General features: G+C 44.0%; 45 protein-coding genes and 1 pseudogene (2 of these 46 running past the window's edge). 23 read left to right on the forward strand and 23 right to left on the reverse strand.

Annotated features, from left to right (window positions below):
* Nucleotides 1-432, forward strand: partial view of a cardiolipin synthase gene (gene cls / locus BQ7394_RS19620; RefSeq protein WP_075558938.1) — the final stretch only. Its footprint begins 1008 nt before the window's first position; 432 of the gene's 1440 nt are visible here — the last part of the coding sequence; its start codon lies beyond the left edge, outside the window; it ends in the stop codon at nucleotides 430-432.
* On the opposite strand, the gene rsmD is transcribed toward cls, so the two are convergent.
* From rsmD to BQ7394_RS19635, 3 genes are read right to left on the reverse strand one after another with little or no spacing between them, the layout of a single operon-like run.
* Nucleotides 429-977, reverse strand: coding sequence for a 16S rRNA (guanine(966)-N(2))-methyltransferase RsmD (gene rsmD / locus BQ7394_RS19625; RefSeq protein WP_075558939.1), 549 nt, complete (start codon nucleotides 975-977; stop codon nucleotides 429-431). The two genes, cls and rsmD, sit on opposite strands and share 4 nt — an antisense overlap.
* Nucleotides 965-1792 (reverse strand): DUF3822 family protein, encoded by an 828-nt coding sequence (locus BQ7394_RS19630; protein WP_075558940.1) that lies wholly within the window; start codon nucleotides 1790-1792, stop codon nucleotides 965-967. The genes rsmD and BQ7394_RS19630 overlap by 13 nt, the downstream gene beginning before the upstream one ends.
* Before the next feature lie 11 nt (nucleotides 1793-1803).
* A complete protein-coding gene (locus BQ7394_RS19635) occupies nucleotides 1804-2430 on the reverse strand; it encodes a hypothetical protein (protein ID WP_075558941.1) in 627 nt (208 codons plus the stop codon).
* A gap of 95 nt (nucleotides 2431-2525) precedes the next feature.
* Between BQ7394_RS19635 and BQ7394_RS19640 the strand changes: the two genes are divergently transcribed.
* The 6 genes from BQ7394_RS19640 (at nucleotide 2526) to BQ7394_RS19670 (ending at nucleotide 8724) form a co-directional block, all read left to right on the forward strand.
* On the forward strand, nucleotides 2526-3941 hold the full coding sequence (locus BQ7394_RS19640; protein WP_075558942.1) for an ATP-dependent DNA helicase: 1416 nt from the start codon (nucleotides 2526-2528) through the stop codon (nucleotides 3939-3941).
* Nucleotides 3942-4050: 109 nt separating this feature from the next.
* On the forward strand, nucleotides 4051-4830 hold the full coding sequence (locus BQ7394_RS19645) for a hypothetical protein (protein WP_075558943.1): 780 nt from the start codon (nucleotides 4051-4053) through the stop codon (nucleotides 4828-4830).
* A gap of 3 nt (nucleotides 4831-4833) precedes the next feature.
* The gene (gene rsmI, locus BQ7394_RS19650) at nucleotides 4834-5538 is read left to right on the forward strand and encodes a 16S rRNA (cytidine(1402)-2'-O)-methyltransferase (protein ID WP_075558944.1); all 705 of its coding nucleotides are present in this window, start codon (nucleotides 4834-4836) and stop codon (nucleotides 5536-5538) included.
* A gap of 18 nt (nucleotides 5539-5556) precedes the next feature.
* Nucleotides 5557-6429, forward strand: coding sequence for a Cbp1 family collagen-binding glycoprotein adhesin (locus BQ7394_RS19655; RefSeq protein ID WP_075558945.1), 873 nt, complete (start codon nucleotides 5557-5559; stop codon nucleotides 6427-6429).
* The gene (locus BQ7394_RS19660) at nucleotides 6429-7121 is read left to right on the forward strand and encodes a YjjG family noncanonical pyrimidine nucleotidase (protein ID WP_210436552.1); all 693 of its coding nucleotides are present in this window, start codon (nucleotides 6429-6431) and stop codon (nucleotides 7119-7121) included. The genes BQ7394_RS19655 and BQ7394_RS19660 overlap by 1 nt, the downstream gene beginning before the upstream one ends.
* A 604-nt stretch (nucleotides 7122-7725) precedes the next feature.
* The gene (locus tag BQ7394_RS19670) at nucleotides 7726-8724 is read left to right on the forward strand and encodes a glycoside hydrolase family 43 protein (protein WP_075558948.1); all 999 of its coding nucleotides are present in this window, start codon (nucleotides 7726-7728) and stop codon (nucleotides 8722-8724) included.
* Between the two features lie 93 nt (nucleotides 8725-8817).
* Here BQ7394_RS19670 and BQ7394_RS19675 read toward each other — a convergent pair whose 3' ends face one another.
* The 10 genes from BQ7394_RS19675 to BQ7394_RS19720 form a co-directional block, all read right to left on the reverse strand.
* Nucleotides 8818-10398 carry a peptide chain release factor 3 gene (locus tag BQ7394_RS19675; RefSeq protein ID WP_075558949.1) on the reverse strand — a complete coding sequence of 527 codons (1581 nt, stop codon included), beginning with the start codon at nucleotides 10396-10398 and terminating at the stop codon, nucleotides 8818-8820.
* Nucleotides 10399-10478: 80 nt separating this feature from the next.
* Entirely contained in the window at nucleotides 10479-13661 is a 3183-nt protein-coding gene (locus tag BQ7394_RS19680) for a beta-galactosidase, LacZ type (RefSeq protein WP_075558950.1), read from the reverse strand.
* Between the two features lie 12 nt (nucleotides 13662-13673).
* Complete coding sequence (locus tag BQ7394_RS19685; protein ID WP_075558951.1) at nucleotides 13674-15686, reverse strand: MGH1-like glycoside hydrolase domain-containing protein; 2013 nt, start codon at nucleotides 15684-15686, stop codon at nucleotides 13674-13676.
* Between the two features lie 123 nt (nucleotides 15687-15809).
* Nucleotides 15810-17333: a RagB/SusD family nutrient uptake outer membrane protein gene (locus BQ7394_RS19690; RefSeq protein ID WP_075558952.1), complete on the reverse strand. Its 1524-nt coding sequence runs from the start codon at nucleotides 17331-17333 to the stop codon at nucleotides 15810-15812.
* A gap of 18 nt (nucleotides 17334-17351) precedes the next feature.
* A complete protein-coding gene (locus tag BQ7394_RS19695) occupies nucleotides 17352-20768 on the reverse strand; it encodes a TonB-dependent receptor (protein ID WP_082212051.1) in 3417 nt (1138 codons plus the stop codon).
* 113 nt (nucleotides 20769-20881) lie between these two features.
* Complete coding sequence (locus BQ7394_RS19700; RefSeq protein WP_075558953.1) at nucleotides 20882-21862, reverse strand: FecR family protein; 981 nt, start codon at nucleotides 21860-21862, stop codon at nucleotides 20882-20884.
* Between the two features lie 75 nt (nucleotides 21863-21937).
* Nucleotides 21938-22525, reverse strand: a complete 588-nt coding sequence (locus BQ7394_RS19705; protein ID WP_075558954.1) for an RNA polymerase sigma-70 factor — start codon at nucleotides 22523-22525, stop codon at nucleotides 21938-21940.
* A gap of 17 nt (nucleotides 22526-22542) precedes the next feature.
* Nucleotides 22543-23409, reverse strand: a complete 867-nt coding sequence (rfbD, locus tag BQ7394_RS19710; protein ID WP_075558955.1) for a dTDP-4-dehydrorhamnose reductase — start codon at nucleotides 23407-23409, stop codon at nucleotides 22543-22545.
* 4 nt (nucleotides 23410-23413) lie between these two features.
* Nucleotides 23414-23962 (reverse strand): DUF4924 family protein, encoded by a 549-nt coding sequence (locus BQ7394_RS19715; protein WP_075558956.1) that lies wholly within the window; start codon nucleotides 23960-23962, stop codon nucleotides 23414-23416.
* Nucleotides 23959-24885 (reverse strand): Mur ligase family protein, encoded by a 927-nt coding sequence (locus BQ7394_RS19720; protein ID WP_075558957.1) that lies wholly within the window; start codon nucleotides 24883-24885, stop codon nucleotides 23959-23961. Before BQ7394_RS19720 ends, BQ7394_RS19715 begins: the two co-directional genes overlap by 4 nt.
* A gap of 95 nt (nucleotides 24886-24980) precedes the next feature.
* Between BQ7394_RS19720 and BQ7394_RS19725 the strand changes: the two genes are divergently transcribed.
* The 3 genes from BQ7394_RS19725 to BQ7394_RS19735 all read left to right on the forward strand — a co-directional run bounded on the left by BQ7394_RS19725 (nucleotide 24981) and on the right by BQ7394_RS19735 (nucleotide 30833).
* The gene (locus BQ7394_RS19725; RefSeq protein WP_075558958.1) at nucleotides 24981-25811 is read left to right on the forward strand and encodes an MBL fold metallo-hydrolase; all 831 of its coding nucleotides are present in this window, start codon (nucleotides 24981-24983) and stop codon (nucleotides 25809-25811) included.
* A gap of 125 nt (nucleotides 25812-25936) precedes the next feature.
* Complete coding sequence (locus BQ7394_RS19730; protein WP_075558959.1) at nucleotides 25937-28258, forward strand: glycoside hydrolase family 20 protein; 2322 nt, start codon at nucleotides 25937-25939, stop codon at nucleotides 28256-28258.
* A gap of 94 nt (nucleotides 28259-28352) precedes the next feature.
* Nucleotides 28353-30833, forward strand: coding sequence for a S9 family peptidase (locus tag BQ7394_RS19735; protein WP_075558960.1), 2481 nt, complete (start codon nucleotides 28353-28355; stop codon nucleotides 30831-30833).
* Nucleotides 30834-30890: 57 nt separating this feature from the next.
* On the opposite strand, the gene ahpF is transcribed toward BQ7394_RS19735, so the two are convergent.
* The 3 genes from ahpF to BQ7394_RS19750 all read right to left on the reverse strand — a co-directional run bounded on the left by ahpF (nucleotide 30891) and on the right by BQ7394_RS19750 (nucleotide 34148).
* Complete coding sequence (gene ahpF, locus BQ7394_RS19740; RefSeq protein ID WP_075558961.1) at nucleotides 30891-32441, reverse strand: alkyl hydroperoxide reductase subunit F; 1551 nt, start codon at nucleotides 32439-32441, stop codon at nucleotides 30891-30893.
* Between the two features lie 77 nt (nucleotides 32442-32518).
* Nucleotides 32519-33085: an alkyl hydroperoxide reductase subunit C gene (gene ahpC, locus BQ7394_RS19745; protein WP_075558962.1), complete on the reverse strand. Its 567-nt coding sequence runs from the start codon at nucleotides 33083-33085 to the stop codon at nucleotides 32519-32521.
* A gap of 157 nt (nucleotides 33086-33242) precedes the next feature.
* On the reverse strand, nucleotides 33243-34148 hold the full coding sequence (locus BQ7394_RS19750) for a cation diffusion facilitator family transporter (protein ID WP_075558963.1): 906 nt from the start codon (nucleotides 34146-34148) through the stop codon (nucleotides 33243-33245).
* Nucleotides 34149-34308: 160 nt separating this feature from the next.
* On the opposite strand from BQ7394_RS19750, the gene BQ7394_RS19755 reads away from it, so the two are divergent.
* Entirely contained in the window at nucleotides 34309-34614 is a 306-nt protein-coding gene (locus BQ7394_RS19755) for a DUF4884 domain-containing protein (RefSeq protein ID WP_075558964.1), read from the forward strand.
* A gap of 2 nt (nucleotides 34615-34616) precedes the next feature.
* On the opposite strand, the gene pflA is transcribed toward BQ7394_RS19755, so the two are convergent.
* The 7 genes and pseudogenes from pflA to BQ7394_RS19785 form a co-directional block, all read right to left on the reverse strand.
* Nucleotides 34617-35339: a pyruvate formate-lyase-activating protein gene (gene pflA, locus BQ7394_RS19760; RefSeq protein ID WP_075558965.1), complete on the reverse strand. Its 723-nt coding sequence runs from the start codon at nucleotides 35337-35339 to the stop codon at nucleotides 34617-34619.
* A 97-nt stretch (nucleotides 35340-35436) separates the two neighbouring features.
* Complete coding sequence (gene pflB / locus BQ7394_RS19765) at nucleotides 35437-37677, reverse strand: formate C-acetyltransferase (protein WP_075558966.1); 2241 nt, start codon at nucleotides 37675-37677, stop codon at nucleotides 35437-35439.
* A gap of 316 nt (nucleotides 37678-37993) precedes the next feature.
* Nucleotides 37994-38410, reverse strand: a complete 417-nt coding sequence (locus tag BQ7394_RS19770) for a helix-turn-helix domain-containing protein (RefSeq protein ID WP_075558967.1) — start codon at nucleotides 38408-38410, stop codon at nucleotides 37994-37996.
* A gap of 422 nt (nucleotides 38411-38832) precedes the next feature.
* Nucleotides 38833-42762, reverse strand: a complete 3930-nt coding sequence (locus BQ7394_RS19775) for a DUF6383 domain-containing protein (RefSeq protein WP_075558968.1) — start codon at nucleotides 42760-42762, stop codon at nucleotides 38833-38835.
* Between the two features lie 494 nt (nucleotides 42763-43256).
* Nucleotides 43257-44810 (reverse strand): DUF3987 domain-containing protein, encoded by a 1554-nt coding sequence (locus BQ7394_RS19780; RefSeq protein ID WP_235848843.1) that lies wholly within the window; start codon nucleotides 44808-44810, stop codon nucleotides 43257-43259.
* Nucleotides 44811-45131: 321 nt separating this feature from the next.
* A pseudogene (locus BQ7394_RS26500) lies at nucleotides 45132-45614 on the reverse strand (BT4734/BF3469 family protein); the annotation flags it as partial.
* Between the two features lie 25 nt (nucleotides 45615-45639).
* Entirely contained in the window at nucleotides 45640-45876 is a 237-nt protein-coding gene (locus BQ7394_RS19785; RefSeq protein WP_075558970.1) for a DUF4248 domain-containing protein, read from the reverse strand.
* A gap of 863 nt (nucleotides 45877-46739) precedes the next feature.
* On the opposite strand from BQ7394_RS19785, the gene BQ7394_RS19790 reads away from it, so the two are divergent.
* The 12 genes from BQ7394_RS19790 to BQ7394_RS19845 all read left to right on the forward strand — a co-directional run.
* Nucleotides 46740-48080, forward strand: coding sequence for a hypothetical protein (locus BQ7394_RS19790; RefSeq protein WP_075558971.1), 1341 nt, complete (start codon nucleotides 46740-46742; stop codon nucleotides 48078-48080).
* Between the two features lie 19 nt (nucleotides 48081-48099).
* Nucleotides 48100-49254: an imelysin family protein gene (locus BQ7394_RS19795; RefSeq protein WP_075558972.1), complete on the forward strand. Its 1155-nt coding sequence runs from the start codon at nucleotides 48100-48102 to the stop codon at nucleotides 49252-49254.
* 94 nt (nucleotides 49255-49348) lie between these two features.
* Nucleotides 49349-50761: a di-heme oxidoredictase family protein gene (locus BQ7394_RS19800; protein WP_075558973.1), complete on the forward strand. Its 1413-nt coding sequence runs from the start codon at nucleotides 49349-49351 to the stop codon at nucleotides 50759-50761.
* Between the two features lie 14 nt (nucleotides 50762-50775).
* On the forward strand, nucleotides 50776-52017 hold the full coding sequence (locus tag BQ7394_RS19805; RefSeq protein ID WP_075558974.1) for a porin: 1242 nt from the start codon (nucleotides 50776-50778) through the stop codon (nucleotides 52015-52017).
* Nucleotides 52018-52036: 19 nt separating this feature from the next.
* Nucleotides 52037-52759: a hypothetical protein gene (locus BQ7394_RS19810; RefSeq protein ID WP_075558975.1), complete on the forward strand. Its 723-nt coding sequence runs from the start codon at nucleotides 52037-52039 to the stop codon at nucleotides 52757-52759.
* Between the two features lie 18 nt (nucleotides 52760-52777).
* Complete coding sequence (locus tag BQ7394_RS19815) at nucleotides 52778-53929, forward strand: Rid family hydrolase (protein ID WP_075558976.1); 1152 nt, start codon at nucleotides 52778-52780, stop codon at nucleotides 53927-53929.
* A gap of 25 nt (nucleotides 53930-53954) precedes the next feature.
* On the forward strand, nucleotides 53955-54647 hold the full coding sequence (locus BQ7394_RS19820; RefSeq protein WP_075558977.1) for a hemerythrin domain-containing protein: 693 nt from the start codon (nucleotides 53955-53957) through the stop codon (nucleotides 54645-54647).
* Nucleotides 54648-54657: 10 nt separating this feature from the next.
* Nucleotides 54658-55272 carry a response regulator transcription factor gene (locus BQ7394_RS19825; protein WP_075558978.1) on the forward strand — a complete coding sequence of 205 codons (615 nt, stop codon included), beginning with the start codon at nucleotides 54658-54660 and terminating at the stop codon, nucleotides 55270-55272.
* A gap of 108 nt (nucleotides 55273-55380) precedes the next feature.
* On the forward strand, nucleotides 55381-56526 hold the full coding sequence (locus BQ7394_RS19830) for a Rid family hydrolase (RefSeq protein ID WP_075558979.1): 1146 nt from the start codon (nucleotides 55381-55383) through the stop codon (nucleotides 56524-56526).
* 49 nt (nucleotides 56527-56575) lie between these two features.
* Nucleotides 56576-56818: a hypothetical protein gene (locus tag BQ7394_RS19835; RefSeq protein WP_075558980.1), complete on the forward strand. Its 243-nt coding sequence runs from the start codon at nucleotides 56576-56578 to the stop codon at nucleotides 56816-56818.
* The gene (locus BQ7394_RS19840; RefSeq protein WP_075558981.1) at nucleotides 56797-57183 is read left to right on the forward strand and encodes a type II toxin-antitoxin system RelE/ParE family toxin; all 387 of its coding nucleotides are present in this window, start codon (nucleotides 56797-56799) and stop codon (nucleotides 57181-57183) included. The genes BQ7394_RS19835 and BQ7394_RS19840 overlap by 22 nt, the downstream gene beginning before the upstream one ends.
* 92 nt (nucleotides 57184-57275) lie before the next feature.
* On the forward strand, nucleotides 57276-57671 hold the 5' portion of the coding sequence (locus tag BQ7394_RS19845) for a hemerythrin domain-containing protein (RefSeq protein ID WP_075558982.1). It continues 297 nt past the right edge of the window; the window shows 396 of its 693 coding nt (coding positions 1-396); its start codon is at nucleotides 57276-57278; the stop codon falls past the right edge of the window.

Below are 57671 nucleotides of genomic sequence, written 5' to 3' on the forward strand. Positions count from 1 at the left end.
TTCCTTCCGACCGACGGTCTGAATCAGGCCCTACTGATCGCAGCACTGGGTGGGATCGACGTACGCCTTATGCTGCCCAAACGTTCGGACACGCGGACAGCCAACATGGCTACGCATTCTTTTATCGACGAGATGGTGAAAGCCGGTGTGAAAGTCTATTTCTATAAGCCGGGATTCCTCCACTCCAAACTGATGGTTACGGATGATGAACTTACCTGCATCGGTTCAGCCAATATGGACTTCCGAAGCTTCGAACATAATTTCGAGATAAACGCCTTCGTCTACCAACCCTCTTTTGCCTTGCAGATGAAACGGGTATTTCAACATGACCTGCACAGTTGCGAACGACTGGTTCCTTCACGTTGGCTAAAACGCCCCGTCAAACAACGGCTGATAGAGTCGTTCATGCGATTGTTCTCACCGCTCCTCTAAGCCTTTTCCTCTTTGATGAAGATGCTGAAATTAACAGAACCGTATACCCGGCGCTGATTAAAATAAGGAAGCTCCGAGAAATCGTTGTCTCTTGGATGCTCCATGACAAAGATACCTCCGTCACGCAACAGATCCTTTTCGAATACCAGTACCGGTACTTCCGGCAACTCTTTCAGGGCGTAGGGAGGATCGGCAAAGATAAAGTCGAATCCTTGTTTCGGAGCCGAATGAAGATAGCGAAATACATCACCACGGATCAGGTGCAGCGAATCGGTCTTCAGTTCTTTTGCCACCTTCGCAATAAAAGAGGCATGTGCATTATTCTTCTCCACAGCCGTCACGCTTTTACACTCCCGCGACAACAGTTCGAACGAGATACTGCCCGTCCCGGCAAACAGATCGAGCGCATCGGCCCCTTCCAGGTCGGTCAGGTTGTTAATCACATTGAAAAGATTTTCTTTGGCAAAATCAGTTGTCGGCCGTGCACTGAAAGATGACGGTACATCGAAACGTCGGCGCCCATATATTCCGCTTATAATTCGCATACAGATAAAGCTATTAAATCCAACGGAGCCTGTACAACCTCGGCTCCCAATAAGTAAGCATCCGACGGTATTTCAGCCGGACTGATATATTGTATATAATTCCGCAATGTAGCAGTGATACTGTTACGAAGGGAAGCACCTCCATACAGATGAAGCTGATCTTTCTCCTGATCCATCCCCACCTGTTTCCATACATATAATATATAGTAGAGAATATCGTCAGGCTTGTCATACTCGAACGAATTAGCAAAAAGCAACGACCCTCCGGCATAACAAACCACATCCATCATCCGGCGATGCAAGACCACATACAACTGACGAGGAATCAACTGTCGGCTCTGCTGTTTCCATAAAGCCAGTTGAGGCGTGATATGATGAATAAAAGCCGGATTGATCAGCGAACGCGAACAGAACTCATAGACTTCTTCATCGATTCCGAACACAACCTCCACTGATTCCCGTGTCAAGTGATTATTCAGACACCTGCTTTCCGGAGCCAGAAATGTGAATGACAATAAATCATTCTTCTGCTTATCGGAAAATACCTCTTCCGGCACAATAGTGTATTGTGGCGTGACACAAACCAGATTTGTCCGCTTATAGGAATAGGTGAGGAATTCATGTTCAAAGAAAAACTCTTTCAATGAAGCAATATAAGGCTTCGTCCGGTCGAATTCCACGTTCCTGTAAAAGAAGCTTTCATTCTCCGAAGGACTGTATCCTGAAAAAGAAAGTCCATCCGACCTAAGCCGGATGGACATTATATACTTTCCAGAATTATCTGCAGTCAACGTATCAGGAACACTGATAGTCATAAGCGATAAAATTATTCCCAGTTACCTGCGTTGTTATTAATTTCAGTCAGTGAACCTACGCGCAAGCCCGGATATTTGCTCAGCTTCTCAGCTTTATCCTTCAGGTTTACAACCAACTGTTTGTCCAGGTCACCCAGGTAATCGTCATACTTAACGCCTGCTTCAAATACTTTAATAGTATAACCAGAGCCTGAAGTCAGAGTTGCAGTATCCATATCAAACTGAATGTTTGTACCCGGAACCATTTTCAGATCGTCAACATTGTAGTTGGCACCGAACAAAGTATCCTTGGCAATTACCCAAACTGTATCACGTTTGATCAAACCTTTCTTTACAGCTTCTTTCTCTGTCATACCTTTTTCCAACTGCTCGTCAGTCAAAACACCTTCCTTGATCAGGAACGGAAGTTTGTCGTCCTTCAGGAACTTGATCAAATCGGCAAAACTACCTGCATGTGTTTTATACACATTCTTGTACTCGATCTGAGCTTTACGGATATCGATCAGACGAGCCTTGATAGCACTTTCACGCACATCTTTTTCTGCATCAAATTCCATTGGTGTCATAATGCTTCTATAACACATGTAAACTAGCAGGAGAACTGCAGCGGCTACTAAAATCTTTAATGTAACTTTCATGGTTTGTATTGTTTTTTTTGAATTTATTTCGTTCGGCAAATTTAAAAAAGAATATTTAATACACTACCTTTATCACCAAAATTATTGCAATCAAAATGATAAATAGTTATTTAAGCCGCCAAATTACGCAAAATTTCCCATATAATCCTACTGAAGACCAGAATTCGGCATTAAAAATACTGACCGACTTCCTGCTTTCAGATGAAAACGACTCCATTTTATTGCTGAAAGGATATGCAGGAACGGGAAAAACCTCTCTGGTCGGTGCCCTTGTCAAAACGTTGACTGAACTAAAACAGAAAACGGTTTTGCTCGCCCCCACCGGAAGAGCGGCCAAGGTGTTCTCTAATTACTCCGGCCATAAAGCCTTTACCATACATAAAAAGATTTACCGGCAAAAGGCTTTCTCCAACGAACCGACCGGATTTTTACCTGCAGACAATTTACATAAAGATACATTATTTATAGTAGATGAAGCCTCCATGATCTCGAACGACGGCTTGGACTCCTCCTTTTTTGGCACAGGGCGCTTACTGGACGATTTGATACAGTATGTTTACTCCGGAGAGAACTGCCGGCTGATCCTGATGGGCGACGTGGCACAGCTTCCGCCGGTCATGCAGACCGAAAGCCCGGCATTGAATGCAGAGATATTGAAAGGCTATAACCTCACCGTCAGCCAAATCACGTTGACACAGGTAGTCCGGCAAAGTGAAGATTCCGGTATCCTGTTCAATGCCACCCGCTTACGCAATGCCTTGCGGGAGAACACCGTAGAGATCTATCCGAAGCTCAACCTGAAAGGATTCGCCGATTTCAGGAAAGTGAACGGCGACGAATTGATCGAAGAGATATCGTCGGCTTACAGTCGCGACGGCGTGGAAGATACAATGATCATCTGCCGGTCGAACAAGCGGGCAACGATCTACAATAACGGCATCCGCAACCGTATCCTGTACCGGGAGGAAGAATTATCGTCGGGCGACCGCCTGATGGTTGCCAAGAACAACTACTACTGGACCAGCGAATGCAAAGAGATGGACTTCATCGCCAACGGAGAGATCGTGCAGGTGCTCCGTGTCAGGCGTACAAGCGAACTATACGGATTCCGCTTTGCCGATGTCACCGTACGTTTCCAGGATTACGATCTTGAAATGGATATCAAGATCCTGCTGGACACCTTGCAGACAGACGCTCCGGCCCTGCCTAAAGAGCTTAACGATAAATTATTCTACACCATACTGGAAGACTATGACGATATTCCGACCAAAGCAGGTAAGATGAAAAAGATGAAGGCCGACCCGCACTACAATGTGGTACAGGTAAAATATGCCTACGCCATCACCTGCCACAAAGCCCAGGGCGGACAATGGATGAACGTCTTCCTCGATATTGGTTACATGACAGAAGAAATGCTGGGCGAAGACTTCTACCGTTGGCTCTACACAGCCTTCACCCGTGCCACTCACCGGCTATATTTAGTTAATTTGCCGGATGAATTTGTTGAGTGACAATACATTTTTTGCCTATTAATCACGTTACATTAATAGAAATAGTTATTTTTGTTGCAATTAAGACAAAAGCGTTGTAAACACGGTCTTGTAAATATTAAATTCAGGAATGGCAAATAAAGAAAAAATAGATTATCTGTTACTTGACCTCAAGGAACTAGAGACGTTGATAGCCGGGATGCGTGATGCGGAAGTTTATCCGGTATCCTTCTTTAGCCAGACTTTTAATCTGACACATAAGATACTGAATGATCTTCATTCGCTGGAAACAGCCCAGATCGAGATGCTGCGCGAACAGATGGAAGCCCACCAGGCTCTGATCCAGTCGTTGCCAAACCCGGTCGCCGCACCGATGCCGGTTGCTCCCGAAGTGAAAGAAAAGCCGGTTGAAGAACCCGTTATCATTCAGGAACAGGAACCGAAAGAAGCTGTCCGCGAAGTGATCGTCGAAAAGAAGGAAATCATCATAGAAGAAAAGGAAACGATACAACCGACCCCGATTGTTAAACAACCGGAAGCCAGTATACCGGAGCCGGCTGTTACCGTACAGCCCGAACCAGTACCTGCCCCGGTTGTCGAACCTAAAGCAAAAACGGAAGTGCTTCACAAATCCGTTACGACGGAGAAACAAGGTGTTTTCCTTAGTGACATCCTGGAGAAGAAAAATCTCTCCGACTTCCGTAAGGCATTCAGCCTGAACGACCGTTTCCGTTTCCGTCGCGAGTTGTTCGGAGGCAATGAAGAAAAAATGAATAAGGCGATCACCGACCTCAACGATATTCATTCGTACGAAGAATCGGTCACCTATTTAAATAATGAACTGAAATGGAATATAGAAGATGAAGCCGTAGCCGACTTCATCAAACTACTTGAAAAACGATTCCTATAAGATATGGCAAAGTTAACAGTTGTACCGACTCCCGTAGGGAACCTGGAAGATATGACCTTCCGGGCTATCCGTGTATTGAAAGAGGCCGATCTGATTCTGGCTGAAGATACACGTACGACCGGTATTCTGCTGAAGCATTTTGAGGTACAGAACAAGATGCAGTCGCACCACAAGTTCAACGAACATAAGACCGTGGAGCAAATCGCCTCCCGCATCAAAGGCGGCGAAAACATTGCACTTGTTTCCGATGCCGGTACGCCGGCCATTTCCGATCCCGGCTTTATGCTGGTCAGGGAATGTGTACGACAAGGTGTAGATGTCGAATGCCTTCCGGGAGCCACTGCTTTCGTTCCGGCCCTGGTTAACTCAGGGTTACCCAACGAGAAATTCTGCTTCGAAGGATTCCTCCCTCAAAAGAAAGGACGTCAGACCCGCCTGAAGGAGTTGTCTACCGAAAACAGAACGATCATTTTTTATGAGTCACCTTTCCGATTGGTAAAGACGCTAACCCAACTAGCCGAATTCTTCGGGAGCGACCGGCAAGTCTCCGTCTCACGCGAAATATCCAAATTGCACGAAGAGACTGTCCGCGGAACCCTGGAAGAGGTTATAGCACACTTTACCGTGAACGATCCGAGAGGTGAGATTGTTATAGTATTAGCAGGCTTGAAAGATAAAAAAGAAAAAGAGACAGAAAAAGATGTTTAATTCAAAAACAAGAAGAAAATGAAAAAGTTATTATTGGTTTGTACCTGCGCAACATTACTGGTATCCTGCGGACAGAACTCGGCAGAATATAAAAAGTTGAAAGCTGAAAACGATTCTTTGAAAATAGAGAATACGAAAGCATCCAGCGAAATGAATGAAATCCTTACTACATTAAATGATGTAGAGGCAGACATACAGTCTATCCGTGATGCTGAAAACTATCTGAATCTTCAGCAGCAATCAGGTAGCGAATTCAGCAAAAGCAATCGCGAACAGATCAAGGAAAACATGCAACTGATCAGCGAAACCTTGAAAAAGAATAAGGAAACGATCAGTCAGCTGGAAGAAAAACTGAAAAAGAGCGGTATCCAGTCAGCCGCACTGAAGAAAACAATCAACCGCCTTTCATCCGAGCTGGATCAGAAAGCAACGATGATCGTCGCCCTTCAGGAAGACCTGGCAAAGAAGAACGTACGTATCCAGGAACTGGACGAAATGGTTTCTTCGCTGAATGAAGATGTGGAAAGCCTGGCAACAACAGCTGCTGCCCAGTCCGATAAACTGAACAAACAGGACAAAGCACTCAACACCGCTTACTACTGTTTCGGTACAGCCAAAGAACTGAAGGATCAGAAGATTCTTTCCGGAGGCGGCCTTTTCTCTAAATCAAAAGTATTGCAGAGCGGCTTCAACAAGGATTACTTTATCTCTGTAGATATCCGTGAAGTAAAAGAAATTCCTTTATTCGCCGGTAAGGCAAAACTGAAATCCAACCATCCGGAAGGTTCTTACGAATTCGTGAAAGACGAAGACGGTAATCTGACATTGAATATCACAGACCCGAAAACATTCTGGAGCCTGGGTAAATATCTGGTTATTGAAGTAGGATGATGAAATACAAAAACCTCTTTATAGATTTGGACGATACCCTTTGGGATACGTACCATAATAATAAAGAATGCCTCGAAGAGATTTATACCGATCACCACTTTGATCGGTATTATGCCTCCTTCGAGGCTTTCTTTGATATCTATTGGCCGCACAACGAATTGCTATGGAAGCAATACCGTGCCGGAGAGATCGACCGGCAAACGCTTATCGTCGACCGATTCCGTTATATGCTACGCCCGATGGGTATTGAAGATACCAAAGATGTGTTGGCTGTCAACAACGACTTCCTGCAACGTACCACAACCAAGACACGGCTTGTCGAAGGTGCTATCGAATTATTGGAATACCTTCGCCCCTCTTACCGTATGTATATCTTATCGAACGGTTTCCGCGAAGTACAAGACAAGAAGCTCCGCAACTCCGGACTGGCTCCCTACTTCAAACGAATGATTCTGTCGGAAGATGCCGGTATCCAAAAGCCGCATAAAGGTATTTTCGACTTCGCCCTGATCAACACCAACTCCCGTCGCAACGAAACCCTGATGATCGGCGACTGCTTCGAAGCCGATATCTTCGGCGCCCACCAATCCAGAATAGACCAACTCTGGTTCAATCCAAAAGGATTATCTCCCCAGAAATTCACTCCGACTTATACGGTCAGTAGCCTGGAAGAGATAAAAAAAATATTATAATTTCCGTAGAATGCACGTTTCTCTTTTGCATTTATATCACATTCAGGAATAAGTATTCTTGAATGTGAATGATATAAATCTGACAATAACCAAAGTCTCCGATCACGAGAAATATAAAACCAATTGATAGTAGAAAATATTTTTCAGACAGACCGTCAGGATGAAATAACACATAGATACAGACGCGTCTCGTATAAAGTCTATTCGTTATTAATCAATAAATTACAGTTTCCTCGTAGTTCTAAAGTTTGGAAACTCCAGTTCCCCGACAATTTCCTTCTTAGGAAACTCTAGTTCCCTCCGCAGGAAACTGTAATTTCCCGGGCAGGAAACATGAATTTCCTCCGCAGGGAATTGCAGTTTCCTGCCCGGGAAATTATGGCCTCCTCTGCAATAGGCTCTTGTTGTGTATTGGAAAACACAATAAGAGGATTCATATTCAGGACAAGATGAATAAACATTTCCAGTAGTATGTAGTAAATCAACTGAAAGCTTACCGGCAAAGAAACAAGGAGATACAAGTTGCTTTGTAAGAATATATTTCTATTTTTGCAAACGATAAGTGTTTTAGCTACTCGTATTATTAACTGTAAATATCATTATTATGAACAAACTTTGCCTAATTGTATTGGCTTGCCTGACGTGTTCACTTATACTTCCGGCCCAAAGAAAAGGGAATATATCGGTTAAAAAGGATATTCCACTGGATTCTATTGTGTTAAGCGATCCGGCTATTCTGGCTGACCGGAAAACTTCCATGTATTATATGACCGGGACCGGTGGTATGCTTTGGAAAAGTAAAGATCTGAAATTATGGGAAGGACCTTTTCAGGTTGCACAAACTGATCCGCAATCGTGGATGGGGCCCCATCCGATGATCTGGGCGGCAGAATTACATCAGTACAAGGATAAATACTACTACTTCGCCACATTCACCAACCAGGCGGTAATGATCGATACCGTTCGCGGTACTCCGATAGAACGACGGGCTTCACATATCCTGGTGAGTGACAAGCCAGATGGTCCTTACGTCCCGATGAAGGACCTGACCTATCTTCCGGCCGATAAACCGACACTCGACGGAACGTTCTGGATAGACAAAGACGGGAAACCTTATATGATATATTGCTATGAATGGTTACAGAACTGGAACGGCACGATCGAAAAGATCGAACTGAAACCGGATCTGAGCGGATCTATCGGTGAAGGAAAAGTCCTTTTCCGTGCCAGCGATTCCCCGTGGAGCCGTGAGAAAGACGAGAACGGAAAGATCGGCCCGCACAAAGTAACCGACGGCCCTTATCTCTTTACAACCGGAACCGGGCGTCTGGGTATGATCTGGACCAGCTGGATCTATGATATATATGTACAAGGAGTGGCTTATTCGGAAAGCGGCACACTGGACGGTCCCTGGATTCAGGAGAAAGAGATTATCACGCCACAGAACTTCGGACACGGAATGTTGTTCCAGACGCTGGAAGGTAAATGGATGATGTCTGTTCACAGCCATGAGGATATAAACGGGCATTACCGCCGCATTCCCCACCTATTCGAGGTCGATCTGTCGGGAGATAAGCTGGTGATTGGAAAGCCTTATAAATAAAAGCAGACAAAGTTGGTTAGATATGGAAAGAGCCGTGTTGAAAGTATCGACACGGCTCTTTTTATATAGAATGAGTTTGTTTGTTCAATTTTATCAGAACTCAGAAGTAAAGTGGAACTTGATATCCGGGAAGTCCTGCTGTGCCATCGTCAATACATAGCCGGAGTCGGCCAGATAGACATCACGACCTTCCTTGTCGACCGCCATATACTGCGATTTACGTTTCTTGAAGTTTTCCAAAGCTGTCTGGTTTTCACTTTCGATCCAGCAGGCTTTATAAAGACTGATCGGCTCCCATTTACATTGTGCACCGTATTCATGCAATAAGCGGTACTGGATAACTTCAAACTGCAACTGACCTACCGTACCAATGATCTTACGGCCGTTGAACTGGTTAGTAAACAACTGTGCAACTCCTTCGTCCATCAACTGCTCGATACCCTTGTTCAGCTGTTTAGCCTTCATCGGATCGGCATTCTCGATGTATTTGAACATTTCCGGAGAGAAGCTTGGCAGTCCTTTGAAGTGCAACTCTTCACCACCGGTAAGCGTATCGCCGATCTTGAAGTTCCCTGTGTCGGGCAGACCGATAATATCGCCGGCAAAAGCTTCATCCACCGTCTCCTTCTTCTGAGCCATAAACGCTGTCGGACTACTGAAACGCATCTGCTTACCGAAGCGGACATGCTTGTAAGGCGCATTACGTTCGAAACGACCTGAGCAGATCTTCACGAAAGCAATACAACTGCGATGATTCGGGTCCATATTCGCATGAATCTTGAAAATGAAACCTGTAAAGTTATCTTCCTCCGGATCTACCACACGTTCGACAGCCTGTATAGGACGAGGCGACGGAGCAATCTTGACAAAGCAGTCGAGCAACTCCTTCACACCGAAGTTATTCAGGGCTGAACCAAAGAACACGGGAGCAATATCTCCTTTCAGGTAAGTATTTACATCGAACTCCGGATAAACGCCTTCGATCAGTTCGATGTCGGCACGGAGTTTATCGGCCAGGGTATCGCCGATATGGTTTTCCAGTTCGGGACTGTTGATATCGTTAAACTCGATCTTCTCCGTTACGTATTGTTTACTCGGAGTATACAGGTCGAGTTTCTTTTCATATATATTATATACGCCTTTGAAACGCTGTCCCATATCGATCGGCCAGCTCAACGGGCGTACGTTGATATGCAATTCTTCTTCAATCTCATCCAGAAGATCGAAAGGATCTTTACCGTCGCGGTCCATCTTGTTGACAAACACGATCACCGGGGTCTTACGCATACGGCAGACTTCCATCAACTTACGGGTCTGTGCTTCCACCCCCTTGGCAATGTCGATCACGATAATCACACTGTCTACGGCCGTCAATGTGCGGAAAGTATCTTCGGCGAAGTCCTGGTGACCGGGAGTATCGAGGATATTTATTTTATGATCTTCATAGTCGAAAGCCATAACAGAGGTTGCAACGGAGATTCCACGTTGTTTTTCTATCTCCATCCAATCGGATGTCGCCGTCTTCTTAATCTTATTGGACTTTACGGCACCGGCCACATGAATAGCTCCTCCGAACAGCAACAGCTTTTCTGTAAGCGTAGTCTTACCGGCATCCGGGTGGCTGACAATAGCAAACGTTCTTCTTCTTTTAATCTCTTCTGAATATTGACTCATCTTATTCTTAATATAGTTTTTACAAAGACGCGGCAAAGATACAAAACGAAGGGGCAGATTCCAAACCTGCCCCTACCTAATTATAACGGATATAAACGGAATCCGAAGTTACGCCTTACTGCCGGTATCAAATACGGTTGATGCGGATAGGCACCCCAACTGGTATCTCCTCCTACGCCCATTTGTTTCCAGTCGATATTCCAGGTAACCATGTCTTTCGGGTGAATATCGGACATGTGACGTTGGTGTTTCTTCAGATCGACTTCACTCAGGTCGTCAGTCGGGAACAAGTAAGCACTGGTACTAATGTAAGGCTGACCTACAGCTTTCAATCCGCTCCCCTGCATATTGGTGAGAGTCATCCAGCGGACTTCGGTCTTGTTACCGTTTTCCTGCGGACGGTCGTAAGGAAAATACTGCTCCCAGACACTACCTTTATAACGCCCGACAAATGCACTTGTATAACGATCACAATAGTTTTCATACGGTCCGCGTCCGAACCATTCCATCTGGTCATACTCGGGGTTCAATGTCAGACTGACTCCCAAACGAGGCAGTAGCGGCAAAGTGTCATTGGCTGGTATGAAGAGGCAATTCACATCGACATATCCCTCCCCTGAAATCTGGTATTTTATAACAAAAGTGGAATGATCGACCGATTCCGGCAACCGGTAAGTGGATATCAGTTCGTATTTATCATTTGCGATCTGCCGTTTTTCGGTCTGTATTAATTTTGCATCCCGCCCTGCATGCCGCCATGGATCACACCGTTTAGCCAGATCACTCCCCAGGTCGTTATCCGTAGATGGCCGCCAGAAGTTAGGCTGCAAAGCTTCCTTTATCATTTCTTTTCCTTCGAACATATAAGAACATAAAGCCCCGGTAGAGAGATCGAAAGCTACTTTCATCTTTCCTCCTGTCACTTCTATACGTCCGTCATGCTCCTCTGCTTTCAACGGAACAGAAGTCTGTACCGATACAGCCGACTTACCGAACGGCAGTTTTACCTGTTCACCAGCCAACTCTTCACCGGCTTTCAATAATCCGGCATCCGATTTCTGATACGCATAGAAATTCAGATAATACTCTACACCTGGTTCTTCTTCGATCGTAGGAAAAGAAGTTCTGAATAAACCTTTCTCCTGGGCAGGCAGTTCCACTTTATCGATTATCCCGGTAGCCAATACTTCGCCGTTTCCTTCCAGACGCCAACCGAACGTGAAATCGGAAAGGTCGGTGAAAAAGTATTTATTTGTCAGTTCGACCAATCCTTTGTGATAATCGGCCAGCCGGAAAGCAATGTTCTGGTAAACTTTCTTCACTTCCCATATATGTGGCTTCAATGTACGGTCAGCAGCGATCAATCCATTCATACAGAAATTCTTGCTGCTTGGCGTTCCTTCCGGTGCCATATCTCCACCGTATGCCCAATAGAAACGGCCATCCGGAGTTTTCTGCGCGATTCCCTGATCAACCCAGTCCCAAATAAATCCCCCCTGCAGACTCGGGTATTTCTCTATCACATCCCAGTAATCTTGTAAATTACCGACGCTGTTACCCATCGCATGTGCATACTCGCAAAGGATAAGCGGTTTGTCCGGCATATAAAGAGTCCAATTGATCAGTACATCCAGTTTCTTATACATCGGACAGAAGATATCCGTATAAGGTCCCTTGATCCCATCTTCCGAATGTACCGGACGATGCGACTTGTCGTGAGCATGTATCCATTTATAAGTCGTAGCAAAGTTACAGCCTTCACCCGTTTCATTACCTAACGACCAGACAATGACACAGGGGTGGTTTTTATCCCTTTCAAACATGCGTTCCGTACGATCAACAAATGCTTTTTCCCATTCCGGCTGATTAGCCAGACATTTATCGGAATCGTATCCCATTCCATGACTTTCGATATTCGCTTCATCTACTACATAAATGCCATACAGATCGCAAAGTTCGTACCAACGCGGATCGTTCGGGTAATGAGAGGTACGAACGCTATTGATATTGAATTGTTTCATCAATTGCAAGTCTTTAATCATCGATGCTTCATCGACAACATGTCCGGTTACGGCATCGTGCTCATGCCTGTTCACACCTTTTATATATACAGGCTGACCGTTTACCCATAAGCGGGCATGTTTCATCTCACATTCCCGGAAACCGATAAAGCGGGAAACAACTTCTTCCACTTTTCCGTTTATGCGCAAGGTTAACAGTAGGCGATACAGATTAGGCTTTTCTGCACTCCAAAGCCGCGGTGCGATAATCTTTTGGTGAAATTCAATATCCGGGCTTCCTTTTTGCTGTTTCTTCCGTTCCGTGTAAATACTACGGCCATCCGGTTCCTGCAGATCGATCTCTATTTCAGCACCTTTTATCTTTTCCGGATTTCTATTCCCCAGCTCAAGATACAGGCTGAAATCAGCATCAGTATACAACTCATCCAAGTCAGTCACCACCTCAAAATCACGAATATGCGTTTGGGGGCGGGCATACAGATACACATCCCGCTGTATACCGGCAAAGCGCCAGAAATCCTGATCTTCCAAATAGTACCCGTCACTGAACTTAAAGACCTGGACGGCTATCTCGTTTTCTCCTCCCCAATTCAGGAAGTCGGAGAGATCAAATTCGGCCGGAGTTTTCGAATCCTGCGAATAACCGATCTGTTTACCATTGACCCAAACATAAAAAGAAGATGCAACAGAGCCGAAATGGAGAACGACCTGACGGTTCTTCCAGTCGGCCGGCACAGTAAACGTCCTTTTATAAGAACCTACAGGACTGTTGTCGGCCGGAATCAACGGCGGATTCTTTTTGAAACCATAGCCACTACCTACATAAAAGGGATAACCAAAACCTTGCAGTTCCCAGTTTCCCGGCACGGTAATATCAGCCCAACCGGAAATATCAAATTCCTGTTTCCAAAAACCCTGTGGACGTTCAGCCACCTTCGGAACATAATGAAACTTCCAGGTTCCATTCAGGCACAAATAATAAGGTGAGGCCGACTTCACTTCGTTAACAGCCAGCTCTTTCGTCGGATAGCCTAAGAAAGTAGCAGCGGAAGGCAAACGATTGATATGTAATACATCGTAGTTTTCCCAATCGTTATCCGAATGAGGATATTTATCATGGCGCAACTCTTTTACCTCTTCTTTTTTCTCCTGAGGCTTTTCCATAGGTGCCCCATCATACTGAGCATGGGCAGCAAATAAAAAACCGGACATGCCTATAAAGAACAATAATTGTTTTCTCATATATGTGTATCTTTATTTATTCAACAACATTCTAATAGTCATAGCCGACGACCAGCTAAAATTCGGACAGTTCAAGGTTTCACCCGTAAGTGGATTATAATTTTCATGGATAGGTCCGTCCGTAAGTAATCCCTGAGCATTGTCGATATATTGGATTATTAGCTGATCAGCTTCTTTATTAAAACCATATTTACGCAAACCTGTCACACCGAAGTACACCTGATCGATCCAAACCGGACCACGCCAGTATCCACGGGTGGGACGTAGCCTCGGATGGCTGATATCCAGTGTACCTAATGGAACTTTCGAATTGAACTTTTCCGGATCAAGCATCTTTTCCAACACTTTACGTGCCTGCTGTGGAGTAGCAACCTCGGCCCAGAGAGGCAACCAACATTCAGCCCCCATCACTTTTATGAATTCTCCGGTTCCCAACCGGGTATCATAAAAGAAGCCGGTCTCTTCATCGAACATCTTCGCCTGTATATGATTTTTTAGGGCTTCCGCCTCTTTATTCAGTTGTAATGCCAGTTCTTTCTTATCTAGTATCTCCGCCATTTCTGCCAAAAAGTTTTTTTCGGCAGAAAGGAAAGAATTAAGGCAGATGTTCTCCTGATTCATCGACCAGGCTTTTTCCGGTTCATTCTTCAGCATGACGGCATCGTCGAAACGAACTCCGTTATCCATACCGCTTTCCCAACAGGCTGCCACAAGAGTTCCATCAGTAGAGCCATATTCGCAGATACCATTCTTATCGTGGTCGCGATCGGTATACCACCATTGATGATACTTGTACAGTTTATCGAACATCTCTGCCACAAAAGCCTTGTCACCGGTAGCATCATAAATGCACTTGACAGCCCATGCAGCTAAAGGGGGCTTTGTATCACGCCAGTTGATCCGTTCTTTATTACGACTCACAAAATCGGGAATCATTCCATTCTCCGCCTGATAATCAAAAAGACAACGAATCTCATTCTTGGCTTCTTCCGGATTATATAAGGCATTGGCTGCAGCATGTTTCCATGAATCCCACGACCAAATACCGAAGAACCCATTATAGGATGGATATGTACCGTCATGTAGGATATCTCCCGATGGTGTACGCCAATTAGCTATGAGCGTCATCAAAGCTTTGACTACCACATGCCTGTACTTGTTCTCTTTCATGAACGGGCTATCATTGTCGAACAAAGATGATAAATAAGTATTCCAACGTTTTTCATTTTCAGAAAAAACAAGATTAACTTCCAAACCTTTTAGCTGTTCGAGTTCTTTATCCAATGCTCCCCTTTCAAACGCAAACGTTTGGGTTGATGCTGTTTCAAAACTACCACCGGGAGAAAGTCTCAGTTCTTCTTTTTCAACGACAAGTAAACTATCTGTTCCTACCAACCGTACATCTTCGGCTGTGGGGAACGAAACATATGTAAATGTCTGTTCCCGATTATTGGCAATCCTTATCCCTTTCTCTTCTATCGACAAAGTAGCACTGTTCTCGTAAACTCCACCACGCCATTGTAAAGAAACGGAAACTTCTCTCCCACCTGTATTTTCTACACGAGAACGAATCAGTGCGGTACGGGCAGATAAAAAACAGAGTTCGGTCACAAAACTCAATTGTTCGTTCCTGAATTCCTGTACAAGCTTACCCGGATAATATTTTGAAGTCTGTATATTACGGGCAAGATCAAACTTTTCACCGTCGACCCGGATAATCGGTTCTGCGAGCGAACGGGCAATCCATCCTCTCCCCGTCATCATATAAGGTCCGATAAAACTCCCGGCCAACTTGTTCTCTTCATTTTCAGGCAATGCATACCCAGTCCACGAACCCAGATCAGCAAAGACAAAACAATCGCGATCAGCCTCCGTTTGGGGTACATTCTTGATATTTATCAGGTTATAAAAATCATCCCGGTCGTTTTTTATTTCTTCCGGCAAAACGTTGTTCTTCAAACCTATATTACAGGAAAACAATAGGAGGGCGGAATAAACCGAAAAATAGTTTATTATATTATTCATAATAGAAATGTTTATAAAGTGAAGATTCAATAAATAGAATTAAGTCTTTACACACAATCTCCCTGCAGCGTTACAAAAGGTTGCTTGTAACGCTGCAAAGTGACTGTTTGTTATTTAAAGCTTCTATTTGGAGAAATTCGGATTTTGTTCCCAACCGGGATTCAACAGGAATTCATCGTGTGGAATAGGTAACAGTTTATGTTTACTGTCAACATAATTATCCACGAATGGTTTCTTATGTTCTTTCAAGGTCTGTTCTACAATACCCCAACGAATCAGATCATACCATCGGGAACCTTCGAGCGCCAATTCACAAGGACGTTCTACATCTTGCAAATGTTTCAATACAGCTTCTTTATTCATGTCTTTCGGGAGAGCCGTAACATTTACACGTGCACGAACCTGATTGATATAGTCGATAGCCTGCGAAGTTGCTCCCCGGTGATTAAGACATTCTGCATATAACAGGAGAACATCCGCATAGCGAATTACCGGAATATTAAAAGCACTCCAGTCCCAATACTGACTCAATGACTCATCCCAAGTAACAAACTTATGCCAGTAAATAGCGTCTTTCGAATGGTGATCACTGAATTGTTTTCCATCTTCCATGTAGAATGCTTTGGTCTTCGGATCATCGAACAGAATCGTAGCATATAGTCGATCGCTGTAATTACCGTCAACCGTTTTGTCTTGCTTCATGACATCAAATAGCCAGAAAGAGGGATATGCCTCTTCATAACCTTCAGCATCACTAGGGGCCAGATGGATAGCCAAACGATTAAACTCGCGGCGACCGCCATCCATATTTCCTGAGTATTGAACTTCGAATACAGCTTCCTTGCTGTTCTTATGCAATCCATCCCACAGATCACCATAGTTGTCGATCAACTCGTATTGGCCACTGTCTATGATTTTTTTCAATTCTACCTCCGCTTTATCCTGTTGATTACGGAACATATAATACTTAGCAAGTATCCCTGCTGCCATATATTTAGTGGCCCGTCCAGCCTGTTCCGGTTTCCATTCACCAGGTTCCGGTAAGTAGTTCTGCACATCAGTTAATTCCTTTTCGATAAAACCGGTAATAACTCCGGGTTGTGATTGCTCTGGATAGAATTCTTCGTCCGTACCCTTCAGTTCATGTTCATATAAAGGCAATCGTTCACCAAAGTTCAGGTATAACCTGAAATAATAATATGCACGTAAGAAACGGGCTTCCGCCAATGAACAGTTCTTTACCTCTTCCGATACGCCCTCTACAGTTGGGATATTGTCAATACACTGATTGGAATAATTAATGCCTTTAAACAAATCGCGCCATTCACCGTAGCCCAATGCATCGTTCGGTGTATTGTTGTACATTGCCAGGTTCATCCATGAAGTCACATCAGCACGGAAATCCAATTCATCACTCCGATAGTTATCGATTACAATATAACGTTCGAAAGGCATTCCCCACGCCATATTAGGTTGTAAATAGGCATAAGCTGCTGTCAGTCCCTTGATTATATCTCCTTCTGATTTCCAGAATATACCCGGAGTCAGATAATTCGGGTTTGTTTTCTCATCCAGAAAAGTACCCGTACAAGCCGATAAACCTAAGCTAAGTGCCAGACCGGCAATAAATATATTCTTTAATTTCATGATATTCTTCTTTAATGATTAAAAACCAAATTTCAAACCGATCATATAAGAACGACTCAAAGGATACAAAGCATCGTCTATCCCCATATAAGTAGTTCCGGTATCGCTATTAGACGTCGCCCCAGTAGCCGGATCGTATCCTTTATACCCAGTGATCGTGAATAAACGATTGGCAGCTAGGTAGACACGAAGATTACTAATGTGTAGAGACTTGCATACTTTTGCCGGCATATTGTAACCTATCTGCAGATTATTCAGACGCAGAAAATTACCATTCTCAACAAAACGATCTGATGTCTGGATATTTCCGTTTGGATCGCCTACAACCGCACGTGGAATATCTGTATTCGGATTTTCAGGTGTCCATGCATTCAAAGCGTCTTTACCATAATTGAAAACTTTATCCATACGCTGTAGCTGGCGTTTCATATAATTGTAGCGTTTTACACCGAAATTACCATAAAAGTTTGCCACCAAGTCGAAGTCGCCGTAACGCAGATTTACATTGAAGCCGACAATTGCTTTCGGACTGCCACTACCTACTTTTACTTTATCGTTCGAATCCAGCTTTCCATCTCCGTTCTGATCGATAAAACGTATATCGCCGGGTGCAGCTGCCGGTTGTAAAGGAATCCAGTTACCGGCAGCATCTTTTGATCCATGCTGGGCATTCCAATCATCCACTTCTTGTTGACTCTGGAAAATACCATCGGTCTTCAACACCCAAAACTCACCGATCTCACCACCAACATAAGTTCGTGCCGGACCATATTCATCGAGATAACCGGGATCCGACATTTCTTTCAGGACACTTTTATAATGTGAAACGTTCAGATCCAGATCATATTTGAATTTACGCCCTACACTTCCATGATAGATTGCCTGCATCTCGAAACCGGTTGTCCGTAAGCGTCCCTCATTTACAATAAGGCTGCCAAAGCCTGTACATGTACTGATATTTTTAGACGATAGCATATCTTTGGTATTTTTGATATAAGCTTCAGCCGAGAATTCAAGTTTGTTGTTCCAGAATCCCAGGTCAATACCAATATTTTTATATAATGTTGTTTCCCATTTAATATGCGTGGAAGGTAAACCGATAACAGCATATCCCATACTGATCGCATTACCGCCGAAAGGATAATTCAGATCGTTCGTATTGGAAGTAAGGCGAGGTATATATTTATAATTACCAATCGATTGATTGCCGAGAGCACCATAACTCAAACGCAGTTTGAAGGTTGATACAGTCTCTTTCATCTTCTCCCAGAATCCTTCATTCGCAATATTCCAACCCAGAGAAGCAGATGGGAAAAATCCCCATTTATTACCTTCTCCAAAACGGGAAGAACCATCATAGCGAGCCGAAATCATCGCCATATAACGATAGTCGTAATTATAACTAACACGGCCGAAAGCCGAACGCAACGCATAACGATTATACCCTCCGCCCACAGCAAAATTGGTTTGTCCGTGTTGCAGGTATTGCATATCGTTGTTCTCAAACTGAGAGGCAGATCCCGATTGGTCTTCATACTTGTTTTCTTCCTGAGAAATACCCAACAACGCCTGCAAGCTATGCTTTTCGACAAAAGTTTTATTATAATTGGCTGTCAATTCCAACAAATCTTCTGTCCGCTTACTTCTTTCTTCATATAAAGAAGCTATTTTATTTACCTTGCTAGCTCCTACATAATAGGTTGGTGTAAATGACTTATAGTGATAAAAGTTCATATTACGCCCTGCCTGGAATTTAACGATCAGATCTTTTATCGGTTCATACTGGATGTAAGCCGAAGCTGAGATATAATCATTTGCTTTAGTTGTTTTGATCAGATTATTAAAAGCAACCGGGTTTGCCGCATCCGACATCCCCATACCAGGTATTGCTCCACCATAACCACCTTCGTTATCCGGGTCGTAAACCGAAACCAAAGGTTCGATATTCGTAGTCTGGTACATACCAGGAAAACCGGTATCAGCTTCAGGAGTCGTTGTCTTACGACCATAGCTGATAGATTCACCCATTCTGAACTTACCACGTTTAATATCGGAATTCAAGCGGAAACCAAATTTTTCCGAATCTGTACCGACAATAATACCATCCGTTGAAGAATAAAAACCAGACAGGGCAACATTCATTATTTCATTCCCGGCGGTATATCCTAAATTATATTTTTGAGTCAGACCCCGACGGTAGTATTCCTTCTGCCAGTCCGTATCGGCAAACTGACCAGGATTTTCCTCGTATGCAGCAATATATTTAGGCCAACGGCTTTGAGGTAAACCGGCATTAGTCAAGGCCATCTTACGCACTTTTATAAACTCTTCTGAATTACAAACTTCCATTCGTTTAGGTAGGTCATCCATTCCAAAATAGGCGGAAACCGAAATCTTTGGTTCCTGCTTCCCTCCACGATTCGTTTCGATCAGAATTACACCAGCAGCTGCACGCGCTCCATAAATCGCGGCTGTAGCCGCATCTTTCAGAACAGTCATCGATTTAATATCTTCCGGGTTCAGAAAAGACATATCCCCAGGCACTCCGTCAATAACTATCAGAGGCTCGTTACTTGAGCCCCAGGATGTCATACCGCGTACCGTAATAGTAGGATCGCTTCCCGGAGCACCTGTTCCAAAATTGACTGACAACCCTGGTGCCATCCCTTGCAGGGCATCAGCTGCTCCTGCCGTAGGTAAATTTGCCAACTTTTCACCGGAGACTGTTGTTACAGACCCGGAAACATCAGATTTTTTCTGTGTTCCATAACCAATAACTACAACTTCATCCAGCTTTTTAGTATCTTCTGCCAAGACCACATCTACTGTACTATTTTTCCCCGGAGTTACTTTCTGTTGGATATAGCCTATATAAGAAATCAGCAAGCTGCCGTTACTCGATATTTCCAGGGAAAAATGTCCGTTTATATCAGAAATTGTGCCGTTACTCGTTCCTTTTTCGACAATATTAGCTCCGATAATAGGCTCTCCTCCACTATCTTTAACCGTTCCTGTTATCTTACGCATTTGCTGAGATTTCATTAAAGCGATGTTCCGACTTGAACCTTTATACAAGACAATATGCTTATCGTTGATGTCGTATTTAACATCTTCACCATAGAATAATTGTCCCAGTACATCTTTTATATTTTTATCGTTTACGCTCACCGATACTTTACGATGTACATCGATCTGTTCCGTATTATAAGTGAAATAATACAGACTTTTCTGTTCAATAGCAGAAAGCACTTCCTGCACCGTCGTGTTTTCCATATCTAATGAGAAACGGGTAGATTGTGAATATGTGATTTCAGCAAAAACTGGTAAAGTACCAAAGAGAACAAATAAGAGCAGACATCTCATAATAGATAAACTTTTTCTTTGCCACGATGAAAATCTCTCACATCGAAGCAAACTTTTCATAATATAATCCATACATTTGTAAATGATTAGTTAGTAATAAATTCAGGTTATTAAAAATTTATTTGATTAATCGTTTCTGAACCGGAAGTGTTGGGAGCATTTTCGGTTCTTTATTTATATTCGTTTTATTCCATAGGCAATTCGTTTTTATAAATTATTACTTGCTCGCCATTTAGGTTGAAATCAAGTTGGCGGGTTCCTTTTAATAAAGTGAGAATTTGAGATAAAGTAGCATTATTCTCTACGCGTAAAGAGAACTTTCTCTCAGCAAGTCCTTGTCCTTCTATTCTTATTCGAACATCAAAACGACGCTCCAAATCTTTTACTATCTCTGAAAGAGAATTGTCGACATAAGCAATTTCACCAGATTTCCATGCATAAAAGGCATTGCCGTTCACACGATGCAGTTTCAAACCCGTTTGTTTTGAGTAAGAAACTTGTTCACAGGGATTTAACATTACTGATTCCCGCTCATCGGTTGTTCGGACTTCCACCTTCCCTGATTCCAACGTAACGTATGTGACTTCATTCTGATAAGCTTTTACATTGAAAGTAGTACCTAACACTTTGATCGTCATATCTGGAACCTGTACAACAAATGGACATTTTTCATCGTGCGTGACTTCAAAAAAAGCTTCTCCTTCCAACTCCACATGACGTTGTTTTCCTGAAAAAACAGCAGGATAATGCAAACGGCTATTTGAATTCAGACAGACTTTTGTTCCATCTGATAAAACCAAGTTCACACGTTGACCTTTAGGTACTTCAATCATATTTGCCGAATCAGGAATCGTAGGACGATCATAAAAAATATCAATTGTGATTAATAAAGCGAGTAAAGCTACCGCTGCATACTTCCAATAGCGCGGACCAAATAATTTATACTTTTGTGATTTCGGTCGTAATAAGTTGCTCAGACGATGATAAGCTGTTTCAATCCGGCTGGAGTGAACAATAACCGCTTCGCGCTTCAACATCCAAAGTCGTTCGATTTCAAAAAAGATATCGGCATTCTCTTTACCTTCCAATATCCAATTCTCTATCTCTTCCGATTCGCCAGGAGTAGATTGACCCTTTAAATATTTTATGATTTGTTCTTCATTCATCTTGCTCAAAATTATCGCTTATATATAAACGAAGATTAAGCAAGGGAAAACTACGGGGAGATTTTTCCGTTTTTTTTACTTATATGTTGAAAAACACAAGATGAGTATAAAAAGGCGATGTAAATCCTTTCGGAGAAATATGATAGCTTGACGAATATGCCATTCCACAGTACGGGTAGAAAGTCCCATTGAATCGGCAATAGCCTTGTGGCTCATATCTTCAAAATAACATAATCGGAAAATCTTTGCACATTTGGGAGATAGTTTGTCAATCGATTCATTAATTATATCCTGCAAATCCTGGTTAATAACAGATTTCATTACTTCATTCTCATCAGAATGTTCTTCCAGCCAAAGTAAACGGGCTTCGCCAATACGTACTTTCCGTTCATACTCCTCTACGACCATTTGATGTTTTAAATGATCCAGACAACTATTTTGAGTACATTTATATAAAAAAGATTTTATATCATTTATATCAATCGTTTCTTTTCTCTCCCAATAAAATAAAAATACATTCTGTACCAAATCCTCCGCGGTACACTCATCCACAAACCGGGAGGCCAAAGTGATCAAACGTGGATAGAGCACCTTGAAAAGCCGGTGAAAGGAAGCCCAATCACCTTGTCTTACTTTTTCTATATCAAATGATAGGTTCTTCAAATTTTAAATTAACAATTTCATATTATTAGCTTTTTCATGCAAATACGAAGGCTTGTTTCCCAATGAGGTATTACAATTTTATATGTTTCTTTTATCTTACTCTTATTCAACACACTATAAGGCGGGCGTACAGCCTTTGTCGGATAATCTTTTGTTTCAATAGGGCGGATACGGCAATCTATTCCGGCTATTTGCAAGATTTTCACGGTGAAGTCGTACCAACTGCAAACACCTTCGTTCGAATAATGGTAGATACCCGGAACAAAGGCTCCTTTCTCATCGGCAGTAACCACGGAAAGGATAATAGCAGCCAAATCTCCGGCATAGGTGGGTGTCCCTATCTGGTCGAACACAAAACCCAGTTCATCTCTTTCCTTACCCAGACGGAGCACAGTCTTTACGAAATTACTTCCGAACTCGGAATACAGCCACGCCGTACGGATGATTACCGCGTCAGGACAAACTTCCATCAGCCCTTCTTCACCGGCCAGTTTGGTACGGCCATAGACAGACACCGGACGTGTACCGTCGGTTTCCTTGTATGGACGATAACCCGTACCACTGAATACATAGTCGGTAGAGATATGAATCATCTTTGCTCCGGCTTCACGGGCCGCTTCACCCAGTACACATACGGCAAAGCTGTTCAATCGACGGCAAAGCTCTTCATTATCTTCTGCCTTATCTACCGCTGTGTAAGCGGCACAGTTTATAATATAGTTTACCTGATTGTCCTTTACCGCAGCTTTTACTGCTGCCGGATCTGTTATATCCAATGTATCGACATCCGTAAACAGGAAATTGTATTGCGGATATTGTCCGGTCAGCACACGAATAGAATTACCCAGCTGTCCGTTGGCACCTGTTACTAAAATTGTTTTCATGTTTTTAATCTTCTAATTTCAGTTCTCCGTTCATATCCTCACGATACTTCTCGGCAAGAAGGGCCAGGAAAGAACTGATCTGCTTAATCGCTTCCTGTGTCTCCGGGCTTACCGGCTTTCCCTGCATCCGCAGAAGCAGAAAACCATAGATCGCATTAAAGCATGTTTCCAGTTCAGGTAACTCTTCCCCCCCGGATTTAGCCCGGAGCTGAACTATATATGGGAGCGTTTTATAGTAGGCCGCCCCGTAAATCATTTCTTTTGTAGATTTAAGCAGCCGCAGATGCAGGTCGGTCAGGGTGATGATCACATTCTTATTTAACTGGATGTGTCCCTTTTCCATTACGCCTTCACTACGCATCATTTCGATCAGTTCCTCATACCAGGCAGCGATCTCTTCCTTTACTTCATCCGGCTGGTCATATTGGGAAATGACCGTACGGCGGATAGAGTCGATATCAAAATGATTGGCACGTATCAGGTCTTCCACCTGCCACATGTATAACAAATACTCGGCTATATTTTCTTTTCTTTTCTGTTTTGCTATAATCATAGCGACAAAGATACACTATATTCGGATAACGCCCGATAAAAATCGGCATCTTTAACACCTAACTGGCGGCAAGCCAGACGGGCAGCGTTCAGATTTGTCAGGAAATAACTGTCAGGGATCCGTATCGGAAAGTCACCGTAACGGGTCTGCAAGAAGGTTGCCCCGTCTTTCTCGATCACGGCATGTTCTGCATACGGAATGGCGGTGATATCTTCACGTACCTCCTCAGCCAACTGCTTTACAACACGGTCGCCTTCGAAATAGATTAATTTACCTTCGCGTTCGATCAGGGTGGTGAAGTTACGGAAGGTATCGTAGTAAGCATCCGCCGTAGGATGGTCGGTGTCCGGTGTCCACGACAAATTAGTCAGTATAGCGATATGCGGACGGTAGAACTCCAGCTGGAAACGCTTTTCCAATGCCGAAGTGACATGCTCGTCACCTTCAATCAGGGCAATGCGTGCTTCATAGCTCATCCGTACCCGGTTAGGTAGCAAAGGGACTTCACTTGTCAAGGCATAATCGAAAGCCAGCTTCTGCCGCTGAAGGGCACAAACTATCATCGAGATAATTGATTTCTTTCCGCGGCTTCCCGCTACAACTACCCGTGTTTTCTCTTTAGTACGCTGAAATATGAATTCAGGAATTGAGAGAATCAGTAATCCTAATTCTTTTGCCTTTATCAGCTCCGGATTGTCTTGTTTGACAGTTGCACCCAGAACGACAAAATTACTATCCTTTATTAATCTCTCCGGAAACCAACCGTTTCCATGACAAGTACAACCGGCAGCACGAAGCTTTGCAACTACATCCTCTGTTATACCGTCGCCGGAAACGCTCACTTCATATCCCTTCTCATGAATAGCCAAAGCCAGGTCAAGCACAAGAGGTTCGGTTACGGAGATTAAATGAACTTTTCGCATCGCTTAGATTTTGGCGCAAATGTACACAATTTCATCAAGCTTCAACGTATCGTAGATAGAAAAAACTTGCTTATATTTGACACAAAAAAAGTGAAATGGAGATACAAATAATAGACACAGGATGTTTTTACGCGGATGGCGGAGCTATGTTCGGTGCCATTCCGAAGACAGCCTGGAGCCGGCGTTATCCGAGTAACGAGACGAACGGTTGCATCCTCTCGATGAGAAGCCTACTAATATCAAAGGCTCCTGAAAAAGTAGTCCTTGTCGACAACGGTGCAGGCGACAAACACCTCAGCCAACTCAGCTATTACAACTTCTTCGACCTGTCCGACCTGGAAGATGAATTGCGAAAAAAAGGTGTTTCTCCCGAACAGGTAACAGACGTCGTACTCACCCACCTGCATTTCGACCATTGTGGTTATACCACCCGGAAGAATGAGGAGACCGGCGAATTATATCCGTCATTTCCTAATGCTGTCCACTGGGTCAGCCGCAAGCAATGGGAAAACTTCCTGCATCCGAACCCGCTGGAAAAAGACTCTTATTTTGTGGAAAACATGCAGGCTGTTGCAGATAGAGGACTGTTACGCCTTATCGACACCGATACGGAGCTATGCACCGGCATCGAACTCCGTATCTTCGACGGTCATACGCCTGGACAGCTGGTCCCTTACATCACGACTACCGAACAGACTTTTGTCTTTGCCGGAGACGTAATACCCCTTGCTGCGAGCGTCTCACCCGAATGGATATCGGCCTACGACACCTATCCGGTCACTTCCTTCCAGGAAAAGATTCGTATGCTCGAAGAAGCTGCCCGCGAAGGACAGGTACTGATCTATTGCCATGATGCCTACACCAAATGCAGCACCGTGAAAAAAGTCAGCAACTTCTTCAAAAAAGACAAAGTGATAGATTTATAATAATTTGCGTCCTTTACTACCTGATTATTACACATATGAAATAAATTCTTATCTTTGAACGCAATCTCTGACGGAATATAAAACAATCTAAAAAAGACATTATCATTTATAACTTTTAATAACGCATGAATAAACTAAGCAAGTACGCGCTGCTTTTTGCAGCTTTTGCAGGAATGGTAGCCTGCTCCGACAGCAAAGTCGCTACCGGTGATTATGAAATCATTCCCCTGCCGCAGGATGTTTCCCTGACAAACGGGACTCCTTTCATCTTAACGCCTTCTACTTCTATCAGCTACCCGGAAGGGAATGACTTACTGAAACAAGCTGGCGAGTTCCTGGCTTCCTATATTAAAGAAGCAACCGGCTACGCACCGAAAGTAGTAACCGACAAAAGTGCTAAACCTATCAACCTCTCTATCGACAAAAGTATCACCAATCCTGAGGGATATCGCCTGACGGTAACTACCGAAGGTATCGAACTGGCAGGTGCTACCGAAGCCGGCGTATTCTACGGGGTACAGTCATTGCGCAAATCGATCCCGGCAGTAGCCGAAGGGATGAATATAGAACTTCCGACCGTGACGATCAACGATTACCCCCGTTTTGCCTATCGTGGCATGCACCTGGATGTATCCCGTCATTTCTTCCCTGCCGACTCTATCAAGAAATACATCGACATATTGGCACTGCACAATATGAACACTTTCCACTGGCATCTTTCCGACGACCAGGGATGGCGTATCGAGATCAAGAAATATCCGGAACTGACCACCATCGGTTCCCAACGGAAAGAAACCGTGATCGGACGTAACTCCGGCGAATATGACGGCAAACCGTACGGTGGTTTCTACACACAAGATGAAATCCGCGACGTAATCGCTTACGCCAAAGAACGTTTCATCACGATCATTCCCGAAATCGACCTGCCCGGTCACCAGCAGGCTGCACTTGCCGCTTACCCGGACCTGGGTTGTACAGGCGGTCCGTATGAAGTATGGACACAATGGGGTATCTCCGACGACGTGATCTGTGCCGGTAACGACAAAGCAATGGGATTCCTGGAAGATGTATTATCGGAAGTGATCGACCTCTTCCCTTCCGAATATATCCATATCGGCGGTGACGAATGTCCGAAAGTACGCTGGAAAACCTGTCCGAAATGCCAGGCCCGTATCAAAGCGGAAGGTATCAAGGGAGACAATAAACACAGTGCGGAAGAATATCTGCAAAGCTATGTCATCTCCCGTATGGAGAAATTCGTGGAAAGCAAAGGCCGTCACATCATCGGTTGGGATGAAATCCTGGAAGGCGGACTGGCTCCTAACGCAACCGTGATGAGCTGGCGTGGTGTAGACGGAGGTATCGAAGCTGCCAAACAACACCACAATGTGATTATGACTCCGAATACTTATCTGTATTTCGACTACTACCAGTCGACCGACACCGAAAATGAACCGTTGGCAATCGGTGGTTACCTGCCGCTGGAACGGGTTTATTCATTGGAACCGACTGCCGGTATCCCCGACGAATACAAGAAATATGTGATCGGTGTACAGGCTAACCTGTGGAGTGAATACATCCCGACCTTCTCACAGGTGGAATATATGGTCATGCCGCGTATGGCTGCCCTGGCCGAAGTGCAATGGACAGATCCGAGCAAGAAAGAATACCAGAGCTTCCTGCCCCGCCTGGTCCGTATGACTAAATTATACGACCGCCTGGGTTACAACTATGCCAAGAACATCTTCGACATCCACGCCGAATTCACCACCGATACGGAGAACGGCGAGATCGTTGTAAACCTGTCCACAATGGGAGACGGTGATATCTACTACACACTGGATGGCAGCAAACCGACCAGTGCTAGCAACAAATATGAAGCCCCTGTCAAAATAAAGGAAGACGGAACGATAAAAGCAGTCGTTGTACGTCCTTCCGGCAACAGCCGCGTATTCTCTGAAAAGATCAACTTCAGCAAATCGACAGCTAAACCTGTTACCTTGCGTGTCGCTCCGAGCAAAGGATACGACTTCAACGGCGGTATCGAACTGACAGACGGTCTGACTGGCGACACAAACTATAAGACCGGCCGCTGGCTGGGCTTCCAGGGAAAAGACCTCGACGCTGCGATCGACCTGAAACAGCCGGTTGAGATCAGCAAGGTAGCCTTCAACACAAATGTCGTAAAAGGCGACTGGATCATGGGAGCAGCCGGAGTGACGGTAAAGGTATCCGAGGACGGCCAGAACTTCAAAGAAGTAGCCACCAAGGCGATCCCTTCATTAAAACAATCCGACAAAGATGGTATCTATCCGCAGGAAATTACTTTTGCCCCGGTAAAAGCACGCTATGTGGAAGTAATCATCAAAAGCGATAAGTTACCGGCATGGCATGGTGGCGCGGGTAATCCGGCTTACCTGTTTGTAGACGAAATTATTATCCAGTAACAAGAAGCTGAAGTAAATAACAAAAAGGCTGCACTTCATCAACCGGAGTTGCAGCCTTTTTCATACCTTTGTCCCCCAATTAATATTATTCGCCATGAAAAGAAACATACTACTCTTGGCCGCCATCTGTTCCTGCTACAACCTCTTCGCCGAAGAGGTGACAGTGAAACAGTTCAGATACGCCGGCCCCTACGAAGTAAAGAAGCCGTTCCTCAACGACAGCCTCGATGTAAACAGCAAGAAGTTTACCGAAAAAGAACTACTGAAAACAGCCATCCCGTTCAGCAACGTCCGCCAAAGCACACAACTGCTGGATGCCAACACCAACGGAGAAGGGCAACTCCCTGCTTCCTCCCAGCCTTATCAGATCGGACTGGCCTCCTTCTACCTCAATAGCGACCGGTATGTAAAAGGTGACTTATCGGTAAAAGGTCCGGAGACATACGAAGTATATATAAATAATGAAAAGCAAATACCAGCCGACGGTAAGATCACACTCTCGCTGGAGCCCCACCGTTATGAGGTCGTTATCAAATACCTGGCCGAAGCAAACAAAGCGGAGTCATTAAAAGTAACATTCAACACGGAAGCCGAAGCAGTGGTGACAGCCACTACCAACCCCGAAAAACGATACACCATCAGCGAAGTCTACAACGGAACCCGTTTCCGTTCGGTAAGCCTTTCGCCCAACGGTAAATATCTGCTGACTGCCTACCAGACCACCTACCCCGGTGGTAAGACTCAGTCGTACCAGCAAGTCACCGACAGGACCACCGGGCAAGTTGTAATCGAAAGTAGTAATAACGACTACAATTGGATGCCTAAAAGCAACCGTCTGTATTATACCCGTGAAGGAATGGAAGGCAAAGAACTGGTAACGGTCGATCCCGCCACCCAGGCAGAAACCATCCTTTCCCGTAACCTACCCGACGGCTGGTTCGTGATTGCTCCGACCGAAGACTACCTGATCTTCACCGTTTCAGAAGAAGGGCCGAAGAAAGACAAGGATATGGAAGAAATACTTGTCCCCGACGACCGTCAGCCCGACTGGCGTAACCGTTCTTTCCTTCATAAGTACGACCTGGCGACCGGCCTGTTCGAACGTCTGACCTACGGATACAACTCCACACACCTCAACGATATATCGAAAGATGGCCGTTATATCCTCTTCAGCAGCAGTGAACGTACCCTGACCCAGCGTCCGTTCAGCATCAACACACTCTACCGCATGGATTTGCAGACCATGCAAACCGAGGCATTACTGAAAGACGCCTTTATCGGTCGTGCCGGTTTTTCTCCCGACGGTAAACTGTTGGCGATCGAAGGCTCGGGAGAAGCCTTCAACGGTATCGGATTGAAGATTGCACCGGGACAAACCTCCAATATTGCCGATGGGCAATTATTCATTTATGACCCGGAGAAAAAAGAAGTATCCCCTGTAAGCAAAGATTTTGATCCGTCTATCCAGTTTTTCACCTGGAACAGCAACGATAAACAGATCTATCTTCAGGGCGAAGATAAAGATTGTGTCCGCCTGTATGTTCTCAATCCGTCTAACGGAAAGATCAATCCGGTTCCGTTGAAAGAAGAAATCCTTTCTGATTTCACCCTAGCTGAGTCGGCTCCCGAACTGGTTTATTTCGGCGAAAGCGCTTCCAACTCGCAGCGCCTTTATTCAGTCAACCTGAAAAAGAATACAACCGTTTGTCTGAAAGACCTGTCGGAAACTATATTAAAAGATGTCACACTGGGCGAGGTACACGACTGGAACTTCCAGGCTGCTGCCGGCGATACGATTTACGGACGCTACTACCTGCCTCCTCATTTCGATCCGAATAAGAAATATCCGCTGATCGTCAACTATTACGGTGGAACAAGCCCGACGGCACGTTCGTTGGAAAACCGTTATCCGTCGCATACGTATGCCGCATTAGGCTACATTGTTTATATTATCCAGCCCAGCGGAGCAACCGGTTTCGGACAGGAGTTCTCTGCCCGCCACGTCAATGCCTGGGGGAAACGCACTGGTGATGAAATCATCGAAGGAACAAAGAAGTTCTGTGCAGAACATAATTTCGTCGATGCCAAGAAGATCGGGTGCATCGGTGCTTCTTACGGAGGTTTCATGACACAGTACCTGCAAACGAAAACGGATATTTTTGCCGCTGCAATTTCACATGCCGGTATCAGCGACATTACCAGTTATTGGGGAGAAGGTTACTGGGGATACTCATACAGTTCGCTGGCAACGGCAAACAGCTACCCCTGGAATGCCCGGGATATCTACGTAGAGCAAAGTCCGTTGTTCCATGCCGATAAGATCAACACCCCGATCCTCTTCCTACACGGTTCCGTCGATACGAATGTGCCTATCGGAGAAAGTATCCAGATGTTTACCGCTCTGAAATTGCTTGGTAAGGAAACCGCCTTTATCCAGGTAAACGGACAAAATCATCAGATCTTCGATTATAAGAAACGGGCAGAATGGAATAACACAATCTACGCCTGGTTCGCCAAATGGCTGAAAGAACAACCACAATGGTGGGAAGCCTTATATCCTGCCAAGTCCTTATAACAAAGAAACCCTCAGACTACAGCCTGAGGGTTTCTTTGTTTAATATATACTGTTACGTTACACTATCCCGCGCATCCGGTCTTCGAAAGCAGTCAGCGCAGCTTTTGCACCTTCCCCCATCGAAATAATGATCTGCTTGTAAGGAACGGTCGAAACATCACCGGCCGCATAAATACCCGGCACACTAGTACGGCAATGACTATCGATCACGATCTCGCCCGGACGGTTCGTATCTACAACCTCACGGAAAGCACCGCTATTGGCAGCCAGGCCGATCTGAACAAAGATACCATCCAAATCGATTGTACGTTCCTGCTCAGTCTCACGATCTTTGACACGGATACCGGTCACTTTTGTACCGTTACCGATCACCTCCATTGTCTGTGAGCTTTTGAACACTTCTACGTTCGGCAGGCTATACAGTTTATCCTGCAATACCTTGTCGGCTTTCAGCGTATCGGCAAATTCCAGGACAGTCACTTTCGAACAGATACCAGCCAGGTCGATAGCCGCCTCGATACCAGAGTTTCCACCACCTACAACGGCAACATGCTTTTCTTTATAGAAAGGACCGTCGCAATGCGGACAGAAGGCTACGCCGCGTCCGATATATTCGCTCTCACCGGGAACGTTCAATTTACGCCAGCTCGCTCCCGTAGCAACGATTACGGCAGGAGCAATAAGTTTATCGCCGGTAGAGGTTGTCAATATTTTATCCTTTCCTATCAGTTCTACCTTATCCACCCGGCGGTGTTCAAGGATATCGATAGGATAATCATTCATGTGCGACATCAGGTCGAGAGCCAGCTGCTGACCGGTTGTCTGAGGTACGGAAATAAGGTTTTCTATTCCGACAGTTTCTTTCACCTGACCACCTACACGGTCGGCCACTACGGCTACATTCAACCCCTTGCGTGCCGTATAGATAGCGGCTGCACTTCCGGCAGGACCACCACCTACGATAATGACATCGTAATTCTTTTCCACTACCGGCAACTCTTCTTCTTTCACCCCATACTGAGCTTCCAGCTTTGCCAGCAATTCGCCGAAATCACCACGGCCTACGTGGAGCAGTTTACCATCAGCAAACACAGAAGGTACGCCCTGTACTTTCATAGCTTCCACCTCTTCCTGGTTGATCGCGCCGTCTACCATCTCATGGCTGATCTCCGGGTTTAGGGTAGTCATTGCATTGAGTGCCTGTACGACATCGGGACAGTTCGTACACGTCAGCGACACATACGTTGTCAGTTTGATCGGGCCGTTCAGGGCTTTCACCCGGTTGCAGATACTTTCGTCGGGTATGTTCTTTCCTTTGCCATCGCTATTCAGGATAGCCAACAGTAAAGAGGTAAATTCGTGTCCGTTAGGAACACCACGGAATTTGATACCGGTCTTTTCCCCATTCTTCAACAGAGAAAATTCCAGTCCTTTGCCGTCTGTCACACGGGTAGATAGTTTATCGGAACAAGAAGCCACGTCGTTTAGAAGTCCTAGTAACTCGTTGCGGCTTTCATGTTCGGGAGCTACTGTTATATCAAAAATATATTCTGTCGTTAATCCTGCAAAGATGCCGGATAACTGATCTTTCATCGCTGAGTCTAACATATCTGAATGCGTTGTTTAATTTATTACTAAAGACAAAAAAGGCCGACAATATAGTTGCCGGCCTCCGTTTATTATTCTTAGATCTTGCCGACCAGATCAATGCTCGGCTTCAGTGTTTCACCACCTTTTTTCCACTTGGCAGGACAAACTTCACTCGGGTTAGCTGCAATGAACTGAGCAGCTTCTACTTTACGAAGCAATTCGTCTGCATTACGGCCGATACCGTTGTCGTTGATTTCAGCCAGTTTGATCTTTCCTTCCGGATTTACCAGGAATGTACCACGGTAAGCCATACCGTCTTCTTCGATCATCACACCGAATGCACGGCTCAGAACACCTGTGGGGTCTGCCAACATCGGATATTTGATCTTACGGATCGTTTCAGAAGCATCATGCCATGCTTTGTGTACGAAGTGTGAGTCTGTACTTACAGAATAAACTTCTACACCCATAGCCTGGAACTGATCATATTTGTCAGCCATATCTACCAGTTCAGTCGGACAAACAAATGTAAAGTCAGCCGGGTAGAAGAAGAAGATAGACCATTTGCCTTTGATATCTTCGCTGCTTACAGTTTTGAAACTTCCATTCTGAAATGCCTGTACTTTAAACTCGGGTGCTTGTGAATTGATAATAGGTTCCATTGTATTTACTATTTTAATTGTTATTACTATTTGTTTTTGTTTCTGATGCAAAGATAAGTTGCCGATTTGAGGTAAGAACAAAAAATCCAATCGAAAGGTTTTATGCACTCATAGACAAAATCTTTGAGTATCAGTAAATCACGTTTATAATCCGACGCTATTTATCTGAGCAACAACGTCCATCGCACTGGATACCGGACGTTTCGAACTCGAGTGTGGCATGCTGGATACCGACATGCAAAAGATCATGTTTTATCTCCTGTTTGATACGTTCCATTTCTGAAATATTACAGATGGCGATATGTGCGGTAAGGGCCGTTTCGGTAGTACTGATCGCCCATATATGCAGGTGATGTACTCCCTCTACTCCATCCACTCCATGGATCACCTCTTCTACCTTGTCGATATCCGTACCCGCAGGTACGCCATCCAGCGAAAGCCGGATACTATCGCGTAGCAGTCCCCAGGTGGAAACGATAATGACGATAGCGATCAATAGCCCGATGATCGGGTCGATAATATACCATCCCGTATGAGCAATCACGATACCGGAGATAACCACACCGATCGAAACCAACGCATCGGCCGCCATGTGCAGGTATGCTCCCTTTACATTCAAATCCTTGTCTTTATCCTTCATAAAAAGCCAGGCCGTCAGTGCATTTATAACCACACCGATACCTGCCACCCAGGCGATGGCATCCCCCTCCACCGGTTGCGGATGAAGCAGTTTCCCTATACTCTCGGCAATAATGATACCGACGGCCACCAGCAGGATAACCGCATTCAACAGGGATACCAGAACGGTACTTTTCTTATATCCATACGTATATTTACAGGTAGGATGAACCTTCGCCAGCCGGAAAGCCAGCATGGCTAGTACCAGGCTCGCCACATCCCCCAGGTTATGTCCGGCATCCGACAATAAGCCGAGCGAGTTATACCAAAAGCCTGCCGCAAACTCAGCAACGACAAACGCCAGGTTCAAGGCTATACCGATAATAAAGGCTTTATTCAAAGAGGTTATTTCGTGGTGATGATGGTCGTGATGATGTTGTTCCATATTCGTTCTTACTTTTATTTGAGTAACAATATGGAACAAAACTATGTTTTTCCGGGCAATAAAAATATACCTGATTGTAGGTAAAATGTCACACGGTTATACCCTGTCTTATTTGAAATTCGCTACCTTTGGAGACAAAGTAAACTAAAAGAAAAAGAATATGAGAAGGATCAGTTTTTTCATCTTTTCGATAGGTGCACTATTGTCTTATATCGTCGGTTTCACTGCCTGTGGCCTGGCGGGAACACCCATCGCCAAATCGGCACCGGAAAACAATCCCAGTTATAAAGTCGAGTATCTGTTTGAGCACGATGGTTGTAAGGTATACCGGTTTATGGATATGGGGAATTACATCTATTTCACCAACTGCCAGGGAGACGTAACGAGTATCGAAAATGACAGTGTCCGTATTGTCAATAAGATACGCAAGCAACCGGTAAAAATCCACAGGGAACCGATTGAATAAGGTCACACAGTGATACCATGTTTCTTAAATATCTCTTTTGCATTTGCCAGACGTTCGGCAGACAGGGGTTCTACGTCCTTTAGTTTATAATCTATTCCTTGCGCTTCATATTTATACGCGCCCATCGTATGATAAGGCAGAAGCTCTGCTTTCTGAACCACCTTATATCGACTGATATATCCGGCAAGTTTGTCTAAGGCCTCATCATTATCAGTCAGTCCGGGAACAATGACGTGACGAATCCACACAGGAATACCGCGCTTCTCCAACTCATCCAGGAAACGTAATGTATTATCCAGCTTTACAGCCGTCAGACGGGGATGCAATTCGGGATCGATCGTTTTTATATCCAGCAGTACCAGGTCGACCTGCCCAAGTACTTCCAGCGCTTTCGGGGTACAGATATAGCCGGATGTATCCAAAGCCGTATGAATACCTTCCTCCCGACAGAGACGAAAAAACTCAGTAAGGAATTCGGCCTGCAACAAAGGTTCTCCCCCGGTAACGGTTACACCGCCCTTAGCAATGAAATTCTTGTACCGCAACACTTCCGCCAGCAACTCGTCCGGCGTCATTCGGTATTTAACACCGCCTTTACTGTCCCAGGTATCCGGATTATGACAATACAGGCAACGGAGCGGACAACCTTGCATAAAGACAACAAAACGTATCCCGGGACCGTCCACAGTCCCAAAACTTTCTAAAGAATGAATTTTCCCCTCCATGACAGTTGACAGAGGACAGTTGGCAGTTGACAGATGACAGATAGAGAGGCTTTACGCATCCTCTAACTGTCAACTGTCACTTGTCAACTGTCAACTTTTAAAGTGAGTGATTGATTGTTCTTGAAATTACATCCAACTGCTGTTCGCGTGTCAACTTCACAAAGTTTACCGCATAACCGGATACACGGATAGTCAACTGCGGATAGTTTTCCGGATGATCCATAGCGTCGAGCAACAGTTCCTTGTCGAATACGTTTACGTTCAAGTGCTGTCCGCCGTCAGGAGTAAAGTAACCGTCCAGTAGGCCAACCATATTGGCGATCTGAATATCACGTTCCTTACCCAGTGTTGCCGGAGATACGGCAAAAGTATAAGAGATACCGTCGTGTGCATGCTGGAACGGCAGCTTGGTAACAGAAGCCAGTGCTGCGATCGCCCCCTTGGTATCGCGTCCGTTCATTGGGTTGGCACCCGGAGCAAACGGCGTACCGCCTTCGCGTCCGTCAGGAGTAGCACCCGTCTTCTTACCGTATACCACGTTGGAGGTAATGGTCAGGATAGACTGTGTCGGAGTCGCATTACGGTATGTCTGGTGCTGGCGCAGATATTCCATGAACTTTTCAGTGATGTCGACAGCGATACTGTCGGTACGATCGTCGTTGTTGCCGAAAGGAACATATTCGCCTTCGCGTTCGAAACCGACAGCCAGGCCACGTTCGTCGCGGATCACTTTCACTTTTGTATCGCGGATAGCAGCCAACGAGTCGGCAACGATAGAAAGGCCGGCAATACCTGTGGCACGGATACGTTCCACAGAACCGTCGTGCAGAGCCATTTCAAAAGCTTCGTAAGCATATTTATCGTGCATGTAATGGATGATCTTCAGTGCGTTCACATAGACCTTAGCCAGCCAGCGCATCATCTGTTCGTATTTCTCCATCACTTCGTTGTAATCGAGGTATTCGCTGGTGATCGGTTCGAATTTCGGAGCCACCTGTACACCCGAGCGTTCATCGCGGCCACCGTTGATGGCATACAACAGACATTTAGCCAGGTTGGCACGTGCACCGAAATACTGCATCTGCTTACCGATCTTCATCGGCGACACACAGCAGGCGATGCCATAGTCGTCGCCATAATCCGGACGCATCAGGTCATCGTTCTCATACTGGATAGCCGAAGTATCGATGGATACCTTCGCACAGAAACGTTTCCAGTTTTCAGGAGCGTTGTTGAACCACAGTACTGTCAGGTTGGGTTCCGGTGCCGGGCCGAGGTTGTATAATGTATGCAGATAACGGTAAGAGGTCTTTGTCACCAGTGAACGGCCGTCTACCCCCTGTCCGCCCAGAGACTCAGTCACCCAAACAGGGTCACCAGAGAACAGGTCGTTATATTCCGGAGTACGAAGGAAACGAACGATACGCAGTTTGATGATAAACTGGTCGATCAGTTCCTGCGCTTCTTCTTCCGTCAGTTTACCTTCACGGATATCTTTTTCAATATAAATATCGAGGAAAGTAGAGGTACGTCCCAATGACATGGCCGCACCATCCTGGTCTTTTACGGCAGCCAGGTAACCCAGATATACGAACTGAACGGCTTCGCGTGCATCCTTGGCCGGTTTCGTAACATCGAAGCCATAGCCGGCACACATCTTTTCGAAGGCTTTCAATGCCTTGATCTGTTCGGAGATCTCTTCACGGCTCTGGATGATTTCTTCGGTCAGTTCCTGTATATCGAGTCTTTTCAGATAATGCTTCTTTTCTGCGATCAGGATTTCCGTACCGTAAAGGGCTACGCGACGATAGTCACCGATGATACGTCCGCGTCCGTAAGCATCCGGCAGTCCGGTGATGATAGCGGAACGACGTGCGGCAATCATTTCATCCGTATAAGCGGAGAAAACGCCTTCGTTATGCGTCTTTCTGTATTTCGTGAAGATTTCTTTTGTCATCGGATCCAGCTTGTAGCCGTAAGCTTCCAGGCTGTTTTCCACCATACGTGTTCCGCATTTCGGGTAAATACCACGTTTCAGAGGAGCATCGGTTTGCAGGCCGACAATTACTTCGTTTTCTTTGTCTATATAACCTGGTCCGTAAGTATCTATACCTTGAGGATATTTTGTTTCAGCGTCGTAAACACCCTTCTCCCTTTCTACCTTAAACATTTCGGTCAATTTATCCCAAACTTTCTTAGTCTTGTCTGAGGAGTCTTTCAAGAAAGTGTCGTCCCCTTCATAAGGTTTGTAGTTGTTTTGGATAAAATCCCTTACATTAATCTCTCTTTTCCAAATTTCACCTTTGAACTGCGCCCAGTTCTCGTTTTCAAACTTCATACCTATTTTGCTTATTTCGGTTTTTAACTTATCGGTACAAAGGTACTGCTTTTATACGTGACAAGAAACTATTGTATAGTCAGGATGTCCCCCAAACAGCCAAAATCACTACAAATAGTTACTAAAAAGGGCCTATAACTGGGGTGTATCGCCTGTTTTAGGTATCACTGAGCATGGTATGATAAATAATACAAAAAAAGATGAATATGAATCTTTAAGATCACAAACTGTGACCTTAAAAAATTAATGAGAGCCTTTGTTGCTATCCGCCAGCTGATCGCTAAACCTATCTTGTTTTATCTGTTTTTAGTCTCTCCTAGGCAAACTTCATTATCAATACCGGGTCAATATTCAATCTCTCATACAAACGTTTTGCCATTCGCATAGAAATAGGACGTTTCCCAGTCATTATCTGACTGAAAGTAGATTCTTTTACATCTAAATAAGCAGCTGCCTGGCGTTGTTTTAAAGAACGCTTCTTCAACTCTTTTTCTATTGATACAATAAGAGGCGACTTGAATTTTAAACTTGGGGATTTATAATACAGAGCTTCATAATCAGCACACATACCGCCGACACGTCCTATTTCACGTGTGTATTCGTTGTCTGCATCAGGTTCCACCAAAGCTCCATTTGCTGTTGCTTCATTGATAAGCACATCTACATAGGTCACAGCTTCATTATACAATTCAAGCGTATCTATGTGAGTAATATTTTCAAATTTTCTTTCCATTCTCTTTACGTAATTAAATTGTTGAACAATCTATCCTGTCATACTCTTCATGTGTGCCAATAAACTGAAGTGGACGAACTGCATCTACATGCTTTGTCGAAAATTTACCAATACGCTCTCTATGTAGTATTTTCATTCCAATCTATCTTTATGACAAAGGTATAAAAAACTTCACAAGACGCAAAGCTTTCGCAGCAATATCACATTCGTTCCCGTACTTAACACAGAAAGCCCCGGCAGGAGTTCCTGTCGGGGCTTTGTTTTGTCTGTTGTTACTCTTCACAGAGGTCGAACAGAAGAACTTTATTTCATTACTTTAGTATTAATACTGACCGCTTGTTCGCCCTCACGGGGTAATTGGTTGATTCTTGTCCGATATCACCGCGCAGTCAAATTTAAATTTATTGATTATAAATAGTTTCTTATTTTACGATTGCCTTTACAGCTGCTTCGCCTTCTACAGCTACAACAACTACACCTGCAGGAGCAGCGATGATAGCGTTGTCAGAAGAAAGAACTGCGTTAGCAATTGTCTGACCAAGAACGTTACTGATAGCAACTTTCTTACCTGCTGCACCGTTGATAATTACGGCACCTTCTTTAGCGATTACACTGATTGAAGAAGTTGTGATATCTTCGTTAGCTACAGGATCACCTTCGTAGTTTTCTTCGATACCAAATACATCACCTCTTTCGTAACCATTCACCACTACTACTGTACCATTGATCCATTTCAGGTAACCTTCGTTAGTTGCAGCCTTTTCAATTTTGTCAACATCAGTTTCCGGAGAATACGGCTTCCACTGAGTCTGAATTTTGAATATCTTTTCTGCACTATCCACATAACGGAAAGCGAACTTAGCTACGTTGAACTCAGGAGAATCCATAGCAATCTTCACAACTTCACCACCCTTACGAGTTACATACAATGTATCGTCTGCATGAATACCTTCTACAAATGAGAGTTTGGCAAGGCTTTCACCTGCTTCAACTTCATTAATATATGGATTACTATGGATATGGTCTACACCATAAACATTTGCAGTATCGATCAGATTGATCAGGAATCGGCCAGCAACTGCTCTGTGTTCTTTTGCATCCGCACAAGGACCACCATTAGCATCTCTCCACTCGTCTGTGTTGTGAGTCGGGTTATACGGGCAATAGTAAGACTTTTCAGGATCTACATTTACAGCCAGTAAATACTGGTAGCAAGTGTTCAGTTCACCGTCAACATCTACACGGTTGATATAAGCAGTATCTGCAAAAATAGCCGGATTTACCTTGAACTGATTTACATTATCAATGTTTAGGAAGCTCAAAGAATCATTTTCGACAACTGACTTTGCATCCAGTTTTTCATACAATACCTGTGAATTGTTTTCGTCACGGAACAGCTTGATTGTATCTCCCCATGCAGCAGCAATTTTATGATATTCAGGAGCATCAGCTTTTTCAACGACCATCAGAGAGTTCTGATCTTCAGCATAGGTCAGCATATTCTTCAAAGAACCCTTGTCTGCACTGTTGGCAACAAATACTTTGTTATCATCCAATTGAGTTGCGGCAGGAGTTGTTCCTGCTACTGCCGGAGCAATTCTTACGAAGTTATAAGTGTCATTCGGTTTCTTCTTCAGAGCGAAACGAGCAGCATCCTGATCTTCGTTATCCTTGTTTTCAGGATCACAGAAATAGAATTCATAGCCTTTACCTGTTTTGTAATCAACAAATTCACGGTTAGAAGCATTCTGGAATGCATACGGAAGGATAGCCAATGTATCTTTCAATGCATCATCACCTGAAGTTACGATCTTACCATCTTTCAATGTTGCAAATGTCGTGTAAATAAATACAGTATCAACTTCTGTATATTCACCCTCATTATCCGCTTTCATTGCAAAACGCAGGTTCCATTTCTGAGCTTTTTCCTTTTCTGCAGTCATACCGATCTGATGGCTTGCTTTGTCAGTATGGTTTTCAACGAAGTAAGCATTGTTATTTCCTTCGATAGCATGATACTGACCCAGATAGAAGTTTTCATTTCTCAATACATTTGCAGTTGTCTGCATGTAACCGTCGAAGTTGATCTGACCTTTTGCAGCTGTTTTGTTCAAAGTTACAAGGTCATCATTGAATGCCGTATTATCAGATGTAACAATAAACTTATCGCCATCTACTTCACGCAATTGCACATTTGCAATCTTAATGCCGCTTTCACGGTTCTGTAATGTGAAGGTATTATTATCCAAATCAGCAGCGATTACAGCCCACTGTGCTTCCGGAGAAGACAATAATACTGTACTTGCAGGTACATAATCCGCAGCATTATCTGCCGGATCTGTTCCATCCTCATTAGTTACAGCCAAAACGCCTGCATACTTATACTCTTCGCTATTGTCTTTTGCATTTGCTCTTGTATCAGCATAAGAGAAATTCAAATACTGTCCTAACAAGTTCTTAACTCCATAGATATTGCTACCGCCTAGTTTGATATACGGCAACTTAGCATCAGTAGCGGTAGAAGTTGTCAGATAATATTTGTTATCATTGAACAAGATAGAAACATTTCCTTTTCCTACTACAACTAATTTAGAGATAACATCAGGATTACCTTGAGCATACTGGAACTGGAATTCAGACAAGTACTGACTTGGTGCCTTATCGATTTCTTTCTGAGTCAACCACTTGAATTCACCGACAACATCACTACCTACAGTTCCTTTAGTATCCAATACTAATTTCTTAGCATTTTTACCTTGGTCTAGCTTTTCGTTATTCCACAATTCAACCGTAGTTGCAGCGTTGCTAGCACCTTTCGGATACATTTTTTGCTGCAGTACATCGACACTTTCAATCGTTTTATCTTTGTTTTTGTCTTCATCGTACTTAACAGTCAGCTCGAAGCCCGGATTAAGGATGCTATTTAATTTAGCCTGTGTATGAACCAAAGCAAAAGATTCGTAGAAACCGATAACGGCAGTAGCTTCAGAACCATCCGTATTTGCATCTATCTGAATCATGTTACCACCTGCAGTCAAAGTAATACCTTGACCTGCATATGCTTCGTTTGCTTCAAATGAAGTTTCGCCACTAACAGTCCATTTATAAGGTTTATCATCTGTACCTTTAGCCAAGCTAGTGAAGCTATAGAAAACTTTTCCATTCAGTTCTGTTTTTGCAACAGACCACAAGAAGTTTTTATAACCTTCAATATCACTTGCAGAAATACTTGCTTCAACAGTCGCAGTTGCACCAGCTTTCAAATATTTGTTGGTACCCAATGTAACAACACAATAGCCGGAAGGAACTGATGTTGCCAGATTATAAGATCCTCCAACAATATTCTGGCTACCTGTTACAGCAATAGTTGATGCCGGAGTAACAGTTGTATTTACACTTGCTGATGCATAAAGAGCAGTTCCAGCTAAGTTAGTAGAAGCAGTAGAAGTAATCGCATTACCTTTTACAGCAAAGTCAGAACCTGATTCAGCCAATGTGTAATCCACAGTACCAGCAGCTCTCGTAACTATATCAGCAACAGCCAATTGAGTCGCTTTTTCTTTTGCAGCAACAGCAGCAACAGAAACCAACTTTCCTTTTGCCCATATCCAAGATGCATTATAAGATTGTGCAGCAGTAGGAGCAGCTTTTAATGTTTTTACGACTAATTTACCATCTTCAGATGCTACTGTCAGATAACCATCTTCTGTCTGGAAATAAACAGGAGCATTGTAAGTTTTAGACGCATCAAATGCATCCAAAACAACTTCACCGTTGTCACTTACATTCAAATCAAAGCCGGGAAGGGCATTTTCATTGTTTGAAGCGTAAACACCGAAGTCGACAACAACACCTGTTGCATCAAGAGAACACTGAGAAGCTTCAATCTTTAAGTACAACTGACCTGTAATATCAGTATTGTTGCTAAACTCATCAACATTTGCCAACTTTAGCTTACCATCGCCTTCGATAGTAAACAAAACAGGTAAAGAATTCTCAATAGGACTGGCTGACAAAGTCAAAACCTTACCACCAGCTGCTGAGCTTTCACCATTTACAGCATAAAAAATCTTACCATCTGCAGTCTGTAATTTATACTTACCTCCGTCCGCTTCCACTAATTTCCAAACAGGAGATTCTGCAGTTACAGCATCTTTATCAGCTTTGGCTGCTTTTCCATCAGCCCCTAACAACAAAGTGTACTCAGTACTACCATCGGCATTAATGCCCGTACCGACCAAATAAGAACCACCAGCTACTGGTGTTGAAACCTCAATCACCTTAGCATCCAGCGTCGTCCAAGCACCGGCTGCCAGAAGGACAGCCACTAACGTAGAAAACTTTTTGTTCATAATTTAAAATTTAATATTAATAATAGTGTTATAAAAACTCATTCACAGCCCCTTCTCGACGGGCTCGATAGTCCTAATGACTAGCTAAAACGATCGTTTTTTCTTGTCACTGTTTTCGAGGATTTTTGATTTGATAACAAAAAGTCGTTATTTCGTACTCGCTTTGCTATTCTGTTGATAAGAAAGAAGATAGGAATGAAAAAAAAATTGGAAGAAATGATTGGTATTTAAAAATGATGCAGTACCTTTGTGACGAGAAAAAACGATCCTTTTTTTTAGTCAGTCTTTTTTCGACCTCTCGCCTTGCTATTCATAGCTTGAATGGTTGTTCTAAATTTTTGTTAATAAACCCGATCCTTATGGCCTGTTTTCGAACGGATGCCTATCCGTCGAAGCTCCGGTAACTACCCGTTGAATGACCGGTAACTACCCATTTTCAACAGCATAAAGATAAGATACTATTATCAAAAAAGTATCAAAAGTATCAAAAGTATCTACCCCTTTCCCGAAGTAGCGATATCCTTACCCGACGCCGTTTTTTCGTAATAACCCGCTCCTAATGAAAGCAATAAGCCATACTCCTGCGCCTTTTTCAACATTCGGAAAACACTCGCACGGCTCAGTCGGCGGACACCGGCCTCGGCCAACAGCTCGGCGGTTTTAAACCTGTCAGGCATGCAGGCAAAAAGGTCGCGCAGGGCTGTGGGTACCTTAAAACGAATCTCGGTATCGCTATGTTTCATCGTCGTACTCACCAGGAGCGAATGACGCAGACAGACGGTTCCGATATGGAACGCTATTTCGAAGTCGTTGTCGGTAATGCTCCGGTGGCGTTCGTCGACACGCGCCTCCCCTTTGCGCAAGGCCGTCAGCACCATCGCGATACGGAAAATTATCAGGCGGTGACGCAAGACTACCGAAGTGACATCTTCGTTCCCGAATACGCGTACATTATAATATTCACGTTCGAAGTAGCGGTCGAGCCTTTTTCGCTGGCAGTCGGTGAAGCTCACAAACGTTGGCGACTTCTCCAGGAATTCGGCTATTTCCAACATTCTCACCCCCAGGTCGTCAAAGTAGAAAGCATTCTGAAAAACATCATCGGAGGCCGTCAGTCCGCGGTAAACGCTACCCCCGGCGATCCGGTAGATCAGCAGGCGACTGTAAAGTCCGCTTTCGGTAGAGGGCACCAGCTGCGAGAACATGCCGGGCGTACCGGTGACAAACATTCCCAAACGCGGGGTTTCGGCTACGAAAGTCCCGTTGGTTTTCGAAGCACAGCTCACCCGTTCGTGGTGGAAAGCCTGGTTGAGAATATATCCGTAGCCACCAAAGTCCTGCGACATGGTGTTGTTGACAGACTCCAGTTCGGTTTCAAACAAGAGGGATGCGTAGGGAGCGTTCGCTTCCAGCTGCTCGATCAAACGTGCCGTAGTGGTATAGCCGCCTACATGGAGCTGCATCTGCTGTACGGGCTGGGGATTTTCAGGTGGATTTCCCGGCGTTTTCTTTACTTTCGACTGGCGTTGCTGCTGTTTGTAAAGCTCCCAGGCCTCTTTCTTCACCTTATATTCCTCCACTTTACGGAAGGAGTTGTCGAACACTCTCCGCTGCCAGGGCTTCACCAGTTTGTGCACCTGGCTGACACAACCTTTGCCGCTACCCGAGGGGCCGATCGCAAGGGTGTAGAACGGGGCATAACATACTTCTTTACGGAGCAGGCCTGTCACGCCCGGCAGTGCGGTGCTGGTCATGGTCAGCGCAGCGAGCAACATCAGGTCGTGTTCCGTATCGTCGGCGGCCGGCTTCAATGTGTCCGCAAGGAGGTTCGGAAGGTCGGTCAAAAGGCTCTTTTCGAAGTGCGGAAAATCGCTATCTCCAGGTTCAAAATCAGGCCCTAAGGCAGACCCTTCGTCGGAAAGTCCCGGTTCGGGAATGGGGGTGAGATTTTTGAGACTTTTGATACTTTTTTTCGTCTCCTCCCCTGTCGACTGCCGGTAAGGATTGCTACCGTGGGCGGAACGGTAACGGCGGTAAATGTCGGACACGGTGGTCAGGATCTTTTTTTCACTAAAGCCGGGGGTAACGTAGCGGTAGAGGCATTCGGCCACTACTTCGCTTTCGCCGAAGCCGGCACTGTTGAGAGCCGAGGCCAGTTTCACCACATAGCTGTGGCGGCCACCGTCGGAGAAGGGGTTGCCGGTTTCAAATTTGTCGATGTAGTTGGCCAGCGAACGTGGCTCAGGCTGTGAGAAAGCGGCCGCCTTTTCGGGGGCGACGGGGATGTTCACCACTTCGGATGCTTCCTTATAAAAGGCCGACGGGTCGTAGCTTACGAAACAACCGCGGTTGGGGTCTTTGCCCGAAGGGTCTACCTTCACGCCCGGCAGGTCGGCTTCGAGCAGGCGGCTCACTACGTCGAAGGCCTGGGCGTGGTGTTCGAGATCGCTGTCTACCAGGACGAAGAGCTTTAGGCCCGTACCCGATGGGCTGATATGGCCGGCTTTCACATACGGAAGTTCTTTGGCACGACCAAGCAGTTCCGAGGGGGATCCGGACACATGGTCGAGGTCGCCCACCACGCAGCCGGAGTAGTCTACCAAGTGTTCACGTCGGCGCCCGCCTACCATCCGGCCGCCTGCTACCAACAGAGGCAGGTTCTTTTTACATGCCTTCGCTCCTTCCTGATTGCCGGCGGCTATCAGGGTGCGAACGTTTTCTACCGATCTCTTGTACTTACCGCTTACCACGTCGTCGAAATAGCCTCCGAGGGTGACCGGCGTGTAAGAGGTGGTGTCGAATGCTGTTCTGAACAGGGTACATTCGACGGTTTGATTCACTGAATCTCTCATACTAAGTCAATTAAAATTAATACTATCAGGGTTCTCCCAAATGTTCGATCAATACGCCGACTTGCTTCGGCGTGTAGAGTTTCTGGAACTTCACCCACCCGGCGGCTTCCAGTTTGGCCTTCAGTCCGCGCGAAGTACGTATCCATTCCCACATACGTTTATAGGCAATCACCGGTGTCTGGCCGGGAAAATACAACTGGGCGAATTCCGTTATCCCATACGCTCTCCTCCAGGGAGACAGTTCCGTTTTTTTATCTTCCATACACTTCTATTATTTAATATATTAAGATATCACAAGATAGGAATTATATGAATACGTTGTTAGATTTAGGACAGATATTTATCAAATAAATATAACATTATCATAACTTTACATAATCACGCTCACTGCTTTAAAAATCAAAAAATACGGAGGACAGACAAAATATCCTCTAAACGACAGATATTTACATTAACCCATCAATCCGTTTTACTTGCACCGGCACAAAATAAAAAAGGAACCATCCTTCACTGGATAGCTCCTTTTTTATGCCGGAAACAACCAATAAAAACATTCCGACATACGTTTAATCATCTTATATGCTTACATAATTAGCAAAAGGTTTTGATATAGCGATTATACTAATAGTGTTACTTTCTTTTTACATTGCAAAGATAGGGCTGTCCACAAGAGTACACAATACCTATAATTGAGTAAAAAGAGAGGCATCGGCTACCTATTCTGAGTTATATTCCTCTTTTAACCAAAAAAAGAGCCATTCTTCACAGAATGACTCATCTTTATATATGAAAGGAATAACCAATAAAAAACTCCTTTCATTTGGGTATTTACCTTAAATAATAGGTGTACATAAAAATCAACAATTTCGGTTTCGGCCAGGACGATTATACTAATAGTAAAACTTAATTGATGATGCAAAAGTAAAGTCATATAAAAGTACCTGCAATACCTATATATATGTAAAACTTACTTATCTCTAACTACTAATGGGGATTTTGCAGCATTTTTCCAGTAAAATACCATACAATACCTACAAATAGGTAACAGCAGGTTATTTATACCTACTATATGCGATTGTGCACACTTTTCAACCGCCCTAATTTTGCCAAAAATTTCAAAAGGCAATGAAAAGATTAACACATTTACTGGTTATCTCATTATTAAGTTCTTCTGCAACAGCCTTTGCTGAAGGGAATGAAACAACAGAAACAAATGGATCTACAGCAGCCGAAAGATCCGCTGCTATTTACGCCGACGGGTACAAAAAATTCCGATTTGGTGGTTATGGAGAAATGGCTGCGAGCTATATGGATTACGACGTAAACAGACTTGGACCTTATGGCTCTTATAAAAAAGACAGAGGTAGTGTCTCCATTCCTCGATTTGTTCTAGCATTCGATTACAAATTCTCATCTTCCTGGATTTTAGGTGCAGAAATTGAATTTGAAGCAGGAGGCACAGGCGTTGCACGAGAAATAGAATGGTATGAAGAAAATGGAGAATACGAAACAGAAATAGAAAAAGGCGGTGAAGTAGCTTTGGAACAATTCCATATAACTAAACTGATTCATCCATCTTTTAACATCCGTGCTGGTCATATGATCATTCCTGTCGGATTGACAAATGCGCACCATGAGCCAATCAACTTTTTTGGAGTTTATCGTCCGGAAGGGGAAACTACTATTTTACCTTCAACTTGGCATGAAACTGGTATCTCTTTTTTCGGTCAGTTTGGTAAATTCGATTACACTGCTATGATGGTTGCAGGATTGGATGCAAATGGATTCGGTAGAGAAAACTGGATTGCATCAGGAAAACAGGGAGCTTTCGAATTAGATAATTTCAACAGTCCAGCTTTTGTTGGTCGCTTAAATTACTGGGGAGTAGAAGGCCTACGTCTTGGAGCCTCCATTTATTACAATGGAAAACCAACCCGTAATGCTTCTAAGCCAAATAAAAATTTAAATTCCAAAACAGGTAAATGGATCGATGCTCCGGTCACTATATTCACAGCTGATGCACAATACATCAGTCCGAACAGAAATTTAATAGCGCGTACCAATTTTGTTTACGGTAATGTTCAAGAAAGTTTGGCTTTGACCAATATAAATAACAGATTGGCATCATCTACCGGATACCCAAGAACTCCAGTCGCTAAAGCAGCAGTTAGCTATGCTGGAGAAGTTGGTTATAATGTATGCTCTTTCTTCGGAGAAAAGGCTCCTCGTATTTATCCTTTTGTTCGTTACGAGTATTATAACCCAATGGAAAAAACCGTAAAAGGAGTTACGGCAGATAAACGTTTGCAAGTGTCTGCATGGACGGCCGGTGTCAATTATTACGCTTTACCCAACTTAGTCGTAAAAGCTGATTATACCAATCGCAAAATTGGAGGAGGTAAATATAACAGTGAAAACATGGTATCTGTAGGTGTTGCTTACGTTACATGGATATTTAGTAAATAATTTAACACAATTAAATAAAATGAAAAAAAGAAATTTTTTAGCTATGGCCATGTTAGGATTGGCCGTAACATTTGGTTTCACAGCTTGTAGTGAAGACAATGGTGGAGAAGAAATCATTCAAGGTGTTCTTTCAGACGAAGAAATGGATGCAGCTATCAATCAGTATGTAAATGGAGTTGTTCTTCCTACTTATAAATCAATGTTGGAAAATGTAACAACATTTAAGGCTGCTGTTGATAAATATGTAGCTAGTGGTACACAAGCCGATTTGGAAGCTGCTTGTACTGCATGGAGAAACGCACGTGAACCATGGGAATATAGCGAAGCATTCTTAGGAGGTCCAGCCACAGACTTGAATCTAGACCCGGGTATGGATACTTGGCCTTTGGATAAAGAAGGAATCAACCAAATCATTGCTTCCGGTAATTTTGGTGCAATCGAAGGAGATGAAGAAAGCAATCAAATGCTAAGAGGTTTCCATACTGCTGAATATCTCATTTTTTATGATGGACAAGCTCGTATTATCGGAACACAACAAGATGATGTTGACCCTACCAATGCTAATGTTCTTAAATACTTATCTACTGTAACTTCAGATCTGCTTCGTGATACAGAAGAACTTTATAAAGCATGGAATGAAGGCCTAGAAGGCGATCAAGATTTTCCAACAGCTTTCGGACAAACATTGATTCAACATAATGGCGGTAAAGGATATTCTTCTCCGAATGCTGTCTTAGCTTTTATCTTGAGTGAAGAAGGCGGCATGGCAAATATCGCCAATGAAGTCGGCGAGGCTAAAATCGGAGATCCTATAAACTATTATAAAGAAGATCAGGAAAAAGGCTTGCTTTCTGTTGAATCTTGGTATAGCTGGAATTCTATTGATGATTACGCTCATAACATTGAAGGAGTACGTAATTGTTATTTTGGCAGCCTTGATGGAAAAGTCAATGAAAACAGTCTTTCTGCATTAGTAAAAAAAGTGGATGCTTCATTAGATTCTGAAGTACAACAAAAGATTAATGCAGCTATTGCTGCTATCCGTAATATTCCGGCTCCATTCCGTAATCACTTGGATGTAACAAAATATCCGCAAGTAACAGATGCACAGGATGCTTGTGCAGAAGTAGTTGATATTTTAAAATCGGTTCGTACAAAACTCGATGCAAATTAATATATAATATAAATAGACACAAAATTCCACTTTTCTCTTTTTTGAAGGGAAAGTGGAATTTGCTAGTTAAAAACAAACCAATAAAGAGCGTATTATGAGGCAAAATATTTTATCCGTTTTATTGATTACCGGACTCGTGTGTACAGCATGTGAAGATGGTCTGGATGATACGCAAATCAGGAAACCTAACGGAACTCTCGCCAAGCAGGAAGAATTGTCAGCAGGTTATTCCACTATTTTCTCTACAGGACCGGATGCTTATGATATGTCAGCCGAATGGGTTTCAGGAGAACTGAATAGCCGTTTTAACCAAGGGAATAACCTTTACGACAACTCCAGAGGGGCAGATGAAACAGGAGGATTAGGAGGACTAGGTCCCGTTTATGCAGGATACTCATGTGCTAGTTGCCATAAAGGAGCAGGTCGTACAAAACCGAGTTTATTTACAGACGGAGGATCCGGAAGTTACGGTTTTTCATCTATGCTTATTTATATCACACGAAAAGGTGGTGGATTTTTCCCTGATTACGGACGTGTTTTACACGATCAGGCTATTTATGGAGTAAAGCCAGAGGGTAAATTAAAGGTGACTTATACAGAAAAAGAATATTCATTTCCAGATGGAGAAAAATACAGTCTGATTACTCCACATTATACCATCACGGATTGGTATGCAGACAGTATCCCCATGTCTGACTTACGCGTAACAGTTCGCCAACCGCTTCGCCACGTAGGATTAGGTCAAATGATGGCTCTGGATTTAGACGAACTACAAAAATTAGCTGCACAAAGCAATTATCCGGAATATGGGATCAGTGGACGTTTAAACTGGATTACAGAACGCGGGGTAAAACAAATCGGAGTTTCAGGTAACAAGGCACAACATGCCGACTTGACTGTCGAATTAGGCTTTTCATCCGATTTAGGAGTAACTAACGACCGTTATCCGGAGGAAGTCAGCCACGGTCAAAGCCAAATGATGGGTTTTGCCAACTATGGCATTCAGGTTTCCACACGTGATATGGAGAACGTAGACTTATACATGCAAGCATTGGGAGTTCCAGCACGCAGAAACGTGACAAACGAAACGGTGAAAAAGGGAGAAGAATTGTTTTACAAAGCCCAATGTCACCTTTGCCATACAGTGACTTTACACACGCGACCACGAGGCACTGTACTTTTGAATGGGACTCAGCTACCTTGGCTAGGAAGCCAAGTGATCCATCCTTATTCAGATTTCTTACTACATGATATGGGACCAGGGCTGGATGACGACTATCCCAGTGGTCTAGCAATGGGATGCGAATGGAGAACTACTCCTTTATGGGGAATCGGCTTACAAGAAATAGTTAACGGCCATACGTACTTTTTACATGATGGTCGTGCTCGTAACCTAACAGAAGCTATTATGTGGCATGATGGAGAAGGCGCAGCTTCACGCATTCTATTTTCACGCATGACAAAAGATGAAAGAAATGCTTTAATTACATTTATACAATCACTATAAATTATTCATTCAAGATGAAACGAACTATTAAAACATCTATATTATCCGGAATATTATTATGTACAACTTTTTCCGGCATAGCCCAAACAGAAAATAAATCAATTGATGACAAATACGTTGAAAACGACGTTGTTTCTCTAGCCGGTAAGAAAGGATTTTCTTTTAGCACAAAAGCTGGAGACTTTCTTTTTAAACCGTATGCATTAGTACAAGTAGCTGGTAAATTCAATTATTATGATGATCAAGGGTTAGAAAACCTATATGCTGACAATGTTGCTAATTCCGGATTTGAAATTCCAAACGCAATCCTGGGATTTACAGGAAAAGCATTCGGTAAAGTAACATTTAACCTCTCAATAAATGCTGCACAAAGTGGTGGTGCTTTGTTACAACAAGCGTGGTTTGATGTAGCTATGAAAGAATCGTTCCGAATCCGTGTCGGTAAATTCAAAACACCCTTCAGCCACGGATATTTGACAACATTAGGAGAGACTTTGTTTCCTTCCTTACCTACATCGCTAAATACAACCGTTTTATTGCCACACTCACTAAATGCTGTAAATCCTACATTTTCTACTGGTTTTGATTTAGGTATACAGGTTCACGGTCTTGTAAACGGGAAATGGAATTACCAAGTCGGTATTTTCAACGGAACAGGTATCGGCGTTAACTCTGCGACTAAAACAACAAGCGATGACAATCGCTGGCTTATGTCTTTACTCTATGCCGGTCGTATTGCTTATATGCCAAAAGGAGTTATGCCTACGACACAGGGAGATCCAAGTAACTTACACGATGACAAAATGAGTATTGCATTATCAACCTCTTATAATGTAGAAGCAGAAGATGAAAGTAGTAATGACTTTCGGGCTGGTTTAGAATTTGCATGGATTAAAAACCGCTTCTATTTCGGAGTTGAAGGTTATTGGTTAAATATGAAATTTACTGAACGCCAGAAAATATCCAAAGCATATAATTTCTGGGGAGCTTATACTCAATTAGGTTATTTCATCACTAACAAACTGCAAGGAGCTGTACGCTATGACGTATATGATCGCAACGGCATTGATGAAGGTGGCTTACTCAACCTTCCGTCAGTCGGTTTCAATTATTACTTCTTCAACTCTAATTTGAAACTCCAAGTCATGTATCAATACATGGGTCGTACAGGACATGCAACACAAAATGATCGTGATAATGATGGTTTAGGACTTGCTCGCCATAATGCCTCAGCCATGTTACAGTATACATTCTAAATAAAAGAAAGGGGATAAGATGAAAAAATATATTTCGCTTTTTATAGTCTTTACATCTCTTCTTCTGTTTAGCCTAAGTGCTTGTGACGAAGGTAAAATTTATCCAGAAGAAATCAAGCACTATAAAACATATGCAAATTTATCGATCGAGATCAAAGGAGATAAGGCTTTTCCTCAAAAAGAGCTTTTAGTTTTAGCTGGGTTTGGAGACGATGCTACCACTCCTATAACAACCACTGTTATACCAGAGCCAACAGCAAGTGTAAAAACAATTAATGTACAACTAGGATTAAAAGGAGACGAAAAATACATCGCAATATGTACGGTGACAAAAGGTACTGTACGTAATGTGGTTTATGAGTTTTACAGGTATGATTTGTCCACTATTTCTGAAGAAGAAATAGATATTCCTATTTCAGAATTAAACTTAAGTTCTTTTGACCGGGTACAAAGTCAAATTTTCAATGACAATTGTATTATCTGCCATGGAGGAAGTACAGAAGCCGGAGGCGGATTATATCTAACAGAAGGTAATAGTTATAAAAGTTTAGTAAACGTAATAGCACCTTTATCCAAAGAGAATAAAGTATTTGTTAAACCCGGAGAGCCGGACGATAGTTTTGTCATGGATGTTCTAAGTAATGATATCCTTGACAAATATGACCATTCGGATATATTTGCTTCCATGCCTGAATATATTTCTTTGATGGAAAGTTGGATTGAAGAAGGCGCAAAAGAATAATAACTAAAACGATCTCACATGATAATTACAAAAAAGACATACGAGAACAACACCATACACGCTCAAATTTGTTCTTTTGAAGGCAAGGGAGGGGTAACGGAATATCATATACTATTTTCCGTTACCACCCCTTCATTGCCGTTTACAGAACAGCTGGATAAATTACAAAAAGCATACGAAACAGTAACAAAAGAAGAAGCCGGTAAAGCCGTCGCTATATTCCGCCGGTATTTCCTGAGTGATGCAGCGAATCAGACGGAACGGTTGATGGAACGGGAATGCGAAAACCCGTTTTGTGCATTATCGATTGTACAACAAGCTCCGCTAAACGGTACTAAAATAGCACTATGGGCTTATATGCAAACCGATATGACTACGGAAACCTACAATTCCGGTATGTTCGAAGCATCTCATAATAAGTATCGCCACCTCTGGACCGGCGGTGCACACAACAAGGCGGCCACCTCTGAATACCAGACCCGCCTGTTATTGAACGATTATGTGTTGCAACTGACCGAACAGCATTGTACGCTGGCTGCCGACTGCATCCGTACCTGGTTCTTCGTACAAAACGTAGATGTAAACTATGCAGGTGTCGTAAAAGCCCGCAAGGAAGTTTTCATCACCCAGAACCTGACGGAGAAAACACATTATATAACCAGTACCGGGATAGAAGGCCGTCACGCCGACCCGGAAGTGCTGGTGCAGATGGATTCCTATACAGTAGACGGTCTGCTACCGGAACAGATACAATTCCTCTATGCCCCTACCCATTTAAATCCGACCTATGAATATGGCGTCACTTTTGAACGGGGCACAGCCGTTTCGTACGGCGACAGGAAACAGATATTCCTGTCGGGAACAGCCAGTATCGACAACCGGGGAGAGATCGTTCACCCCGGAGATATATTGAAACAGACTGAACGGATGATGGAAAACATCAGTGTCCTGTTGCAGGAGGCCGGAGCTTCCGTAGCCGATATCATGCAGGCTATCGTCTATCTCCGCGACCCGGCAGATTACGAGGAAGTGAACCGCTATATCCGTACCCATCACCCGGATATGCCGCACCTGATCGTACTGGCACCGGTATGTCGTCCGGGATGGTTGATTGAAACGGAATGTATCGCCGTTATTCCGGCAGACCTTCCGCAATACCCCTGTTTATAAATGAAACACCATAAATACAACAACTATGTATAAACAAGGAAAATACAAAGAGACAGACAAGATGAGCGACTTGATTTGCGAGAACTATCCCATGGTTCTCGTAATGAGCCGCTTCGGTATCGACCTGGGATTCGGGGAGAAAAACATCAAGGATGTATGCCGGCAAAACGAAGTGGATTGCTGCACGTTCCTTACCGTTGTCAATTTTCTCTCGGAAGAGATTTCAGGCACGATCAACGAGATCAACAACTGCCTTTCTCTCGGGTCGCTGATCACCTATCTGCATAATGCGCACGATTATTTCCTGAATTTCCGGCTGCCTCATATCCGCCGCAAACTGACGGAAGCAATTACCGGCTGCCCGGGTGACATCGCTTTCGCTATCACCAAATTCTTCGACGATTATGTCTACGAAGTCCATAAACACATGTCGTACGAAGAAAAGATCGTCTTCCCTTACGTCCGCAACCTGTTGGAAGGGGTGAAAGATACCAAATACAATATCAGTATCTTCCGCAAACGGCACGACCAGATAGAGATGAAGATCGTGGAGCTCAAAAATATCCTGCTCAAATACTATCCCGGACCCGACAATTACCTGCTGAACAGTGTCCTGTTCGACATCTTTGCCACCGAACAAGATCTGGCCTCTCATAACCGGGTAGAAGATTACCTCTTCGTTCCCGCTGTACTAGCCATTGAAAAAACAATCAAATGACCGTTGCTTTATGAGCACTAACTTTAAAATAGCTGTTGCAGAACCTTCCTCCATTATCCGTTGCGGGTTGATCACCATCCTGAAACGGTTGCCCGGGCTGCATATCCAGCTGACGGAAATCGCTACGGCTGAATGCCTGGTGGAAAGCCTCCGCATGCACCGGCCGGAAGTACTGATCATCAACCCTTCACTTCCCGGCTATTTCGGGATACAGCATCTGAAAGAAGAGTGCGGCTGCTCCGAAATGAAATGCCTGGCTATTGCCTGCATGGCGACCGATCAAGCTATGCTCCGCCCGTATGACGACCTGATCAATATTTATGACAGCCCCGACGAACTGAAACATAAGCTGGAGAGGCTGAATGCGGAAGAAGCATCTACTGAGCCGCAAGAAGAGGAGGAAGAACAGCAGACGCTCAGTTCGAGGGAAAAAGAGATCGTTGTCTGTGTTGTCAAAGGTATGACGAACCGGGAAATCGCCGACCGCCTGTATCTTTCTACCCACACCGTGATCACCCACCGCCGGAATATTGCCCGGAAACTGCAGGTGCACAGTGCCAGCGGCCTGACGGTGTATGCTATTGTGAATAAACTGGTCGAACTGAACGATATAAAGAAAGTCTGATAAAATATTATTTTCTCACAGCTTTTGTTTTCTTTTCACACTCCAGAATTTGGCTTCAATCCTATATACTGTATCTTTGGGAAACAAAAATATATATATCTGGTTACCATGAATCCAATAACAAGACAATACAACAAGACGGCAGTACAGATCACCTCCTTTGAGACAAAAAAAGGGATCACCGAATATCATATCATCCTCGAACAGATGGATTGTATGGATGATTACTCCACCCAGTTGCAGGATTTGCTCAAAGCTTATACACAATGTGTGGAAGAGCTTCCGGGAAACCCGACAGCCGTATTCCGCCGTTATTTCCTGAGTGACGTGACCAACCAGACCGCCTTACTGATGGAAAAAGAACGTTCCAATCCGTATTGTGCATTATCCATCGTACAACAGGCCCCGATGAACGGGACTAAAATAGCCCTTTGGGCATGGCTCCAGACAGGTGTACAGACACAGGTGCTTCCAAGCAATCTGTTTGAAGCCCGTCACGGAAGTTACCGACAGCTTTTCGGAGCCAATCTTTGTAACCGTGCTGCCAACTCCGAATACCAGACACGGCTTATCTTCCGCGATTATATCATGCAACTGACAGATGCCAAGTGTACGCTGGCAAATAACTGTATCCGCACCTGGATATTCGTACAGAATGTAGATGTCAACTACCCGGGAGTCGTGAAAGCCCGCAAGGAAGTCTTTGCAACACAAAACTTAACGGAAAACACTCACTTCATCGCCAGTACCGGCATAGAGGGACGTTACCAGGACACAAGCGTGTACGTAACGATGGATACGTATGCCGTATCGGGTATCGGCCAGGAACAAATCCAGTATCTTTATGCTCCCAACCATCTGAGCCGCACCTACGAATACGGGGTGACGTTTGAAAGAGGGGTAGCCATTACGTATGGCGACCGACGTCATGTATTCGTTTCGGGAACAGCCAGTATCGACAGATACGGCGAGATCGTCTATCCGGGAGATGTCATCAAGCAATCGGAACGTATGGTTGAAAACATCACCGCCCTGTTAAACGAAGCAGGTGCCGACCAGAATGATATCATGCAGGCCATCGTTTACATCCGCGACACGGGAGATTTTGCCCGCGTGAAGCAATACATGGAAACGAACCATTCGACTATGCCTTACCTGATCGTCCGGGCCCCGGTATGCCGTCCGGGCTGGCTGGTCGAAATCGAATGTATCGCCGTCGTTGCCGTAGATGAGCCGGAATATGCTCCGTTGTAATCGATTATTATTACTACATTTGCAACAGAACCTTTAAAACAAGAGCGATATGACATTAATTGAGCGTAAACAGCAGCTTATCCAACGCCTGGAGACTGTATTCGATGAACATATTATTGACGAAATTGAACAGCTACTGGATCAAAAGGAACAGACAAACGATATTCTATACTTTTCTCCGGAGTTGAAAGGGAAAATAGATCGTGCTTTAGAACGAATGAAAGCAGGGAAAGGTGTTTCTAATGAAGATATGAAAAAAAGATTCGCTAAATGGTTAGTTCCAGAACAATAATATGGGATGAAGAAGTCTTGCAGGCAATAGACGAGATTGCAGACTTTTATAACGAACGTAATGGAAATTCTCATTACAGTAACTTTTTACTAGCGAAGTTCATAGAAACTGTAGAACAGGCTGCACTATTCCCTCTCTCAGGACAGCGAACAGAATATCCTCATATACGGTATCTTATTGCTATACCCGAATATTCTCTTTTCTATCATCATAGCGATAAACAAATTACCGTCCTTGTCCTATGGGACAACCGTCGTAATCCGGCACGTCTGGCCTACACATTACGCAATCAAGATCCCAAATATCTGAATGAGCCGATGGCGCCGTATGAGAAGCTAACAGCCCCAACAAACGTGAAAGATTAATAACAACTTCATCTGTTCACAGAAAAAGCATTACCTTTGAACTATCGAATAATTGAACAATCAATAACACCAAAACAAGAAAGAAACAGCCTATGTACAAAAACGGAAAATACAGGGAAACCGATAAAATGAGCGATTTGATATGCGAGAACTATCCGATGGTCCTCGTTATGAGCCGTTTTGGGATTGCCCTGGGATTTGGAGAAAAGAATATCGGTGAGGTATGCCGTCAGAATGGAGTAGACGCCTGCACCTTCCTGACAGTGGTGAACTTCTTGACGGAAGACGTAACCACTCCTGTCACCGACCTCAATAAATGCCTGTCTATCGATGCGCTGATCACCTACCTGCACAATGCGCACGACTACTTCCTCAACTTCCGTCTGCCGCATCTGCGCAGGAAGCTATTGGAAGCCATCGCCGAATGCCCGAAAGATGTAGCCTTCGTTATCCAGCAGTTCTTCGACGAATATGCCGACGAGGTACAC

The sequence above is a fragment of the Parabacteroides timonensis genome, assembly GCF_900128505.1.
Classification (GTDB): Bacteria; Bacteroidota; Bacteroidia; order Bacteroidales; family Tannerellaceae; genus Parabacteroides; species Parabacteroides timonensis.

Bases quoted from the DNA above. Each gene is read 5' to 3' on its own strand.
- rsmD (WP_075558939.1), bottom strand. From the start codon at position 977: ATGCGAATTATAAGCGGAATATATGGGCGCCGACGTTTCGATGTACCG.
- BQ7394_RS19630 (WP_075558940.1), bottom strand. From the start codon at position 1,792: ATGACTATCAGTGTTCCTGATACGTTGACTGCAGATAATTCTGGAAAG.
- BQ7394_RS19635 (WP_075558941.1), bottom strand. From the start codon at position 2,430: ATGAAAGTTACATTAAAGATTTTAGTAGCCGCTGCAGTTCTCCTGCTA.
- BQ7394_RS19640 (WP_075558942.1), top strand. From the start codon at position 2,526: ATGATAAATAGTTATTTAAGCCGCCAAATTACGCAAAATTTCCCATAT.
- BQ7394_RS19645 (WP_075558943.1), top strand. From the start codon at position 4,051: ATGGCAAATAAAGAAAAAATAGATTATCTGTTACTTGACCTCAAGGAA.
- rsmI (WP_075558944.1), top strand. From the start codon at position 4,834: ATGGCAAAGTTAACAGTTGTACCGACTCCCGTAGGGAACCTGGAAGAT.
- BQ7394_RS19655 (WP_075558945.1), top strand. From the start codon at position 5,557: ATGAAAAAGTTATTATTGGTTTGTACCTGCGCAACATTACTGGTATCC.
- BQ7394_RS19660 (WP_210436552.1), top strand. From the start codon at position 6,429: ATGAAATACAAAAACCTCTTTATAGATTTGGACGATACCCTTTGGGAT.
- BQ7394_RS19670 (WP_075558948.1), top strand. From the start codon at position 7,726: ATGAACAAACTTTGCCTAATTGTATTGGCTTGCCTGACGTGTTCACTT.
- BQ7394_RS19675 (WP_075558949.1), bottom strand. From the start codon at position 10,398: ATGAGTCAATATTCAGAAGAGATTAAAAGAAGAAGAACGTTTGCTATT.
- BQ7394_RS19680 (WP_075558950.1), bottom strand. From the start codon at position 13,661: ATGAGAAAACAATTATTGTTCTTTATAGGCATGTCCGGTTTTTTATTT.
- BQ7394_RS19685 (WP_075558951.1), bottom strand. From the start codon at position 15,686: ATGAATAATATAATAAACTATTTTTCGGTTTATTCCGCCCTCCTATTG.
- BQ7394_RS19690 (WP_075558952.1), bottom strand. From the start codon at position 17,333: ATGAAATTAAAGAATATATTTATTGCCGGTCTGGCACTTAGCTTAGGT.
- BQ7394_RS19695 (WP_082212051.1), bottom strand. From the start codon at position 20,768: ATGGATTATATTATGAAAAGTTTGCTTCGATGTGAGAGATTTTCATCG.
- BQ7394_RS19700 (WP_075558953.1), bottom strand. From the start codon at position 21,862: ATGAATGAAGAACAAATCATAAAATATTTAAAGGGTCAATCTACTCCT.
- rfbD (WP_075558955.1), bottom strand. From the start codon at position 23,409: ATGAAAACAATTTTAGTAACAGGTGCCAACGGACAGCTGGGTAATTCT.
- BQ7394_RS19715 (WP_075558956.1), bottom strand. From the start codon at position 23,962: ATGATTATAGCAAAACAGAAAAGAAAAGAAAATATAGCCGAGTATTTG.
- BQ7394_RS19720 (WP_075558957.1), bottom strand. From the start codon at position 24,885: ATGCGAAAAGTTCATTTAATCTCCGTAACCGAACCTCTTGTGCTTGAC.
- BQ7394_RS19725 (WP_075558958.1), top strand. From the start codon at position 24,981: ATGGAGATACAAATAATAGACACAGGATGTTTTTACGCGGATGGCGGA.
- BQ7394_RS19730 (WP_075558959.1), top strand. From the start codon at position 25,937: ATGAATAAACTAAGCAAGTACGCGCTGCTTTTTGCAGCTTTTGCAGGA.
- BQ7394_RS19735 (WP_075558960.1), top strand. From the start codon at position 28,353: ATGAAAAGAAACATACTACTCTTGGCCGCCATCTGTTCCTGCTACAAC.
- ahpF (WP_075558961.1), bottom strand. From the start codon at position 32,441: ATGTTAGACTCAGCGATGAAAGATCAGTTATCCGGCATCTTTGCAGGA.
- ahpC (WP_075558962.1), bottom strand. From the start codon at position 33,085: ATGGAACCTATTATCAATTCACAAGCACCCGAGTTTAAAGTACAGGCA.
- BQ7394_RS19750 (WP_075558963.1), bottom strand. From the start codon at position 34,148: ATGGAACAACATCATCACGACCATCATCACCACGAAATAACCTCTTTG.
- BQ7394_RS19755 (WP_075558964.1), top strand. From the start codon at position 34,309: ATGAGAAGGATCAGTTTTTTCATCTTTTCGATAGGTGCACTATTGTCT.
- pflA (WP_075558965.1), bottom strand. From the start codon at position 35,339: ATGGAGGGGAAAATTCATTCTTTAGAAAGTTTTGGGACTGTGGACGGT.
- pflB (WP_075558966.1), bottom strand. From the start codon at position 37,677: ATGAAGTTTGAAAACGAGAACTGGGCGCAGTTCAAAGGTGAAATTTGG.
- BQ7394_RS19770 (WP_075558967.1), bottom strand. From the start codon at position 38,410: ATGGAAAGAAAATTTGAAAATATTACTCACATAGATACGCTTGAATTG.
- BQ7394_RS19775 (WP_075558968.1), bottom strand. From the start codon at position 42,762: ATGAACAAAAAGTTTTCTACGTTAGTGGCTGTCCTTCTGGCAGCCGGT.
- BQ7394_RS19785 (WP_075558970.1), bottom strand. From the start codon at position 45,876: ATGGAAGATAAAAAAACGGAACTGTCTCCCTGGAGGAGAGCGTATGGG.
- BQ7394_RS19790 (WP_075558971.1), top strand. From the start codon at position 46,740: ATGAAAAGATTAACACATTTACTGGTTATCTCATTATTAAGTTCTTCT.
- BQ7394_RS19795 (WP_075558972.1), top strand. From the start codon at position 48,100: ATGAAAAAAAGAAATTTTTTAGCTATGGCCATGTTAGGATTGGCCGTA.
- BQ7394_RS19800 (WP_075558973.1), top strand. From the start codon at position 49,349: ATGAGGCAAAATATTTTATCCGTTTTATTGATTACCGGACTCGTGTGT.
- BQ7394_RS19805 (WP_075558974.1), top strand. From the start codon at position 50,776: ATGAAACGAACTATTAAAACATCTATATTATCCGGAATATTATTATGT.
- BQ7394_RS19810 (WP_075558975.1), top strand. From the start codon at position 52,037: ATGAAAAAATATATTTCGCTTTTTATAGTCTTTACATCTCTTCTTCTG.
- BQ7394_RS19815 (WP_075558976.1), top strand. From the start codon at position 52,778: ATGATAATTACAAAAAAGACATACGAGAACAACACCATACACGCTCAA.
- BQ7394_RS19820 (WP_075558977.1), top strand. From the start codon at position 53,955: ATGTATAAACAAGGAAAATACAAAGAGACAGACAAGATGAGCGACTTG.
- BQ7394_RS19825 (WP_075558978.1), top strand. From the start codon at position 54,658: ATGAGCACTAACTTTAAAATAGCTGTTGCAGAACCTTCCTCCATTATC.
- BQ7394_RS19830 (WP_075558979.1), top strand. From the start codon at position 55,381: ATGAATCCAATAACAAGACAATACAACAAGACGGCAGTACAGATCACC.
- BQ7394_RS19835 (WP_075558980.1), top strand. From the start codon at position 56,576: ATGACATTAATTGAGCGTAAACAGCAGCTTATCCAACGCCTGGAGACT.
- BQ7394_RS19840 (WP_075558981.1), top strand. From the start codon at position 56,797: ATGGTTAGTTCCAGAACAATAATATGGGATGAAGAAGTCTTGCAGGCA.